General features: G+C 38.4%; 47 protein-coding genes and 3 pseudogenes (2 of these 50 cut by a window edge). 30 read left to right on the forward strand and 20 right to left on the reverse strand.

The features are described 5' to 3' along the window. The 3 genes in view from FHR28_RS17615 to FHR28_RS17625 are tightly spaced (at most 26 nt apart) and all read right to left on the reverse strand, a layout consistent with a single transcriptional unit that may run on beyond the window. On the reverse strand, positions 1–648 hold the 5' portion of the coding sequence (locus FHR28_RS17615) for a hypothetical protein (RefSeq protein WP_056514768.1). Its footprint begins 12 nt before the window's first position; only the first 648 of its 660 coding nucleotides appear in the window; its start codon is at positions 646–648; the stop codon falls past the left edge of the window. A gap of 15 nt (positions 649–663) precedes the next feature. Further along, on the reverse strand, positions 664–1,104 hold the full coding sequence (locus FHR28_RS17620; RefSeq protein ID WP_004722950.1) for a ClpXP protease specificity-enhancing factor: 441 nt from the start codon (positions 1,102–1,104) through the stop codon (positions 664–666). A gap of 26 nt (positions 1,105–1,130) precedes the next feature. After that, the gene (locus FHR28_RS17625) at positions 1,131–1,784 is read right to left on the reverse strand and encodes a glutathione S-transferase N-terminal domain-containing protein (protein WP_166783185.1); all 654 of its coding nucleotides are present in this window, start codon (positions 1,782–1,784) and stop codon (positions 1,131–1,133) included. A 170-nt stretch (positions 1,785–1,954) separates the two neighbouring features. Here FHR28_RS17625 and FHR28_RS17630 point away from each other — a divergent pair. Next, a pseudogene (locus tag FHR28_RS17630) lies at positions 1,955–2,263 on the forward strand (hypothetical protein); the annotation flags it as partial. A 176-nt stretch (positions 2,264–2,439) separates the two neighbouring features. On the opposite strand, the gene rpsI reads toward FHR28_RS17630, so the two are convergent. Together rpsI and rplM are read right to left on the reverse strand one after the other, a co-directional pair. Beyond that, complete coding sequence (gene rpsI, locus FHR28_RS17635; RefSeq protein ID WP_004647927.1) at positions 2,440–2,826, reverse strand: 30S ribosomal protein S9; 387 nt, start codon at positions 2,824–2,826, stop codon at positions 2,440–2,442. Between the two features lie 12 nt (positions 2,827–2,838). Further along, positions 2,839–3,267 carry a 50S ribosomal protein L13 gene (rplM, locus tag FHR28_RS17640; RefSeq protein WP_004722943.1) on the reverse strand — a complete coding sequence of 143 codons (429 nt, stop codon included), beginning with the start codon at positions 3,265–3,267 and terminating at the stop codon, positions 2,839–2,841. 251 nt (positions 3,268–3,518) lie between these two features. On the opposite strand from rplM, the gene FHR28_RS17645 reads away from it, so the two are divergent. The 5 genes from FHR28_RS17645 (at position 3,519) to FHR28_RS17665 (ending at position 8,079) form a co-directional block, all read left to right on the forward strand. After that, on the forward strand, positions 3,519–3,950 hold the full coding sequence (locus FHR28_RS17645) for a hypothetical protein (protein WP_228722100.1): 432 nt from the start codon (positions 3,519–3,521) through the stop codon (positions 3,948–3,950). A gap of 568 nt (positions 3,951–4,518) precedes the next feature. Then, on the forward strand, positions 4,519–5,490 hold the full coding sequence (gene pdxA / locus FHR28_RS17650) for a 4-hydroxythreonine-4-phosphate dehydrogenase PdxA (protein WP_166783186.1): 972 nt from the start codon (positions 4,519–4,521) through the stop codon (positions 5,488–5,490). A 48-nt stretch (positions 5,491–5,538) separates the two neighbouring features. Further along, positions 5,539–6,390, forward strand: coding sequence for a pilus assembly protein PilJ (locus FHR28_RS17655; protein ID WP_166783187.1), 852 nt, complete (start codon positions 5,539–5,541; stop codon positions 6,388–6,390). A 27-nt stretch (positions 6,391–6,417) separates the two neighbouring features. Further along, positions 6,418–7,230: a 16S rRNA (adenine(1518)-N(6)/adenine(1519)-N(6))-dimethyltransferase RsmA gene (gene rsmA / locus FHR28_RS17660; RefSeq protein WP_166783188.1), complete on the forward strand. Its 813-nt coding sequence runs from the start codon at positions 6,418–6,420 to the stop codon at positions 7,228–7,230. Beyond that, a complete protein-coding gene (locus tag FHR28_RS17665; RefSeq protein ID WP_166783189.1) occupies positions 7,231–8,079 on the forward strand; it encodes a symmetrical bis(5'-nucleosyl)-tetraphosphatase in 849 nt (282 codons plus the stop codon). 130 nt (positions 8,080–8,209) lie between these two features. Here FHR28_RS17665 and FHR28_RS17670 read toward each other — a convergent pair whose 3' ends face one another. From FHR28_RS17670 to hflX, 5 genes are all read right to left on the reverse strand, one after another. Then, positions 8,210–8,656: a DUF2147 domain-containing protein gene (locus tag FHR28_RS17670; RefSeq protein WP_154130747.1), complete on the reverse strand. Its 447-nt coding sequence runs from the start codon at positions 8,654–8,656 to the stop codon at positions 8,210–8,212. A 52-nt stretch (positions 8,657–8,708) separates the two neighbouring features. Next, on the reverse strand, positions 8,709–9,152 hold the full coding sequence (locus tag FHR28_RS17675) for a DUF2147 domain-containing protein (protein WP_004722935.1): 444 nt from the start codon (positions 9,150–9,152) through the stop codon (positions 8,709–8,711). A 94-nt stretch (positions 9,153–9,246) separates the two neighbouring features. Next, positions 9,247–9,915, reverse strand: coding sequence for an LrgB family protein (locus FHR28_RS17680; RefSeq protein WP_004722933.1), 669 nt, complete (start codon positions 9,913–9,915; stop codon positions 9,247–9,249). 9 nt (positions 9,916–9,924) lie between these two features. After that, positions 9,925–10,296: a hypothetical protein gene (locus FHR28_RS17685; protein WP_034610058.1), complete on the reverse strand. Its 372-nt coding sequence runs from the start codon at positions 10,294–10,296 to the stop codon at positions 9,925–9,927. Positions 10,297–10,339: 43 nt separating this feature from the next. Then, the gene (hflX, locus tag FHR28_RS17690; RefSeq protein ID WP_004722930.1) at positions 10,340–11,671 is read right to left on the reverse strand and encodes a ribosome rescue GTPase HflX; all 1,332 of its coding nucleotides are present in this window, start codon (positions 11,669–11,671) and stop codon (positions 10,340–10,342) included. A gap of 348 nt (positions 11,672–12,019) precedes the next feature. Between hflX and FHR28_RS17695 the strand changes: the two genes are divergently transcribed. After that, complete coding sequence (locus tag FHR28_RS17695) at positions 12,020–12,832, forward strand: lysophospholipid acyltransferase family protein (RefSeq protein ID WP_056514743.1); 813 nt, start codon at positions 12,020–12,022, stop codon at positions 12,830–12,832. 624 nt (positions 12,833–13,456) lie between these two features. Here the strand turns inward: FHR28_RS17695 and FHR28_RS17700 are convergent. Further along, the gene (locus tag FHR28_RS17700) at positions 13,457–15,085 is read right to left on the reverse strand and encodes a phospholipase D family protein (RefSeq protein WP_004722927.1); all 1,629 of its coding nucleotides are present in this window, start codon (positions 15,083–15,085) and stop codon (positions 13,457–13,459) included. A 162-nt stretch (positions 15,086–15,247) separates the two neighbouring features. Between FHR28_RS17700 and FHR28_RS17705 the strand changes: the two genes are divergently transcribed. Then, a complete protein-coding gene (locus tag FHR28_RS17705) occupies positions 15,248–16,258 on the forward strand; it encodes a metallophosphoesterase (protein WP_166783190.1) in 1,011 nt (336 codons plus the stop codon). A gap of 16 nt (positions 16,259–16,274) precedes the next feature. Here the strand turns inward: FHR28_RS17705 and FHR28_RS17710 are convergent, their stop codons facing one another. Continuing rightward, positions 16,275–16,856: a DUF4366 domain-containing protein gene (locus FHR28_RS17710; RefSeq protein ID WP_166783191.1), complete on the reverse strand. Its 582-nt coding sequence runs from the start codon at positions 16,854–16,856 to the stop codon at positions 16,275–16,277. Between the two features lie 141 nt (positions 16,857–16,997). Then, positions 16,998–17,756: a ribosomal protein L7/L12 gene (locus FHR28_RS17715; protein WP_228722101.1), complete on the reverse strand. Its 759-nt coding sequence runs from the start codon at positions 17,754–17,756 to the stop codon at positions 16,998–17,000. Between the two features lie 201 nt (positions 17,757–17,957). On the opposite strand from FHR28_RS17715, the gene FHR28_RS17720 reads away from it, so the two are divergent. From FHR28_RS17720 to FHR28_RS17735, 4 genes are all read left to right on the forward strand, one after another. Next, on the forward strand, positions 17,958–18,326 hold the full coding sequence (locus tag FHR28_RS17720) for a ribonuclease E inhibitor RraB (RefSeq protein ID WP_154130744.1): 369 nt from the start codon (positions 17,958–17,960) through the stop codon (positions 18,324–18,326). A 148-nt stretch (positions 18,327–18,474) separates the two neighbouring features. Beyond that, positions 18,475–18,921: an SRPBCC family protein gene (locus FHR28_RS17725; protein WP_166783192.1), complete on the forward strand. Its 447-nt coding sequence runs from the start codon at positions 18,475–18,477 to the stop codon at positions 18,919–18,921. A gap of 248 nt (positions 18,922–19,169) precedes the next feature. Then, on the forward strand, positions 19,170–19,523 hold the full coding sequence (locus FHR28_RS17730) for a DUF488 domain-containing protein (protein ID WP_004722913.1): 354 nt from the start codon (positions 19,170–19,172) through the stop codon (positions 19,521–19,523). Positions 19,524–19,635: 112 nt separating this feature from the next. Further along, positions 19,636–19,980 carry a zinc ribbon domain-containing protein YjdM gene (locus tag FHR28_RS17735; protein ID WP_034610071.1) on the forward strand — a complete coding sequence of 115 codons (345 nt, stop codon included), beginning with the start codon at positions 19,636–19,638 and terminating at the stop codon, positions 19,978–19,980. A 59-nt stretch (positions 19,981–20,039) separates the two neighbouring features. Here FHR28_RS17735 and FHR28_RS17740 read toward each other — a convergent pair whose 3' ends face one another. Further along, the gene (locus tag FHR28_RS17740) at positions 20,040–20,591 is read right to left on the reverse strand and encodes a LuxR C-terminal-related transcriptional regulator (RefSeq protein ID WP_004722910.1); all 552 of its coding nucleotides are present in this window, start codon (positions 20,589–20,591) and stop codon (positions 20,040–20,042) included. Positions 20,592–21,065: 474 nt separating this feature from the next. Between FHR28_RS17740 and FHR28_RS17745 the strand changes: the two genes are divergently transcribed. The 8 genes from FHR28_RS17745 to FHR28_RS17780 all read left to right on the forward strand — a co-directional run bounded on the left by FHR28_RS17745 (position 21,066) and on the right by FHR28_RS17780 (position 34,336). After that, positions 21,066–22,406, forward strand: a complete 1,341-nt coding sequence (locus FHR28_RS17745) for an MFS transporter (protein WP_166783193.1) — start codon at positions 21,066–21,068, stop codon at positions 22,404–22,406. Between the two features lie 189 nt (positions 22,407–22,595). Beyond that, positions 22,596–24,098, forward strand: a complete 1,503-nt coding sequence (locus FHR28_RS17750) for a CoA-acylating methylmalonate-semialdehyde dehydrogenase (RefSeq protein ID WP_166783194.1) — start codon at positions 22,596–22,598, stop codon at positions 24,096–24,098. Positions 24,099–24,791: 693 nt separating this feature from the next. Continuing rightward, entirely contained in the window at positions 24,792–26,582 is a 1,791-nt protein-coding gene (locus FHR28_RS17755) for an ABC transporter substrate-binding protein (protein ID WP_166783580.1), read from the forward strand. A 19-nt stretch (positions 26,583–26,601) separates the two neighbouring features. Further along, on the forward strand, positions 26,602–28,410 hold the full coding sequence (locus FHR28_RS17760; protein ID WP_374759597.1) for an ABC transporter substrate-binding protein: 1,809 nt from the start codon (positions 26,602–26,604) through the stop codon (positions 28,408–28,410). Positions 28,411–28,477: 67 nt separating this feature from the next. Further along, complete coding sequence (locus FHR28_RS17765; protein ID WP_166783195.1) at positions 28,478–30,487, forward strand: M3 family metallopeptidase; 2,010 nt, start codon at positions 28,478–28,480, stop codon at positions 30,485–30,487. 14 nt (positions 30,488–30,501) lie between these two features. After that, positions 30,502–31,440 carry an ABC transporter permease gene (locus FHR28_RS17770; RefSeq protein WP_166783196.1) on the forward strand — a complete coding sequence of 313 codons (939 nt, stop codon included), beginning with the start codon at positions 30,502–30,504 and terminating at the stop codon, positions 31,438–31,440. An 8-nt stretch (positions 31,441–31,448) separates the two neighbouring features. Next, complete coding sequence (locus tag FHR28_RS17775; RefSeq protein ID WP_166783197.1) at positions 31,449–32,588, forward strand: ABC transporter permease; 1,140 nt, start codon at positions 31,449–31,451, stop codon at positions 32,586–32,588. An 11-nt stretch (positions 32,589–32,599) separates the two neighbouring features. Further along, on the forward strand, positions 32,600–34,336 hold the full coding sequence (locus tag FHR28_RS17780; protein ID WP_166783198.1) for an ABC transporter ATP-binding protein: 1,737 nt from the start codon (positions 32,600–32,602) through the stop codon (positions 34,334–34,336). Positions 34,337–35,494: 1,158 nt separating this feature from the next. Here the strand turns inward: FHR28_RS17780 and rluB are convergent. The 3 genes and pseudogenes from rluB to FHR28_RS17795 all read right to left on the reverse strand — a co-directional run. Continuing rightward, positions 35,495–36,382 (reverse strand): annotated as a pseudogene (rluB, locus tag FHR28_RS17785) (23S rRNA pseudouridine(2605) synthase RluB); the annotation flags it as partial. 41 nt (positions 36,383–36,423) lie between these two features. Then, entirely contained in the window at positions 36,424–37,014 is a 591-nt protein-coding gene (scpB, locus tag FHR28_RS17790; RefSeq protein ID WP_004722881.1) for an SMC-Scp complex subunit ScpB, read from the reverse strand. Further along, positions 37,011–37,802, reverse strand: coding sequence for a segregation and condensation protein A (locus FHR28_RS17795; protein WP_004819259.1), 792 nt, complete (start codon positions 37,800–37,802; stop codon positions 37,011–37,013). The genes scpB and FHR28_RS17795 overlap by 4 nt, the downstream gene beginning before the upstream one ends. A 1,076-nt stretch (positions 37,803–38,878) precedes the next feature. On the opposite strand from FHR28_RS17795, the gene FHR28_RS17800 reads away from it, so the two are divergent. The 8 genes and pseudogenes from FHR28_RS17800 to FHR28_RS17835 all read left to right on the forward strand — a co-directional run bounded on the left by FHR28_RS17800 (position 38,879) and on the right by FHR28_RS17835 (position 51,318). After that, on the forward strand, positions 38,879–39,856 hold the full coding sequence (locus FHR28_RS17800) for a DUF1852 domain-containing protein (RefSeq protein ID WP_166783199.1): 978 nt from the start codon (positions 38,879–38,881) through the stop codon (positions 39,854–39,856). A 28-nt stretch (positions 39,857–39,884) separates the two neighbouring features. Then, positions 39,885–40,913: a methionine synthase gene (locus tag FHR28_RS17805; RefSeq protein ID WP_004819267.1), complete on the forward strand. Its 1,029-nt coding sequence runs from the start codon at positions 39,885–39,887 to the stop codon at positions 40,911–40,913. A gap of 195 nt (positions 40,914–41,108) precedes the next feature. Next, positions 41,109–41,600, forward strand: coding sequence for a flavin reductase (locus FHR28_RS17810; protein ID WP_004722874.1), 492 nt, complete (start codon positions 41,109–41,111; stop codon positions 41,598–41,600). A 637-nt stretch (positions 41,601–42,237) separates the two neighbouring features. Continuing rightward, positions 42,238–42,793 (forward strand): annotated as a pseudogene (locus FHR28_RS17815) (TetR/AcrR family transcriptional regulator). 162 nt (positions 42,794–42,955) lie between these two features. Continuing rightward, the gene (gene hsdR, locus FHR28_RS17820; RefSeq protein WP_166783200.1) at positions 42,956–45,334 is read left to right on the forward strand and encodes an EcoAI/FtnUII family type I restriction enzme subunit R; all 2,379 of its coding nucleotides are present in this window, start codon (positions 42,956–42,958) and stop codon (positions 45,332–45,334) included. A gap of 54 nt (positions 45,335–45,388) precedes the next feature. Next, positions 45,389–46,864 (forward strand): type I restriction-modification system subunit M, encoded by a 1,476-nt coding sequence (locus FHR28_RS17825; protein WP_166783201.1) that lies wholly within the window; start codon positions 45,389–45,391, stop codon positions 46,862–46,864. Between the two features lie 15 nt (positions 46,865–46,879). Next, the gene (locus FHR28_RS17830; RefSeq protein ID WP_166783202.1) at positions 46,880–49,342 is read left to right on the forward strand and encodes a restriction endonuclease subunit S; all 2,463 of its coding nucleotides are present in this window, start codon (positions 46,880–46,882) and stop codon (positions 49,340–49,342) included. Between the two features lie 95 nt (positions 49,343–49,437). Further along, positions 49,438–51,318, forward strand: a complete 1,881-nt coding sequence (locus tag FHR28_RS17835; RefSeq protein ID WP_166783203.1) for a DUF262 domain-containing protein — start codon at positions 49,438–49,440, stop codon at positions 51,316–51,318. Between the two features lie 92 nt (positions 51,319–51,410). Here FHR28_RS17835 and FHR28_RS17840 read toward each other — a convergent pair whose 3' ends face one another. The 3 genes from FHR28_RS17840 to FHR28_RS17850 all read right to left on the reverse strand — a co-directional run bounded on the left by FHR28_RS17840 (position 51,411) and on the right by FHR28_RS17850 (position 55,937). After that, entirely contained in the window at positions 51,411–52,694 is a 1,284-nt protein-coding gene (locus tag FHR28_RS17840) for a ribonucleotide-diphosphate reductase subunit beta (RefSeq protein ID WP_004722861.1), read from the reverse strand. 141 nt (positions 52,695–52,835) lie between these two features. Continuing rightward, positions 52,836–52,967, reverse strand: coding sequence for a preprotein translocase subunit YajC (locus tag FHR28_RS17845; RefSeq protein WP_004722859.1), 132 nt, complete (start codon positions 52,965–52,967; stop codon positions 52,836–52,838). A gap of 99 nt (positions 52,968–53,066) precedes the next feature. Then, positions 53,067–55,937 (reverse strand): ribonucleoside-diphosphate reductase subunit alpha, encoded by a 2,871-nt coding sequence (locus FHR28_RS17850; protein WP_081407422.1) that lies wholly within the window; start codon positions 55,935–55,937, stop codon positions 53,067–53,069. A gap of 555 nt (positions 55,938–56,492) precedes the next feature. Here FHR28_RS17850 and bfmR point away from each other — a divergent pair. Then, positions 56,493–57,206: a response regulator transcription factor BfmR gene (gene bfmR / locus FHR28_RS17855; RefSeq protein ID WP_004722855.1), complete on the forward strand. Its 714-nt coding sequence runs from the start codon at positions 56,493–56,495 to the stop codon at positions 57,204–57,206. A gap of 64 nt (positions 57,207–57,270) precedes the next feature. After that, positions 57,271–57,671, forward strand: the 5' portion of a protein-coding gene (gene bfmS / locus FHR28_RS17860; protein WP_004722852.1) for a sensor histidine kinase BfmS. Its footprint extends 1,228 nt past the window's final position; 401 of the gene's 1,629 nt are visible here — the first part of the coding sequence; it begins with the start codon at positions 57,271–57,273; its stop codon lies off the right edge, out of view.

Raw genomic sequence — 57,671 nt, forward strand, 5'->3', positions numbered from 1 at the left:
CTTCGTCGCTGCTTCAAAAAGAATATACAAAACCACAAGTGCCACCACAGGTTCTGCAATTTTAGCCCAAGTAGGATTTGCCGTTTCGGTTACTACGACTTCTTGGTGATCTGTATGAAGATCTGCTTTTTGAACATTGACCATTTGATTAAACTCCTTCATCGTTTCATCTAATGATATCTCTTCTTCAGGCACAGGTTGAGAGCCAATCAGTTCGGTTAGTTCGTTTGTTGACCAAACCCAATCTTTCGCCTGACCTGAGAGGTGCTCAATTTGCCCGATCACCAATTCTCGAAGACCTCGCTTACCTAAACTTCCTGCTGTTTCAAGCTGCTTTAATTCAGCAAGCTGTAGTTCAAGAATTTCCGTTGTTGCTGGTTCAAGTATAGATTTATCTAAACTGGATTTATTCTGAGTAGAGGTGGTGAGGTGTCGAGAAATTTCTTGGCTGTACAACTGATCTTGCGAAAGAATTTCTTGATACAACGCATCATCATCTTTACGCCATAGCGTAATGAGTTTACCCAACGTTAAAGCATTGAGTTCTTCAATATGTGCTATACGTTGAGCAGGCTCTAATTGAGATAATAGCTGAGGCTTTTGAATCTTTATCTGCTCAGCAAAGTATTGTACGAGATCAAAAGCCATTCAGTTCTCCTTGTTCTATTCTAAAATTCTTAAACTTGGTTTTTTCTTTGGTGCCTCAGTTTTAGTTTCTACTTCTTCACTAGTATTTGATTCTAAAACATCTTCATCTATTTGCACATTGGCATATTCATCAGGATCAAAGAATAATCCTTGTCCATTTTCGCGTGCATACAAGCCTAATACTGCATTTATAGGCACATAGATATCTTTAGATGCACCACTAAAACGAGCAGAGAAGGTAATTGCTTCATTGGTCATATTTAACATATGCACAGAATGTGGTGCGATGTTCAATACAATTTGCCCATCTTGTACAAATTGTTGTGGTACATCGGTATAGGGTTTGGTTGCGTCAACAAGTAAGTATGGCGTTAAATTGTTGTCGCAAATCCATTCATATATTGCGCGTGCAAGGTATGGTCGAGTTGGGGTTAAGTTCAATTCTTGTTCAGACATTAAAAAATACTCTATTGATTTGCGATCTAGAATTTTGCCAAAAATTCACTATATCTGTTTTTCTCTTTAAAAGTCATCGACTTTAAAAAAGCAGGGCGGCTAAAAATCCGTTGGCAATATAATAAAATTGGACGAGATTGCTGTTTCGGTAATTCAATTCCCATATGTTTTAACCGTATGAAAATTGGCGCTAACATGCAATCTAAAATTGTAAAGTTTTCAGACATAAAATAAGGATAATGTTGAAAAAGTGGGGTAAGGGATACCAAAGTATCTTTTAATTGTTCTTGTGCATTCTTTTTTGCAGCTTCATTAAGTGTGTCTGGGTGGCGTAGCATAATGTCTGCAAGTTTAAGCCAATCTTGTTCAAAGCGCCAAATATACTGTCTTTGCTCTGCGCGTGGTGCTGGGGCATCCGCATAGAGTTTATTTTGTCGATAACGGTCATCTAAGTATTCAGAAATAATACTGGTATTAAACAGCTTTAAATCATTTTCAATCAGCATAGGTAGTTGATTATATGGATTTAAACTGGCTAAATCTTCATCATCTTCTTCGACAATGATTAAGGTGTGTTTAATTTGTTTTTCTGCAAGAAGAAATCTAATCCAATGTGAACGAAAGTCATCCTCGTGGCTATACAACGTAATCCCTTGTTGAGGTGCATTTTCGACAGGCATATTCCAAAAACTAAGTGAAGTGAATAGAGTAGAATACTAAAAATAGACAATAAAATCATCTTAACTTTAATAAGCTTATGGTGGGTATTGCTATCAAGTAGATAGAAAACAAGGATAAACCTATGAATTTAATAAATAAGCACAGTAAATTAGCTTTGGCATTGCTGTTGATGATGAGTATTTCAAATACATATGCAAAGAAGCAATCTGTAGATGCTCAAGTACAAGAGGCTGCTGCTGAAGCAATTGAAGCCGCTGGAGCGGAAGTGGCTGGAGCAGGGGCCTTATGTAGTGCAGATGAGGCCTGTGATGTTGCGTCTGCTGCTTCTGAAGATGAAATGTATGGTGGGATCAAACAAGAATATGTCGTAAAAGGTTGTAAGGTGACGATCTATAATGATGGACCTGTGAAAATGGTCAATGTAAAGACTGATAAGCCATGTAATGCACCGCTTCCGAAAGATCATAAGTTTTCTAAGGAAACTCGAACTTATCAGGAAAATGGCTGTACGATTACAGAATCAAAAGCTGCCGATGGGATTACTGACGCTGTCATGGACTGTTCTAAACGAGATAAAACAAAGTAACTTCAAATAGTTAATCCATAAAAAACCTCGGCAAATGCCGAGGTTTTTTGTCCGATTCGGTAAACGAATTAACGTTTAGAGAATTGAGGACGTTTACGAGCTTTACGTAAACCAAGTTTCTTACGTTCAACTTCACGAGCATCACGAGTAACGAAACCAGCTTGACGAAGAGCAGGTTTTAAAGTCTCGTCAGAAGCGATCAATGCACGAGTAATACCGTGACGGATAGCGCCTGCTTGACCACCGATACCACCACCAGCAACAGTGATGTAAAGGTCAAATTTTTCAGTAACTTCTAAAAGCTCAAGTGGTTGACGAACAACCATACGAGCAGTTTCACGACCGAAATACTGTTCAAGAGTGCGGTTGTTGATTACGAGTTTACCAGTACCAGCTGATAGGAAAACACGTGCAGTTGCGGTCTTACGGCGACCTGTACCATAGTTAGTAGCCATGTGCTGTATCCCTTAGATGTCCAAAACTTGTGGCTGTTGAGCAGTATGAGGATGCTCAGTACCAGCGTACACTTTCATTTTCTTGATCATCGCGTAACCAAGAGGACCTTTTGGCAACATGCCTTTTACAGCACGTTCGAAGATTTCTTCTGGTTTATGAGCAACTAATTTTTCGAAATTAGTTTCACGAATACCACCAGGGAAACCAGTGTGGCGATAGTATTTCTTATCAAGTGATTTTTTACCAGTCACTTGTACTTGTTCAGCATTGATCACAACGATGTAGTCACCAGTGTCAACGTGAGGCGTATAAGAAGTTTTGTGTTTACCGCGTAAACGACGAGCGATTTCAGTCGCAAGGCGACCTAAAGTTTTGCCAGAAGCATCAACAACATACCAGTCGTGTTGAACTTCAGCTGGCTTAGCGCTGAGAGTTTTCATTAAACCACTACCTATTATAGTTGGTTTGGACTATGGAATCTGTCCAAACAAAAAGGAGTGCGAATTCTATCTGAAAAGAGTTAGAGTCGCAATTGAAATATTGAATTTCAAGCGCATCATTATATGGATAAACGTACCCAAAAGCAAAGCTTAGTTTGGATAAAATGTTGTAAGGTTTTCTGATTTATATTGGAATTGTGACGGGATTCATGAATAATTAAGGTGATATACAGAAAATAAGTCAGGCAAAAATGAAAATAATAAATTCAATAAAATTCGTTCTACTGCTATTGGGTATAGGTAACTTAAACCTGAGTTTTGCTCAAGCGGATTTGCAGGATCAGCAAGCCCAGTTCAATCAAATGAATCCAAAGAACATACTAAAAAATGAAAAAACATGGGAAAATGAAAAAATAAAACGATTAGGAAAAACCAAGGAAGAAAAAGCAGCAAGAAAACAACAGCGAGGAGAATTAGATACGATCTTGGATGCGAAATGGATGACTGTCGATTTTAGTGAAGAAATTCAATCCGCATATCCTTGCCAAGCGATTGGATTACTCATTCAAACGCAACACATCCCTATTGGTGAAGAAGTCGATGCGGTTGTGCAATGGAAGGATGATGACGATAAAAGCCGAAGTGGCGAATATACAGTTTATGGAAAAGTTGAACCTGATTAACGGGTTAGAATAATCTTTGATCAACATATTGCCCCAGCCAAGTGTGGGAAAGACGTTGAATCGATGTTTGATTTCACTAAAGTTGATCAAGAGCAAGCTCAACCAGAAACTCGGCCAGCGTCTAAAAGTAAGCTCTAAGCATTCTGTTTACGATGTGATATTCAATCCGTTAATTTTTATAGAATGAATTGCTAAAAGAATAGTCGTCGAATAGATAACTTTTTGACTTAGATTACAATGATGGAAGGAAATATGTAGGGCGGTATAGTTTTGCAAAGGATATTTCTTTTAGACTTTAAGCTTAAGCTGTAATAGAGCTAATTTTATTGCTGATTTACAGCATAAGTGATGTATTTTTATATATATTTTTTTCATTATAAATTTCAGCTCTCTAAAACTGAAATAGAAAAAATGTTTACAATTGAGTCGTATAGTTCTCTCGAGAAATTGTTTTGGTTAATTTTTTACATGTTTCCGTTATATTCGATATAAAAATGAACTTGAATTGGAAATGATAATTTAGAACCGATGTATACTGTCTCTGCAAGGTCTGTTAAAAGAGTTCTAGATGCTTCCTTTATATATAACCAGTGGTGAGCCTGCTGGCATTGGCCCAGATATTTGTTTAGATTTGGCAGATCGTATTGATGATCGCCCAGTTGTTGTATTGGCTGATATCAATATGTTGAGGGATCGTGCCAAAATTTTAAACAAAAGCGTTCAGCTTATTGAGTATCAAGGGCAGACGGAGTGTTTGGCTCAAGGTCAGCTCTATGTGGAACATGTTCCTTTAGCCGTGGATGTTGCTTTAGGGACGTTAAACTCGCAAAACTCTGCATATGTGATCGAACAATTACGCCGTACTGCATACTATGCCATGCAAGGCCTCAGTGTTGGTGTTGCTACAGCGCCAGTACAAAAGTCAATTATCAATGACGCAGGGATCCACTTCAGCGGTCATACGGAATATTACCAAGAGTTTGCAGGCGTGGAACGTGTGGTCATGATGCTTGCAACAAAAACCTTAAGAGTCGCTTTAGTGACCACGCATTTACCATTGCGGGATGTTGCAGATGCCATTACCAAACAGCGTCTCCATCAGGTAATTGATATTCTTATTCATGATTTAAAAACAAAATTTAAAATTAATCATCCGCGTATTTTAGTGTGTGGTTTAAACCCGCATGCTGGAGAGGGTGGCTACTTAGGTCATGAAGAAATTGATACGATCAATCCAGTGCTTGAAAGTTATCGAGTCCAAGGCATAGACATGAGTTTAAGTATGCCTGCTGATACCTTATTTACTGTGGATCATTTAAAAGATACTGATGCTGTTTTGGCGATGTATCACGATCAAGGTTTACCTGTGTTAAAATCGCAGGGATTTGGTGAAGCCATCAATATTACTTTAGGGTTACCTTTTATTCGTACCTCAGTTGATCATGGTACTGCGCTCTCCCTTGCAGGTACAGGCCTTGCAAAAAGTTCAAGTTTGCATGTCGCTGTCGATTTAGCGCTTGATCTCGCTCGCTCGAATTAACTTTATTGAATAATAATTTTTAAATTTTACATCGATGGAAAGTTAGTAATGTCAATCATTAAGCATAAGAACAACCATATAAAACCACAATCCATGAAGCGTTGCATAAAAAATAGCATAGCGGCTGTATTGATCGCCGCTATGCTATCTGCTTGCTCGAACCTTGCAATGGATCACAGTGTTTGTGATTTAAGGGTTTTGTCACTGCAAATTCCAAGACAGTCACAAGATGTTGTGCAATATGCTGGTTCACTCACTGTAGATAATTTAAAGAACAGCCAAGAAAAATTTAATCAAGCATTGGCAATAGTGCATAAAAAATATGCGAATCATAGTGGCATGGATAAAATGCTTAAAGACGGAGAAGCAATCAATGCTAATATTGATCTTCTGGTAAAGCATCGAGATAAACTAATGGCTTTACAAGACTTCAGTATTTTTGTTCAAGAAATTATACCTGGTATTCAAGCTGAATATAATTTAGTGGTAGATCGAATGGTCCGCTTAAATTATCCTTCAACTCAAGCTATCATTGCAAAAAATCAAGTTTTTTTGGGTGAGCGTGTATTACGTTCAATGCAAAAAATATCCAGAGGTGATGAAGATTCAGCAATCAATATGGAAGATTTTCTGGCTGATCTTGAGGTATTGAATATCTACCTTGAAGCACAACTTAAAGGAAATACTGAACTGGGTATAGATCGTGTTAAAGATGCAGAGATGCGTGAGGGCTTAGAGTCAATTCAAGAAGATGTTAAGAAAATCTCAGAGTCTGAGGTTATGAATCTTCTTAGAAAACCAGAGAATCTCGCTTTAGCATATAAAGCAGCGAGTGAAAATGTGACTAAATCTGATGAAATCTTTAATGGCCTAAGCAAGTTAGAGTCGAATACGCAATAGTGGTCATCAATCAATGTGGAGAATTTTATGTATCAAATTAATGCCCTAAACCCTAAAGATGAAGGGCATCATACGCGTAAGCGTTTTGGACAAAACTTCTTACATGACCAACGTGTGATTGCCAAAATTGTTCGTTCTGTTGCCCCACGATCAGGGGAAAATATTGTTGAAATTGGACCGGGTTTAGCCGCTTTAACTTCACCTTTAAATGGTGAATGTGACGCTTTGACTGTGCTAGAACTGGATCGTGACTTGGCAGCAGGCTTGCCGGGTCGAGTACCACATCCTGAACGGCTAACCATCATTGAAACTGATGCGTTAAAATATGATTTTACTGAATTATTTCAGGAAGGCCGTCCTTTACGTGTGGTTGGAAACCTACCTTATAATATTTCAACGCCTTTGCTTTTCCATCTTTTGGAATTTGGTGACAAAGTCAAAGACATGCATTTTATGTTGCAAAAAGAAGTGGTTGATCGTATTACCGCGTCTCCAAATACCAAAGAATATGGGCGTTTGTCGGTGATGATTCAATACTTTTGTAAACCTACTTTCTTGTTTGAAGTACCACCGGGATCATTCAATCCACCACCAAAAGTAACATCTGCGGTATTTCGTTTAGAGCCTTATGCGATTAAACCAATTGTTGCTAAAAGTGAAAAAGCCTTGGCTCGTTTGGTATCGCATGTGTTTACACAACGCCGAAAAACGCTACGTAATAGCTTAAAAGGCATGTTGGTAGAAGACGGTTTTGAAAATGCTGGTGTAGATCCAATGGCACGTCCAGAAACCTTAACATTGGCTCAGTTTGTTGCATTATCTGACCAAATGGTGGCTTAAATGGCACTGGAAAAAGTCAGATATAATTATGTGATTGGCGATGTACAAGGGTGTTTTGAAGCACTGAAAGCACTACTCAAAGAAATCCAGTTCGATGCTGATCAAGATTTTATTTGGTTTGCGGGCGATTTAATCGCCCGTGGTGAAAACTCAGTGGGTGCATTACGCTTTATCAAAAAATTATGCGAACAAGGCAATGCTGCGACAGTCCTTGGCAATCATGATTTAAATTTGCTGGCGGTTGCACGTGGGATCAAAAAGCTCAAAGAAAAAGACCATATTGATGATGTCATTCATGCTTTAGAAAGTGATGAATTGGTTGATTGGTTGCGTAAACAGCCTTTGTGTTTATTTCCCAATGAAAAGACGATTTTGACCCATGCGGGTATCCCGAATATTTGGGATGCGGAAAAGACCGTAGCGTTGGCCAAAGAAGTGCAAGCAGTCTTAGCGCATGATGACTTTGCTGTGCTTGATTCATTTCTAAAAGAGATGTATGGCACTGAACCAGATTTATGGGGTGATGATTTACAAGGTCATGCTCGCTTACGCTGTATTACCAATTATCTAACCCGTATGCGGCTGACAGATGCACAAGGTCGTTTAGAGTTTAGCTTTAAAGATGCTTTAGATGAGCCGATGCCAGTCGGTTTTCAGCCATGGTTTAAATTTGAATCACAGACAGCAAAAACTCATCAAATCGTTTTTGGACATTGGGCAGCGTTGCAAGGTGAGCGTATCAATGCGCAAATCCAAAATGTCGATGGTGGCTGTGTCTGGGGGCATCAACTGCTGGCTTATCGACTAGAGGATCAAAAACTTTTTAGTGTCGATAATCCTGTTTTTTGATATGAATAAAGCCACAAGATGTGGCTTTTATTTTGGATAATTTCACGAGATTCAAGCATAGTGTTAATGTGCCATTTTCAATGATTTTAATCTTTTAAATGGTGGGTTTGTCTATCAACTGAAAAGCAAATTATTCTTGTCGAATCCATGTTTGACTTCGACCAATCAGCGAAATACCAAGATAGCCACGTAAGGTCAGGCGGTTTCCACTTGCATTTAAGCGGGCTTTACCGTGATAAATTTTTCCTCCACGAGGATCCAGAACTTCACCACCAATATAGTTGTTTGGGTTATTTGGATCAGCTTTTAACTTTTGTAAAATGGTTAAGCCAATAATCGGTTTATTGGTAAAGGGGGCGGGGCAATTGCGGCATTGTGTTAAAGCCGTTTCACCGGGTGCAGGAAAATCTTTAATGATTTTCCCGATATAAGTATCATCTTTTAGTTTCTCGATTTGAATATGTGCGCGAACATAACCTGTTTTATCATCAACAGTGCGCCATGTGCCAGTGATGTCAGCTGCATGTGTCCAGCTGATCATTCCCAGTAGCATACAACTGAAAATTCCTTTTTTCATAAGCATACCTATTTTCTTTTAAGTTTAAATGTTGTGATTCGTGAATAAGACCTTATTCACGAATCCAAGTTTGACTACGACCAAGTGCAGATACCCCTACATAACCTCTTAACATTAAGCGATTACCGTTTGAGTTGAGTTTGGCTTTCATGGAGTAAATTTTACCTGTAAGTGGGTCAATAATTTTTCCACCGACATAATCTTCTTCACTGGTTTGTTTGAGATTTTTAAGAACATCCATACCTAAAATCGGTTTATTGGTATAAGGCGCTGGACAGTCTATACAGGTTTCTTTTGGAGTATAACCAGGACGTGGGGTAATTTTGATGATTTTACCAGTATATGTGCCATTGGCTTCTTTGCGTATTTCAAGCACAGCTTTAGATGAGCCAGTTTTATCATCGATATTTTTCCAAATACCGGTGATATCTTTTGCCATACTGCTACAGCTTAAAACAGAAAATAATGTCCCTAAGATGAACTTATTAAACCTCATTTATTGATTCCTTATCAAAATGGGGGAAAGAATAGTTCATCTTAAGCTGAATAATTACTCTAGGCAATCATGTGAAAAGTAAACTAAATCACATTTATTTTATAAAAAGTATAAAGGTTGGCAGCCAGATGGCTGTAAACACCGCATTTACTGCCATTCCAAAGGCTGCATAACGACCTGCAACCGCGCCACGTTGCCAAGCTTGGGCCGTTCCGATGGCATGTGCAGCCAGTCCTAAAGCCAAGCCAGACGCGCGTTCATCATTAATATTGCGTAAAATAATCGATGAAAATGCGGCCCCAATCACGCCCGATAAAATGACGATCAAAATCACCAATGTGACTGGTGAGTGCAATAAAGTTGCAATATTGATTGCAATTGGGGTAGTCACAGCACGTGTAGCAAAGGCCATAATGGTCGGTTCCGACATATGCAGTAAATAAGCCAAGCTCATGGGTAATGCGACAGCACTGATACTGGCAAACACCAAGATCCCCACAACAGATTTCAGTGGTAAATCATCATAACGCATTGCCGCTAATGGAATAGCCAAGGCCACAGTGACATAACCGAGTAGGTGGCTAAATAGACCATTCATATCGGTATTGTATTTTTCATAAGGAATTTTAAAGATCATTAAAATTCCAATTACAAAAAACATGCCAATGACCAGAAGCGGAATTTGAGGAAAGCGTTTATTAATTGGTTTCGCTGCCAAATAGGCAATTAGCGTGATTAAAAACCCAGTGAGTACACTTAACATATCAGCCTCCTATAGCCACTTCTTCGCCATTTTTGCATAAATCCAGAGTGGAATCAGTGTGCTGACAAACATCACAACCAGAAATAATGGGATCTCTTTTCCCATACTGACCAGCATGATTAATGAACCCGCGCATATCGGTAAGAAAGCAAAGCCACTTTCTCTCATTAATTTATTATTGGTATCGACCAGACGGGCAGGGATTTTTTTGAATCTACGCCATAAAACCAACACAAACAGTAAGCTGAGTAGACCTGTTAAATTGCCCAATTCAGGATGATTAAATTGTGACATCACCAACACAGAAGCTTCACGAAAGAAGATGATAAGTCCTATTGTGAAGATCCATGCTTGCCAATCGATACCTTTTAACTGATCCATGTGTGTTTATTTATAAAAATTGATCTTTCACGTTTTAACCGATTTAGCGCTTTATTTCAAACTCTTCTAACGGCCTTTTAAATTGTTCTGCCTTATTTCCAAGGATTTCAACGAGCGGTAAATGTGCCTGATTGATGAGCTGTTCCAGTTTTTGTGGTGCCATGGCAACCACCAATTGTAAGTTGCCTTCATCATCATAATGCTCAGATTCGATGACGTTAAGATCGTAAAGTTGATTTTTTAACTTGCCATAAGCGGGTTTTAATTGCAGTTCAAAACGTTGAATTTGCCCCATCAAACATTCATGGACCGCTTTACGTAACAAGTCTAAACCTTGTTGTGTATGGGCTGAAACATAAACACGTTCAGGTTGGTGCGGTTTGGCATAAACGATTTTGGCTTCTTCGCCGCTTTGATCGATCTTGTTATAAACTCTTAATATCGGAACATCTGCGCCAATTTCATTTAACACCGTTTCTACAGCATCAATCTGTTCCATGACATCTGGACTACTCGAATCGATGATATGTAATAGTAAAGAGGCTTCTAAAGTTTCTTCCAAAGTTGCCTTAAAGGATTCGACTAAAGAATGAGCGAGATTGCGCACAAAACCAACAGTGTCTGCAAGAACAAGCGTGCCAATACCATCCCAATCTAAACGGCGTAAGGTTGGGTCGAGTGTGGCAAATAATTGATCCGCTGCATAAACATCACTATTTGCTAAAATATTAAAAAGTGTTGATTTGCCTGCGTTGGTATAACCGACCAAAGACACGGTTGGGATATTGGCTTTTTGGCGAGCAGCACGACCTTGAATTCGTGTTTTTCGGACTTTTTCCAGACGATCTTTGAGCTGTTCCATACGGATGCGTAATAGACGTCGATCTGTTTCAAGTAAGGTTTCACCGGGTCCACGTAGACCAATACCGCCTTTCTGACTGTCTAGATTACTACGACTGCGGACTAAACGTGATGAAAGGTGATCTAACTGAGCCAATTCAACTTGCAGCTTACCTTCATGGGTACGGGCACGTTGCGCAAAAATATCAAGAATCAAACCCGTACGGTCAATCACACGACATTTTAAAATACGTTCTAAATTACGTTCCTGAGCGGGTGACAGTGCTTGGTCGAAAATAACCAACTCCACTTCATCTGCCTCAACTTGTTCAGCAATTTCTTCTGCTTTACCTGAACCAATAAAGAACTTAGGATCGGGTTTAATCCGTTGTACGCTTAAATGCTCTAATATATCCGCGCCCGCAGATTTAGCCAGTAATCGAAATTCTTCTGCATCAAGATCTTCTAAGATTTGAACATTCACACTGACTAAAATGGTTTTTTCACCACCTTGATTTTGATCAAAGTATTCCACAGATTGTAAAACTCAGACATTAGATTAGAAAAATCATTCTAAAGGATATTCCGTGTGAAATCCTAAGCCGTATGCAAAGTATTGCAATAAAATTATAAATATATGAATTTATGGTGAAATCTTAATTTGGGTTTTCCTGTTGTTTTAACGGGGGAGTTAAAATTTAGTAAAAATGTATAGCTGCTTGATGGAGCGCAAATTTTGCTACAATTTAGGGTTGAGCTGATTTGGCTATTCATTTCGCACAGTAAATCAATGTTGTTGTCTTTATGATGAATGCAAGTTGATTTAGATATGTATACAATAGTGTCAGTTTAATATGACATACATTTTGTTTAGTGAATATCTATGACTCAACAACAAGCAATCAAAAAGTCAAAATCATCGAAATTAAGTGCTTTATCTAAAGTCTTTTTGTACAGTAAAAAACTGGTATCAGGAACATCTGCTGTTGCAGAAGGCTTTTATCTGGTTTACCGCCATCAACTCTATAAAGATCCGAATAATCCTAAAAATACCCGTTATGTGCAGTATTTTTGTCGCCGTTTAAGTGAAGTATTTAATGTCGACGTGCGTGTACATGGCGATATTCCGCGTGAACCAGCATTGTGGGTGAGTAATCATATTTCATGGTTGGATATTGCTGTTTTAGGTTCAGGGGCACGGGTATTCTTTTTAGCGAAAGCTGAAATTGAAAAATGGCCAGTTTTTGGCAATTTGGCTAAAGGTGGTGGAACCTTATTTATTAAACGTGGTTCAGGGGATTCGGTGCGTATTCGAGAGCAAATCGCTGAGTTCTTAAGTAAAGATATTCCAGTGTTGTTTTTCCCTGAAGCAACGACCACAGATGGTTCAAAAGTCAAAAAAGTACATGGTCGGATCTTAGGCGCAGCAATCGAAGCCAAGAAACCTGTACAAGTATGTGTGATTTGCTATGTAAATCAACATGGGCAATTAGATACCGTAGTGCCTTTTATTGGTGAAACCACATTTGTCGAACATGTCCAAGCTGTGCTGGAAATGCCAAAGGTTGTGGCGCATCTCAAAACTTTTCCTGCGATTGCAACAGAAGGGCATACGGTTGAAAGTCTGACGCAACAAGTGCAAGTGATGATGCAAAAAGGTTTGGAAGATCTACAGAAAGAAGTCCTAACAGATTAACGATCTATTCAAAATGATGTCTCTGACTGTTTTGAATAGGCCAAGGGAAGCTGTCTGCGAGAGTGTGTAGGTTTATAAAACGTCTTTATTCTTTATCAGAATAGATGATCATGATCTTTAATCAGCAGGCAGAATATTTGTCACTGGAGCATAGTCATAACGAGGATTGTTCGAAAAAGAAAAAGTTAGGACGCCTGATTCCAGATTCAAAAATACAGTGAAGGCATTATTTTTTCTCAACGATATTGCCTCACTCATGCTCAACGTTTTTTAGATATTATACCGATCAATATTATTAACTTGACATAAATAAAATGGTTTTTGCTTTTTCCATCAGCCGATTTTACCTGACATCGCTATCGCGTTTGGCGGCATGGATGCCGCCGTTGGTCAAGGGCGATAAGGATATCCCCTTTGACCAACATGAGCAAAAACAAAGCACGGCTTTGTTTGCAGCGCAAGTTTTGGCATTGCCCGAGAAAAGTAGAGCATCGCCTACGCAAATCGATCTAAACTTTTCTCAAAATATAAGGCAGTGAAAACACCATGTATTATGCAAATTTTCATGAATGGTCTTACTTTGCTTATTCAGTGCTTATACCATATATGTGAAACTATTCAGGATTACATAAAGCCCTCAATCGGCAACCAAGAAATCACCTTAATTCCTGCTTTTTGCCACCACTTCATTTTTGGCTCTTTTCTTAAAGTGACAATGCCTTGAGGCGTTTCTTTGAGCCAATTGATTTTATTCTGTGAATCTAAAACCAGCTTATAAGCATATTTTTTTAAATTATCGTCCATAGTTTTATGTACGGCAATCGCCAACGGTGGGCTATTGATAATGACCCCAATCTCAGTATTTAAGTTGGCTGAACGTGGGTCGAAATTAAATGAGCCAATAAACACTTGTTTATTATCTACAGCCATCAGTTTGGCATGCAAGCTAGAACGGCTTAAGCCTTTTAAGCTAACTTTGGCTTTCTTTGAGATTTCTTCTGAATTGGCGTAGAGATTCTCTTCAGAAACGGCAGGCAGAAACTCATAAAGCTCGACACCATTTTTTAATAAATTATCTCGATATTTTGCATAAAATGCATGCACCAACGCGACATCATTGGCTTTAAATGAATTGGTCAGGACACGTACTTTAACGCCCTCATCTGCCAACTCAACCAGTTTCTTTGCCCCTTTTTTTTGCGGAACAAAATAAGCAGAAATCAGATCGACATTTTGAGTCGGGATATCTAAGCGCTTCACCATTTGGAAGTTAAGATGCTGTTCTTTTTTTGCTTTGGCCTGAATTTTATCAGGAGCATCTTTGACCACCTCTGCTTTGACCCAATCCAGTTGAATATTCTGATTGAGCCACTGATCAAAAGCATGGGTGCGATTACTTAAATTCAAATAATTTTGAACCGTAATTTCTTGGTAATGATGGGTTAATTGTTCTTTTAGGCTGTCATAACGTAAGGTGTAGGTACTGTGATTGACAATATTTCTCACTGGATAAGCGTAGCTATGATTCCAGTATTCGTCAAAGGAGTGGGTAATATCATCTACCGCTTGCCCCACCAGCATGACATCTACATCTGAAAATTGGTAATTGTCACTGACGTTATAATATTGATTACTCATATTACGTCCGCCAATTAATGAAATTTGATTGTCAGCAGTAAAGGTCTTGTTATGCATGCGACGATTGATACGTTTTAAATCCAGCACCATGTCTATGGGGCGAATACTTCTAAAACGGTAAGGGTTAAATAGTTTTACTTCAATGTTTGGGTGTTGATCTAAGGCGAGATAAACCCCTTCCATTTGTTTGGCATTATTATCATCAATCAGTAAACGAACTTTAACACCGCGATCTGCGGCTTCAATAATTTTGTATAAAGCCAATGAGCCAATTTTGTCATTGTCCCAAATGTAATATTGCAAATCTAAAGTTTTTTGTGCTTTTTCAATTAAATTGATGCGTGCTGCGATTGCTTCCAGCGGATCATAAAGAACGTGATAACCGGTTAACTCAGGGTTTTGCGCTTTTAATGGAGAAATAATTTGCGCCAAAGGGGTGTCTTTGGTGTCTATATCGTAGGCATATTCGGGTTTAATATTTTCTTGTCGAGGTAGGGTTGAGCAGGCAGAAAGGCTGAGTAATAGGCAAGAACCGATCATCACCCAATATTTTGAAGCATGGTGATTGTGAGCTTTTTGCTGTAATTGGGTATTACGATTGATCGTTCTTTGCATAATATTTTCTAAGATTTCTCAGAGCTAGAGTATAATTGCCTGAGGATATATTGACAATTCGTCGATGTTTGCCGAAATGCAATCCATTTATGAAATGCCAATGTAGCCTTTTCAAAAGATAAATAAAGAGATGACAAGTACACGCGACTTGCGAGATTGAATATGTTTCCAACCCTAACTGTTACATCAATTTTTTATCTCTGCTTCATTGTGCTTGCGATATGGGGAATAAGCCAAGCATGGTTAAGTCAATCTAGAACTGAAACGATCCATCCTTTTAAGTCTTTCGTCCATTTACTGGCATTCTACCTGTCTTATTTATTAATTCCGTTGTTATTTTTTAGCATTTATGCAGGTTATATCGGAAAATTCTCATTACATGAAAGTATTTTTATTTTCTTGCTTAGTGCATTGCTGATTTATGCACGCTTTATTGAACCACATCGAGTTCATGTTCAGCATATACAATATTCGTTGGGGCAGGAGAAAACCTTCACTCAACCGATTAAAGTTGCGTTGCTTGCTGATTTACACATTGGTCTGTTTTCTGGACATGAGCGTCAGCTTAAAACAATTGTCAAAAAAATTAATTTGGCTCAACCCGATTTTGTCGTGGTTGCAGGGGATTGGACCTATGAACCTGAAAATAAATTGGTTGAAGAACTGGCGATTTTAAAACAGATCGAAGCTCCGGTTTATTCAGTAAATGGTAATCATGATGAGCAGTATCCAGGACCACCGATTCAAGCCTTATTGGCCAGTGCCTTAGAGGCCAATAACGTGATGGATATTGAAGGTAAAATTGTTGAATTTGATGATTTTCGCTTAATCGGTGTCGGGGATTTATGGGCTGGCAAGGTGGATATGCGTTATATGCCCGATTTACCTCAAGACAAGCCGTGGTTAATTTTGTCACATAACCCTGATACGGTAGATATGGTGCCACAGTTGCCTACACGTCCGTTGATGCTGTCAGGGCATACTCATGGTGGGCAAGTTGAATTGCCGTGGTTGACCAGTTATGTGATGAAAAAAGTTTCTATCCTCGGTCATAAACGAGGCTTGTATCAGCATGAAAATGCCGATGTATTTGTCAGTGTCGGTACCGGTATGGTGGGTGTACCTTTTCGGTTTAGAGTACCACCAACCATTGATATTATTGAGCTGAGTTAATTTTCATACTGATCAATCATGTTTTAAAATAGTAAAAGGCTGCAATCCCAATCAAAACAAGAAACCCAATCAATAACAGCATGCTGCTGGACTTATTCTGATGATTCAAGTCTTCCACCCCTGAGGTTTGAACCGAAGCGTGAGTAGGGCTTGTTGAATCATAAGATGAAGACTTTGCTTGTGATGAGGTATTTTGCGTCTCTCCTTGCATAAAATTTTCGGCAAATTTGGATAAAGCATCTGGTTGAGTCAAATCGATTTGGAATTGTTTTTTAATCTCTTGCCAGTCGGGATGTTGATCATTGATTTCAATGGTCTTACCATCCTGATTGGTCATTTTCACCGTACTAGATGAAAAGTTGAATTCAAAAGATTTGCTTTCATTTTTTATATTTGGCATTTCGCCCGATAAAATTTGAGGGTTTGCTTTAAAAGCCTGAAGCGCATCTGGTGATTCATGCAGGATGCGGACTAAATTTTTTGCTGCGGTTGGATCTAGCTGAAGGTGTGCAATAAGGAATTGTTCAGCCTGTTCTGTTTGATGGTGTTCAAGCAGATCAAGCAATGTTTGTAATTGTGTTTGATTCAATTGGTACATACGCATCTCGAATAATTTAAATGATGAGAACAATAGCGTTTAGTTGAATGGCTTTCTTTTGACTGTTTTAAACTTTATTAATCATCCTGCATTGCACATTCAATTTTATTGCCGTGTTAAATTTTATCGCGGTGTTGCATCTTATTGCTTGATAAAAAATTGATAGGCAGTCACAGCAACAATCGCAATAACAACAAGCATAACAATAGGTAAGCCTTTTTTCTTGGTTTGATCTTCAATACCGACAGGTTGGGTTGTTGCGCTGGATGGGCGGGGAATTGACTGAACATTGCGTGTCGAATTGACAGCACTATCACGTGCTTTGGCTTTCATCGCAGCAATATAGGCAGCAGCCGAATCATATGTTTCACCTTGAGTAAAATGACGCATAATTTCATCCCAGTCAGGATGATGCTCATCAATCAACACTTTTTGATGATCTTGATATAACACATAGATTTCACCAGTTTCAAAATTTGACTGAATTGCCTTATAGCGAGGATGCTGACTGTCATAAAAATCATCATCGAACTGAAACTGATTGATTGCTAAATTGGGATTTTCAGTGAGCTGTTCTACAAAGTCTTTGGCATCTTTTAGCCCAAGGTTTGAATTTTCCATGACCAGTTTAATCGCTTCAATTTTACGATTTTGTTGGATTAGGGAAAGGATGTCTTGTTGAGGAATTTGCAAGTTTATATCACGGGAACTATCACTTTGAGCTGTATCTGCAAATGCGAAGTTGTATGCGTTTTCTGTCAGATTTTCTACATAATCCTTGGCTTCTTTTAAACCTAAATCTGAGTGGTCTTTGACCCATTTAACTGCTTCAACTTTACGACCTTGTTGAATCAGTAACAGAATTTCTTGTCGTTGTTGTGGGTTAAAGTTTGGCATCATGCACCTTTCATTATTGGTTTAATCATCAATGAATATTGATCAACAACAGACCCTAATCATAGAATTAATTCAATTTTTATTACAAATTGATGCCAAATAAAAGTAGTAATTTGTGTGCGAATAGGCAATATTTTAAAACTGTCATAAAACTTTGCTATTGTAAAAGTCATAATATTTATAACCTTAAAAGAGGGCTTGGCCATGACTCGTGATTTTGAAAAATTCCCAGAAGATGATAACGGTAATCTACTTTGGCAAATGCACGAAGATGGTGATGATTTAGAAGAGGTACATGAAATCGAGTTTTCTGTGTATTTTAAAACACAAGAACTTGCTGAAAAATGTGCAATCTATCTTTTACACGAAGAACAAAAAATTTCACTGTATTTGGATGAAGAAGTGCAACCCAATGAATGGGTGATTACGGTATATGTTCATCTGATTCCAGACTACGAAGATGTTGTTGATTTAGAGCAATGGTTTAGTAAAATTGCTGAGCAGTTTGAAGGTGAATATGATGGTTGGGGATGTACAACCTATATATTTGATGATGAAGAGGATGAAGAATAATGGTCTTTAGATGACGCATATTGTTTTAAAAGCATATCCTTGTTGATATGCTTTTTTTTAAGTTTCAGACTACTCAAACCATACAAATGAAAGCTTTGTACAGCGCTAAACTTGATTTTCAACAACAATAATAGTCAAGGATATGAGTATGAGTAATACGGTAAAGTTGCATCGCGTTTTTAGTGCACCACCAGAGCGAGTCTATAAAGCTTTCTTAGACCCAGATGCAATTGTAAAGTGGATGCCTCCGCATGGTTTTACAGCAAAACTTCATCAAATGGATGCTGCGGTTGGTGGTTCTTATCGAATGTCATTTACCAATTTCTCTACAGGTACAATCCATTCATTTGGTGGAACTTATGCGGAGCTGATTCCCAACCAACGCATACGATATTTTGATCGATTTGATAATCCTGAGCTCGCTGGCGAAATTGAAGTAATCATTGAAATAAAAGGTGTGCTTGTTGGAACGGAAGTCAATATTACCCAGTCAGGTATCCCGAAAGTGATTCCTGTTGAGGCTTGTTATTTGGGATGGCAAGAGTCTTTGCAATTACTTGGTCTCTTGGTCAATCCAACAATTCCAGATCAATAAACTCGCGTGAGTGACCTATAAACTATCGCTATAGATCTCTTTGATATTTATATCATTCATCTATCATCCATTAAAATGGGTAATACAATTCAATCATTGATTGCCTGAGTAAGCACCAAGCCTCGCCTTTGTTTTCAGGCTAAGCTGTGATGGGGGACACGATGTTTTTGTTCCCCCGTTGTTACTTTACACAACCATATTTCTCATCATTTGGAATAATTTTAGAATAACTTCAGTTTGGAATAACAATGACGATTTATAGCAAACGAATTTATGATGCGGTTTCAGAAACAGATGGTCAACGAATTCTGGTTGATCGTTTGTGGCCACGTGGTATTAAAAAAGATGATGCTAAGATTGACTTATGGCCGAAAGAAATTACCCCGTCAAATGAACTCAGAAAATGGTATCACGAGGATAGCGAAAACCGTTGGGATGAGTTTCAACAACGTTATCGCGTTGAATTATCACAGGTTACAGTACAATTAGAAGAGCTGCGGAAACTTATAGCACAAGGTCCTATAACCTTATTAACGGCGGCCAAAAATCAAGGGCGAAATCATGTCAGTGTTTTGTTGGATGTTCTAAATCATAAAGCCTAGTTTTATTGATCGCGGTTGATTTTAAATTATTCCTTATATTTATTATGGTTTTTAAGTTGATGAAAAATCTTAAAATGCTATGATTGTGATTTGAACCGAAGTTGAGCTTATTATGTCTTTGCCACATTGTCCAAAATGTAATTCAGAATATACCTATCAAGATAGCGATTTATTGATTTGCCCAGAATGTAGTTATGAATGGAAAGATGGCGAGCAAGTAACAGCAGATGACAGCGTGACGATTAAAGATGCTGTTGGCAATATCTTGGCAGATGGCGATTCAGTGACAGTGATTAAAGACTTAAAAATTAAAGGTTCTTCTGCAGTGGTTAAGGTAGGAACCAAAGTCAAAAGTATTCGTTTACTGGTAGACAGTAATGATGGGCATGATATTGATTGTAAAATTGATGGTATTGGTCCCATGAAGTTAAAGTCAGAATTTGTGAAAAAAGCTTAATTTTTTTGAGGTTCATCAATGATCACAGCAATTCAACTGTGATCATTTTTTTGTCTATATCATTTTTCTCGAATAATAATTTTTGAGGTTAGTTCTGCTTTGGAGCGAACGCCCAACTTTTTCATTAAATTTGCTTTATGTACTTCTATGGTCCGATGCGACAGCTCTAATTTTCGTGCAATTTCTTTACAGGTAAATCCATTGACAATCAATTGGGTAATTTCTGATTCACGTTTAGTCAATTTTTGCTTAGAAGACAGCACCTGATCTTTACGTTCAAAATGCCAGACCATCAATTTAAAGGGATCTTCAGGTGTTAAGGTTTGCCCATGGGTATGTGTCCAAAAGATTTCGCCATTTTTGTGCTGCATAAAGCGCTGATCAGAGTAGTAATGGCTTTTTTTTAACAATAAGCTTTGTAATGCATCATTCCCAACCTTTTCATAATCCTCAAGGCTAGGAAAAATTTTGACTATGGATTGCTCAATTAATTCCCCACGCTCATAGCCAAACAGATTGGCAAATGCAGCATTCATTTCCATCATGTGTCGATAACTTAATACAACAATCGGTGCAGGGCTAAAATCAAATGCGATTTTATTATAGTTCATAATAAGCATCCTTACTTAGTATAATAATGAATATAACGCGATAGCGAGAAATAACAAGTATTCGATCGTTGATTTTTTATAATATGATGAAAATTAAATAGATTATTTTTTTAATGTGATGCATATAAATTTAGAGTTTCGAATAGTTTGTAATGGATCACATTTTTTATATTTAACTTTAGTCTATATTGGTAGAGTTTTGTATAAGTAATTGTATTTGATTTATTTATTGAATTTTAAAAACTACTTAAGTAATTAAGGGTGTTGACTGAAAAAAGCAATTGATTCACATTGATGATAAGAAGCACTCAGGTTATTTAGAATTTTTTATTAGGATAAATCAATATTAATCTTGGCTTCTTATTTTAAGTTATTTGTGTAAAAAGAATTAGATCACCTTAATAAATATAATCAGGATGGATTATCTCTAAGGTGATGAATGGATGACAATACTAAGAATTGGGCGAGGTAGCGATGGAGCATATACAAGGATCAAGTCCTCAACAACCGAAAAAGTCTTCACACCGTCTGGCGGGTATCTCCAGCATGGTCGGAACGACAATCGAGTGGTACGACTTTTTTATTTACGGTGCAGCCGCAGCATTAATTTTCAATAAACTGTTTTTCCCCAATCTTGATCCATTAACAGGTGTATTGGCCGCGTTTGCCACATACGCTGTTGGCTTTATTGGACGTCCGTTGGGAGGCATTATCTTTGGTCATTTTGGGGACAAAATTGGTCGAAAAACCATGCTGCTAACCACGCTGATTATGATGGGGATTCCTACCGTTTTAATTGGCCTATTGCCAACCTACGAAAGTATTGGATATTGGGCGACATTTTTTCTGGTGATTTTGCGTTTTGTTCAAGGTATGGCAATGGGCGGCGAGTGGGGTGGTGCCGTGTTGATGGCTGTGGAGCATGCACCTGAAGGCGGTAAAGGCTTTTGGGGAAGTTTGCCTCAAGCAAGTGCTGGTGGTGGTTTAATGTTGGCCTCGATCGCATTGGGTTTGGTTTCACTTTTACCCGAAGCAAGTCTATTTAGTTGGGGCTGGCGTCTGCCTTTCCTTGCCAGCATTTTATTATTAGGTGTAGGTTGGTATATCCGTGTCAAAGTGCCTGAGTCACCAGATTTTGAAAAAGTAAAACAACAAGCACAAGAAGTTAAAGTTCCAGCAATGCAGGTCTTTAAAAATCATCCGCGCGAATTACTCACGATTATCTTTGCCCGTGCTGCTGAAAATGCATGGTTCTATATTGCCTCTACTTTTGCCTTAGCCTACACCACAACCAAGTTGGGTATTCCTCGCCAAGACATTTTGTTTGCAACGATTTGTGGTGCAGGCTTAATCATGGTGATGACGCCATTGTGTGGACATCTATCCGACAAAGTTGGGCAGCGTAATATGTTTATGTTTGGTCTAGTGGTCCTTGCATTGTATTGCTATCCGTTCTTTAGCATGTTGGATACCAAGGACCCAGTCTTGGTATGGACCGCAATTGTTTTAGCAATCGGTGTGGTGTTCCCGATCATGTATGCGCCACAGTCTCAGTTATTTGCTCGACAGTTTCCTGCCGAAATTCGCTACAGTGGCATCTCGATTTCAGTTCAATTCGCAGGTGTATTAGGCGGTGGACTTGCACCATTGATCGCCACCAAATTACTAAGTATTGGTAATGGTAGCCCGCATTTGATTATTACCTACATCATGAGTATGGCGATTTTCGCAATCTTCTGTAGCTTCTTTATGAAGCGTGATGATCTTAGACCCGCGAGACAACGTAAATCAGTGAAAAGCAAATTGTCTGTTTAATGCAAAGTAGTGATTCAAAGCACTGCAATCAATCATTCAATTTACCACGCTTAATTTTCAGGAATGAATATGAATATTTCCTTTATCGGTCTTGGGAATATGGGGCTTCCTCGCCAAAGCGGTCATGGAAAGACCGACTTCAGTAGCATTTTAAATTTAGTTTCAGTCGCAACGTGAAGGAAAATCAGGATGAATACTTTGATCGGACATTATATTTCAGGCCGTCATATCACAGAAACTCAACATTCAGGCCCAGTATTTAATCCCTCTACAGGTGAAGAAATTGCGCGTTGTGCTTATGGCGATGCAACCGTGATTGATACTGCGGTAAAAGCTGCGACATCAGCAAATGCAAAAAAATGGGCAAAAGCTTCGCATGCTACACGCTTGCAAGTTCTGTTTAAATTACGTGAATTAATGATTGCCAAAACAGCTGAATTGGCAGAAATCATTGGTCGTGAACATGGCAAAACCATTGCCGATGCAATCGGTGAAATTGGCCGTGCGATTGAAGGAATTGAATTTGCCTGTAATGCACCGCAGATTACAAAGGGTGAATATGCACGTAATGTTGCAGGCGACATCGATGTGTTTTCTGTACGGGTTCCTGTGGGTGTGGTAGGTTGTATTACCCCGTTTAATTTTCCCATCATGATTCCTGCTGTCATGATGGCCATGGCTGTTTCTGTGGGGAATTCAATAGTTTGGAAACCGTCTGAAAAAGTGCCTTCGGCTGCATTATTTTTTGCAGAGTTATGGAAAGAAGCGGGTCTCCCAGACGATGTATTTAATGTTGTACAAGGGGATAAAACAGCAGTCGATGCATTACTTGAACATCCTGAAATCGCAGCTGTGAGCTTTGTGGGTTCTACACAGATTGGTGAATATGTTTACCAAAAAGGCACCTCACATAACAAACGTGTTGCAGCATTTACTGGTGGGAAAAATCACATGGTGGTGATGCCTGATGCCGATCTTGAAGCGGCTGCAAATGCCTTTGTTTCAGCAGGGTTTGGTTCAGCCAGTCAGCGCTGTATGGCGGTATCACTGCTGATTCCCGTAGGTGCTGAAACGGCAGATCACTTACGCCAACGTATCGTAGAAAAAATCAAAGCATTGAAAGTTGGCGCATACAATGATCCGACTGCAGATTTTGGTGCGGTGATTAGTGCGCAATCGCAACAATCTGTTTTAAAGGCAATTGATCAATGTATCGCAGATGGTGCTGAGTTGGTGGTGGATGGTCGTGATTTTAAACATCCAGAGTATGCCAATGGCTATTATATTGGTCCCACTTTATTTGATTATCTATCTATGGATATGGATTTTTATCAACAAGAAGTTTTTGGCCCAGCGCGAGGAATTTTACGCGTCAATAGTTTAGATGAGGCAATTGCTGTGACCAATAGCCATGAATATGGCAATGGTTCGGTGATTTTTACCCGTGATGGAAAGTCAGCACATCGCTTCTTTATGGAAGTTGAGTCGGGCATGATTGGTGTTAATGTGCCTGTACCACTCCCAGTGAGTTATTTTAACTTTGGTGGTTTGCGACGTTCAAAATTTGGTGAGTCGCATTTATATGGTCCAGATGCCGCTCGTTTCTATACCAAGTTAAAATCTGTTTCACAAAAATGGCCTGATCCTGAAGAACAAGATCAAGCCATTTCTTTGGCATTTAAAATCACTTAATTGATTCCATGTCGATGATCAGCCAGCAGATGCTGGCTTTTTTAAGTGTGAGTGAAAGTGAGATAATCACTTTATCTATAGAGTCAGTCATTTTATCAAAAGAATTTTGACCCGAAATTCTTTTGTATTCAGGGTATGGTAGCTTTCCAAAACTATACCGAATCAGCCATCAAAGCGTAAATATTTAAATCTCGGTTTATATTTTTAGACATCCTTTTCTACTTCGTAATATTGTTACATTGTTTTTAGCAATTTAAGTATGCCAACTATCTCATTATATGTTTTAACAATATACAAAAAAATGCTCAAGATTTACGTTACTTATGTTAAATGTATTGATTGGTTTATGACTAAATACGAGTAAGTTAAGTTTGGGAGATAATTTCATTTATGGACGCTAAATATAAATTTTTAATTATAAAAAAATCAAAGTTATTTGATTTTTCTGCCTATTTTTATGGCGAAGAATGGATTTGAGTACATTAAGTAAACGTAATTTTATTACGGTAAAAATAAACAAAATTTAAAAGGGGTAAGTGTAGTGGCATGATATTCGCTTTGTATTTAATACTGTTATATCGTTCAATTTTTCACTATTGTTAATTTAACGTTCTGGTTCGGCACCAAAGCAGCAATCGACAGGATGATGGTGCTGCCAGTATTCTGTTTAAATAATTTGATGAATAAAAATACATAGGTGTGAATTTGGAATCCAAGCTTTTACAATTTGCGTTGTTGGTCGGTGCAATGGGTTGTGGGGAAATGGCGATTGCGAAAACGCCTGCACAACCGAATAAAATCCTGAATTTGGCTTTTGAAGCACCAGATGATGGTTTTGATATGGTGAAAACCTATAATTTCTACAGTGGAAATATTGCAGAGGCGATATTTGAACCCTTACTCAAATATGATTATCTGGCTCGTCCCGTGGTATTGGTACCCAATACGGCACAAGCATTGCCAAAAATAGAACAAGAGGGCAAGGTCTATACTTTTAAAATTCAGCCTGGCATTTATTTTACCGATGATCCTGCGTTCAAAGGCAAACGACGTGAATTGACTGCCCAAGATTATATTTATTCGATTCAACGTGTGAGTGATCCGAAAAACCATTCGCCTACCTATTCTTTTATTGATGGCAAAATCCAAGGCTTAGAGCAAGTGGTTGCCAATGCGAAAAAGACAGGCAAGTTTAATTACGATGCGCCCATTGCAGGGCTTAAAGCTTTAGACAAATACACCCTACAATTCACCTTAACCCGTGCAGATTATAATTTTCCTTATATTTTGGCCTATGTCACTTTTAGCGGAACAGCGCGTGAAGTTGTTGAGTTTTATGGTGATCGTATCGGGCAGCATCCTGTAGGTACAGGCGCTTATCAACTGAGTAAATACGTACCACGCAGTAAAATTGAGCTGGTGGCAAATCCTGACTATCGTGGCTTTATTTGGAATTATAAATCGACAGGAACGGCATGGGATAACCAACTTGTCAAAGAAATGTCAGGTAAAAAAATGCCCCAAGTCGGTAAGGTTGTCGTGAGTATTATTGAGGAAGAACAGTCACGCTGGTTGGCATTTAAGTCAGGTCAATTGGATTTTGACAAATTAACTTCAAATGCGGTTCCACAGGCTTTAAACGGCACACAATTAAAACCAGAACTTAAACAGCAGGGCATTCAGCATTTTCCCAATAAAGACCCTGAAATCACCTATACCATGTTCAATATGAAAGATCCGATTGTGGGTGGTTATAGTCTAGACAAAATAGCACTACGCCGTGCCATTACATTGGCATATAACCAACAGGAAGCGATTAAGCAACTTTATAAAGGTCAAGCGGTTAGAGCTGAAATGTTGGTACCAGATGGGGTGCAAGGGCACAATGCTCAATATAGAAGTAGTATTGCCTATAACCCGTTATTGGCCAATAAATTACTGGATCGATTTGGTTATAAGAAAGGCAAAGATGGTTATCGAACTTTACCCAACGGGCAGCCGTTTACGCTGAAATATAATACTGAAAATAGCTCAAGCTCAGTCATTCATTCTGAGTTATGGAAGAAAAACTTAGATGCTATTGGGGTGCGAGTTGAGTTTAAGGTCAGTAATTTTGCCGATAATTTAAAAGAGGCCATACAGTGTAAACATATGATTTGGGGTGGGGCATGGATTGCTGATTTTCCTGAAGGAGAAAATTTTGCCCAATTGCTTTATGGTCCGAACTCAGGCAAAGGAAATTTAAGTTGCTATCAATCTAAAGCTTATGATGCACTGTATCAGCAAGCGTTAACTTTACCGCCACAACAACGAACGCCATTTTATGAAAAAATCAGTCGGCAGATAGAGGCAGATAACCCTTGGATTATTCATAGTACCCGTATTCGCAATTGGCTGTTGCAACCACAAGTTCAAGGCTATAAAGCACATCCAATGATCAATACCGTTTGGCAATACCTTGATGTTCAGCCAGTTAAAAAATAACCAGATGAAGTTGAATAAAATGATGAAGGATGATTTAAAGCAAAAGTTAAAGCAGATTGGGGTTAGTGCATTCTTGGGCGGTATGCTCCTGACAGGCACGATGAATGTATTTGCCAAAAGCCCAGCGGATCCAAATAAAGTTTTACGTTATGTTTTCCCCGTTGCAGAAACGGGTTTTGATCCAGCAGGCACACAAGATCTTTATTCTGCGCATGTGCATAATTCAATATTTGAAGGCTTATATACCTACGATTATTTAGCAACACCCGCCAAATTAGTACCCCGTACCGCGGTGAGCCTGCCTGAAGTCAGTGCTGATGGTTTAACCTATACTTTTAAAATTCAAAAAGGAATTTATTTTGCCAAAGATCCTGTATTTAAAGGCAAAGCCCGTGAATTAACCGCGCAAGACTATGTTTATTCTTATAAACGGTTGTTAGACCCAAGTTTGCATTCGCCCAATAGTTGGTTGTTTGATGACAAAATTCTAGGCATGGACAAAGTGCTTGAGCAAGCTAAAAAAACAGGCAAGTTTAATTATGATCTACCTGTTGCAGGGCTTCAGGCCACAGATCGTTATACCTTGGTGATTAAACTAAAACAAGTGGATCAAAACTTCCCAATGTTGTTGGCACATCAACCAGCTGGTGCAGTGGCACGAGAAGTGATTGAACACTATCGAGATCGGTCTGGCTTTGCCATGGCCCATCCTGTGGGAACAGGTCCCTATGTCTTGGCAAAATGGACACCTGGCTCACGGATTATCCTGAAAGCCAATCCAGATTATCGTGGTTATGTTTGGGATTTCAAAGCATCTACGCCAGAAGATCAAAAAATTGTAGAGGCGATGAAAGGCAAAAAAATGCCGCAAATCGGTGTGGTCGATATTCAAGTGATGGAAGAATCACAATCACGCTGGTTATCATTTAGTAAAGATGAAACTGATTTATTTGTGTTGGATGGTGATCTCAGTGTTCAAGCCATCCAAGATGGTCAGCTTAAACCCGAACTTGCTAAAAAAGGTATTCAACTTTCCCGTATTGCCGATCCTTCAATTGATTATTATTACTGGAATATGCAAAACCCTGTTGTTGGTGGTTTGAGTAAAGAAAAAATTGCTTTACGCCGTGCCATGGCAATGGCCTTTTCACCCGATAATCAAATTAAGATTTTGATGAAGGGTGATGCACAGCGCTTACAATTCCCTATCCCTTATGGGGTGATTGGGCATGATCCAAATTATAAAACCAGTATTCCTTATTCCGTCAAAGCGGCCAATTTACTGTTAGATCGTTATCACTATAAGGTTGCTGCCGATGGCTGGCGTACCTTGCCGAATGGCAAACCCTTGCTGATCGAATTAACTGTTTATGGAAATAGTACACGTAGTCAGCAAAGTGCTGAATTTTGGAAAAAGACCTTAGATAATATCAAGGTCAAAATGACCACCAAATCCTTGCCTTTTGCGGAAGGTTTAAAAGCTGAAAAACAATGCAAAACCATGTTTAAGGGATCAGCTTGGATTGCTGACTATCCCGATGCCGATAACTTTATGCAGCTGTTTTATGGAAAGAATATCCATGCAACCAATAGTGCATGCATGAAAATACCTGAATATGATCGCTTATATGAACAAACCCAAAAATTGAAACCGGGTCCTGAGCGTGATGCTTTATATCATAAGATGGCGCGGATATTAGAAGTGTATATGCCGGTACAAATGGCATCGACGCGTTATCGCAATGCTTTGGCGCAACCACGTGTCATCGGCTTTAAAAAGCATCCGATTATTCCATCGGAATGGATGTATTTTGATATGAAAAAATAACCTCTATCAAAAGCTTAAAAATAAACAGATTGAAATTTGAAAATGAATAAATGAAAGATTGGAGAAAATGAAAATGAAGCGATTTAAATTAACCACACTCTGTATGTTGTCAATGGGTATGGGGCAATGGGCCTTTGCAGAAACTGAACGCAGTACTTTACCCAAGTTTCAGGCCAAAGATATCCCGGCCCAATGTGATGCAAAAATTGCAGATGTTAAAACCAAGTTGGCTGAATTTGCCAAAGTTAAACTCAAAAATAATGCGCCTGCTGGAGCAGTATTGGCAAAGTGGGATCAAATTTTTGCAGAGTTTGAAGATTTTTATGGGCCAATTAATTTAGCCAGTAATGTTGACCCAAGCGCAGATTTACGTAAAGCCGCAGAAGATTGCGAAGTTAAAATCAGTCAGTTCCAAACTGAAGTGTACCAAGACGGGAAACTTTATCAACAAATTAAAAAAACCAAAGCCAGTGATGAGATTGACCGTAAATATCGCCAAGATATTTTAGATGGTTTTGAAGATACAGGGGTACAACTTCCCGCAGAAAAACAAGCACGTTTAAAAGTGATTTTAGATGAATTGACCAAGATTCAACAAGAATATGCCCGCAACATTCGAGATAATCCTGTAAAATTAGAATTTACCCCAGCCGAGCTAAAAGGCTTACCAGAAAGTTATATTGCCAATCTAAAGAAAAATGAAAAAGGCAATTATCTATTGGGCTTTGACTACCCAGAATACCGTCCTTTTATGGAATTGGCAGACAGTGATGATGCACGTAAACGTTATCAAATTGCTTATACCCGCCGTGGTACTGAAAAGAATTTAGTGTTGCTTAAACAGGCGATTGATCTACGGCATGAACTTGCACAATTATTTGGTAAAGCCAGTTATGCCGATTGGGCATTGAAAAACCGTATGGCCAAGAATCCTGAAACGGTCAATAAATTCCTCAATGAGGTACATAGTACGGTTGCGCCATTAGAGAAAAAAGAAGTGCAAACACTGCGTGAATTTAAAGCCAAGACCTTAAATATCCCAGTGGAAAAAGCGGAAATTAACCGTTGGAGTGAGGGCTATTGGAGCGAAAAATTGCGTCAAGAAAAGTACAAAATTGACCAAGAAAAAATGCGCGAATATTTTCCGACCCAAGCATCACAAGATTGGTTATTTGCAATTTCATCAAATCTATATGGGATTGAATTTAAGCCTGCCAAGGTTGATGTCTGGCAAGATGAAGTTGAATATTATGATGTAACAGATCAGAAAACAGGTCAGCTTTTAGGTGGTTTATATATCGATAAATTTCCACGTGAAGGAAAGTATGGTCATGCAGCAGTGTGGGGCGTTAAGGGTGGCAGTACCCTGACCCAGCGTAAACCGATTTCAGCCTTAGTCACCAACTTTAACCGTAAAGGTTTAAACAGTGATGAACTGGAAACCTTTGTGCATGAGTTTGGACATGCCTTACATGGAATTTTGTCAAACACCCGTTACGCCTCGCAATCTGGTACTTCAGTCGAGCGAGATTTTGTTGAAGCACCGTCACAGATGTATGAAGAATGGGCACGTCGTAAAGAAACGCTGTCGACTTTAGCCGATTATTGCAAACCAGCCTGTCCACGTGTCGATGATGAATTGATTGGTAAATTAAAAGCCGTGAAAAACTACGGTCGTGGCTTGTTCTATTCTCGTCAAACCTTATACGCACAATATGATATGGCATTGCATACCGCAGATGCTTTAAAAACCCAGCCTTTAGATGTATGGAAAAAACTCGAAAACCAAACCGCCTTAGGGTATGTACCAACCACAGAATTCCCAGGACAATTTGGTCATATTATGGGCGGATACCAAGTTGGCTATTATGGCTATATGTGGTCAGAAGTGATGGCCTTAGACATGCTTTCTGCTTTTGGCGATAACTTAAATAATCCAGAGGTTGGAGCACGTTATCGTAAAGCGATTTTGTCACAAGGTGGACAAAAGAAAGCAGAGCAGCTGGTGGTTGATTTCTTGGGCAGAGAACCGGATAACAAGGCATTCTTTCAAGAAATTACCGGTCAACGTGATTAAAAGGAATTAGAACTATGCTGGCATATATCACGCGCCGTATATGGCAAATGATTCCGACCATGTTGGGAGTCGTGTTGCTGATTTTCTTTCTATTTAACTGGGTTGGCGGAGATCCTGCTTATATCCTTGCTGGAAAAATGGCAAACCCTGAACAGATTGAAAATATTCGTCAGCAACTTGGGGTAGATCAACCATATTACGTTCAATTGTGGATTTTTATTAAGCAAATCCTGACTTTTGATTATGGCAATAGCTGGAGTACGGGGGAATCGGTTTCAAACATTATCCTGACCCGTTTAGGTCCATCGCTGACCATCATTATTCCACTGACAATTTTACAAACCGTGATTTCAATCATTCTGGCTTTGGCTGTTGCTTCAGTACGTGGTTCATTGACGGATCGTATGGTGATGTTGTTATGTACCATTGGGATGTCGATCAGTATTTTGGTTTATATCATCGTATTTCAGTACGGTCTTGCCTATAAGCTGGGATGGTTTCCTGTACAAGGTTGGAGCGATAGTCTCAGTGAAAACCTATTGCAATATTCACTGCTGCCAATCTTAATCATGTTGGTGGTGAGTATTGCACCGACTTTACGTCTATACCGTAGCTTTGTCTTGGATGAAGTCAATCAGGACTATGTCCGTACTGCACGGGCAAAAGGGGTGGGTGAGGGACGTATTTTAGGCGTTCATGTGCTGCGTAATGCATCTATTCCGATTATTACCGATGTGATGTCGAGCCTGCCAGCGTTATTGATTGGGGCATTTTTAATTGAGCGATTTTTTGGTATTCCGGGGATTGGGCGAGAAGTCATTATTGCAGTAGAACGAAGCGACTTTCCAGTGATTAAAGCAATCACGGTCTATGTTGCCGCTGCGACCATGATTTTTAACCTGATCGCTGATTTGATTTATAAAGTGGTTGATCCACGCGTACAGTTGAAGTAGGTGGGATGATGCTCGGAATTTTATCGAAAAAAGTAGACGCCCAAGAACAACAGACTTCTCCCGGTTTATGGCGATTGGCAATGCGACGTTTAAAAGCAGATCGTATCGCTATGCTGTCGTTATTGGTGTTGCTGTGTTATTTCATTATATTGGTACTCTCCATGACGGGTGTGATTGCATCAAATTGGAATAAAGAAGTAGCCGTGAGTTATGCGCCACCTACATTTATCGGGGCAGATCAAAACTCGCAAGATTCTGCAAAAAAAGCCGCAACTGTAGAGGCCTTACCTGAAAATCCTGTTGATCCTTTAAAAGATGTGATCAAAGAGTTAAATACTGAAATTGCAACAGAACAAGCTTCAGGTGGCGCGATTGACTACTACGGTATTCAAGATCCGCTTGCAGAAGATATGAAAGCCATTGATCAGCAATTGGGTGGGCATTTACTTGATCAGCAAAGTGAACTCAAACAAACCTTGCCTTTCGGTGCAGATAAATGGGGACAGGATGTTGTACTCAAAACCATTAAAGGCGCAGAAACCTCAATTATTGTGGGCTTAATCTCGGCATTGCTGGCCGTGGTAATCGGTACATTCTTAGGGGCAATCGCTGGTTACTTTGGTGGTTGGGTGGATGATGTTCTAAACTGGTTTTATAACATTTTTACCTCGATACCTTATCTATTGTTGGTGTTGGCGATTGCCGCTGTACTCCAGCAAAAGGGCATTCTTTCCATTGTTTTAATTTTGGGATTAACGGGTTGGACTGGGGTATTCCGTTTAATTCGTGCTGAATATATGAAACATAATTCACGCGAGTATGTGCTGGCAGCCAAAGCGATTGGTGTCAGTAATACCCGACGGATGTTTGTGCATATTTTCCCCAATGTAAGTCATATTGCGTTGGTTCAGATGTCGATCTTGGTGGTTGCATTTATTAAGTCTGAAGTGATTTTAAGCTTCTTGGGCTTTGGTGTACCTGTGGGTGTGGTGTCATGGGGCAGTATGTTGAATGAAGCGCAAAGTGAGCTGATTTTAGGTAAATGGTGGCAATTGGTGGCAGCCTCAGTAGCGATGGCCGTGCTTGTGACTGCATTTTCAATGTTTACAGATGCATTGCGTGATGCATTAGACCCTAAACTAAAATAAGGAGCCTAAAGATGTCAGAACAACAAGCGACACCTCCTGTGCTACTCAGTGTTGAAAATCTGAGTGTGAGTTTTAAGGGTGAAAATAAGCAATTTATTGAAACCGTAAAAGGTATTTCATTTCAGATTCCTGCCAATACTACTGTGGCCTTGGTTGGGGAATCTGGCAGTGGCAAATCCGTAACTTCATTGGCAACTATGGGTTTATTACCCAAAGGTCAATCTCGTATTGCTGAAAACAGTAAAATTATTTTTGAAGGCAAAGATTTACTCAGTTTAAGCAGTAAACAAATGCGTGCAATGTGTGGTAAAGACATTGCCATGATTTTTCAGGAACCAATGTCGTCACTTAATCCTGTGTTTACAGTGGGTGATCAAATTGCTGAAATTATGCGTATTCATTTAAATATGGGGCGTAAACAAGCACGACAACGCACTTTAGAATTACTCACTGAAGTGGGGATTCCGTCCCCTGAAAGCAAGATTGATGCTTACCCCAGTCAACTGTCTGGCGGTCAACAGCAACGGGTCATGATTGCCATGGCAATTGCCTGTGAACCCAAATTACTGATTGCCGATGAACCGACCACTGCATTAGATGTCACCATCCAAAAACAAATATTAGATTTGTTGGAGACTTTACGTAAGCGCCGTCAAATGTCGATGTTGTTTATTACTCATGACTTGGCATTGGTGAGTGAAATTGCCGATGAAGTGATTGTGATGCGTCATGGTGAAATTCGTGAACAAGGTTTAGCAAAAGCTGTTTTAGAACAGCCACAAGATGCCTATACCAAAGCATTATTATTATGCCGTCCGCAACTTTCGTATCGTCCATATCGCTTACCGGTCATTAGTGATTTTATGCAAGCCCAAGATGCACCTGTGACTGATGTGGTGAGTTTGCCTGAGGTGGATTTTGCGGAGCGCAAACGAGGCCTTGTTGGCGGTGAAGAAATTATTTTAGAGGTGCGTGATTTAAAAAAATCATTTTTTAGTCGTAAAGGGCTATTTGGCAAAGATGAATTTCAGGCAGTCAAAGGGGCATCTTTTCAACTGGCGAAAGGGAAGACTTTAGGGCTCGTCGGGGAATCTGGCTCAGGTAAAACCACTATTGGTTTATTGTTGATGCGTTTGCAACAAGCTTCTGGCGGCCAAGCTTTATTTCAAGGTAAAGATATTTTGGCAATGTCTGAAAAAGAGTTTGCCCAGTATCAACGTAAGATTCAGATTATCTTTCAGAATCCCTATGCCTCACTTAATCCGCGTTTTACCGTAGGGCAGATTTTGATGGAGCCGATGCAAGTTCATAAAATTGGTGCAAATGATAATGAACGTAAAAAGATGGCTTTAGAATTACTGGAAAGAGTAAGCTTACCTGCGCAAGCCTTTGATCGTTATCCGCATGAGTTTTCTGGGGGGCAACGTCAACGTATTGCAATCGCACGCTGTTTAACTTTAAAACCTGAAATTTTAATCTGCGATGAATCAGTCTCGGCACTCGATGTATCGGTTCAAGCACAAGTCTTGAACTTGCTTCAAGATCTGCAAGATGAATTTGGCTTAAGTTATATTTTTATCTCACATGATTTGTCTGTGGTGAAATATATTTCGGATCAAATTATGGTGATGAACCACGGTGATATCGTTGAAATCGCCAATTCGGATGAGTTGTATCAGTCACCACAACATGACTATACCAAACGCTTACTGAGTTCAATTCCACAAGGAACCAGGCAGGTGATTTAGATTTTTGCTATGTGAGAGCTGCTGGATTCAGTTGCTGTCAGTCCGTTAAGGATTTCAAATCTTCCTCTTTGCGAAGTTGATACTTCTCACCTTTGAAAAAGGAGGGGGGTATTACTAAAGTTAATTAATTTAGTCTCAGGTTGCTCTCCCTCTTTTTCTAACAGGGAGAGCTACTGTTGTAGTAGCGCAAGGAGTATTTTATTGATATATAAAACGATTAAGCTGATGCGTTTTGTTTAGGATAAATATACTTGCGATAGATAGGCATAAGAATAGGCAATAATAAAAAATGAAATAGGCTGGTTGCACAACTGATTAGAATAAAAGTGATTATATCAGGTGGTGAGTAAATCAGTATTATTACGCCATAGACTGGAATAACAATCGGTAAGATTGAACAGACTGTATAGCTAAGAAATGGTCTGCGAATGGCTGTTTCTGAGCAAAGTAAATAGGCATAGCTCCACATCCATAGGCCATAAATTGAGCATAAAATGACAACCTGAAAAAGTGGATAACCATAATCCTGTGGTTTCTTTCTAAGAAAATTGATCAGATACTCTGAATAAAACAGCCCTTGATATGCTATCGATATAGACGCAAAAAACCAGATAAGAAATAAGGGAATGAGGATCAGGTATTTTTTATTCATCCTGTTATTACCATATTAAGATCATATTGCTTAAAGGATTTTGCACTGTTTTGTTTACAGCACAAGCTGAGGCATAGCCTACAGTAATATATTTAAACCTTAATGCATGATGTAGCGCATAGTTTAAACGAAAAAAAGCCACTATTTAAAAATAGTGGCTTTTGCTCTTTAAGTCTATTCAGAACTTAGAACTTTTTAAAACCTTTTGTCACAACAAACGGTTTTTTCTTTTCAGGTTGTTCACTACGTTCTTGGCGATCTGAACGATCTAGACGCTCGTTTGGATTATAACGGCCTTCTGAACGATTACGGTTTTGTTGATTGCCATAACGGTTTTCAGAACGGTTGCTATTAAAACTATTACCACGGTTGTCAGCACGCTCATTGTTGTAGCTGTTGCCACCAGAACGTGCTTTATTAAAGCGGTTTTCTGAGCGTTCATTGCGATTGTCAGTACGGTTTTCAGTGCGATTTTGACCATATTGGTTTGCACTTGGCTGAGCATCACGACGATCATTTTGATGGTTGTGAGCTTCTTCACCTTCGCTATCACGACGTTGTTGACGCAGGAATCCACCGCGACGCGCAGCCATAGGTTTGTCTTGCATACGTTCAGTACGACGTTTTGCCATACCAAATAAACCTGTGCCTTGACGTGGTTTCAGTTCAACAGCTTTGGTTAAATTATCGATATCAGTTTTATCAAGTTCCATCCAACGACCTGTACGAAGTTCACGAGGCAAAATCACAGTACCGTAACGAGTACGGAGCAAGCGACTTACTTTTAGACCTTGTGATTCAAAAATACGGCGAACCTCACGGTTACGACCTTCTTTTACAACGACTTGGTACCAGCGATTGATCCCTTCACCACCAATTTCAGAGAAAGATTCAAATTTTGCTGGACCATCATCTAAAACAACGCCATTTGTCATGTTGTTTTTGAGTTGAGGCGTTACTTCACCCATGACTCGAACTGCATATTCACGTTCGATTTCATTTGAGGGATGCATTAAACGATTGGCAAGTTCACCATCATTTGTAAAAAGTAATAAACCTGTTGAGTTGATATCTAGACGACCCACCATCACCCAACGGTCATTGGAAATCGGGGGTAAGTGATCAAACACAGTCGGGCGAGATTCTGGATCATTACGAGAACAGATTTCACCTTCAGGTTTGTAGTAAATCAATACACGACGACGAATTTCGTCTTCAATTTGGAACTGAACTTTACGACCATCGATGCGAAGCTCATCACCTGGTTCAATACGTTCGCCCACTTGAGCAACCTGCCCATTGACACTTACACGACCAGCGGCAATGACCTCTTCCATATAACGGCGAGAGCCCAAACCCACTCGTGCGAGTACCTTTTGCAATTTTTCACTCATGACAGCATAACCTTAGAAATAATCATCAACAGTGCACCTATTTAAGACTTGGCAGCTTGCGCATCCAAAATCATAAAAGCTTCCTTGGCATCCTGTAGGGGAGGCAATTGATCTAAAGACACTAGACCAAAAGCATTTAAAAATTGTGGCGTTGTCACTAACAACGCGGGTCTACCTGGGAGTTCTCGGTAACCAGATTCTTTAATCCAGTTCCAATCAAACAAAGTCCTGAGTATTTGACTATTATTTGTAACCCCTCGTATTTGCTCAATATCAGCACGGGTTACTGGCTGATGATAAGCGATCACTGCAACTGTTTCTAACAGTGACGGCGATAATCGAGTTGGTCGATCTGGCCAAACTTGCGCAATCACGTTGCGGTATTTTGCCCGCACTTGAAAACGATAACCTTGTGCTGTTTCGACAAGTTCGATTGAACGACCATGTTGTAACACAGACAATTGCTGTAAATACTGTTGCAACTGTTGTTTAGAATACTGATTTTGAAATGCTTCTTTTAAGCGAGCAAGCGATACAGGGGCATCACTTGCAAAGATAATCGCTTCAAGTTGCATCAGAACTTCGTGATGTAATTCATCAACATTAAAGGCATTATTTTGATCAATGGTCATGCCGTTGCTCCTTGAATTGCAAGCGGGGCCTCAACACCAGAAGAAATAATTTGGACTTTTTGCTGACGGGTCAGCTCCAAGATTGCCATAAATGTAACCACCATGCCCATTCGACCTTGGTTTGGCTTGAGTAATTCTTGGAAACTGAGAACTTCTCCAGATTCAATCATATATTCGATATAAGCAATGCGTTCTTCAAGTAATACAGGTTCTTGTTCAATCTTATGGGTTATGGGTTCAGGGCGGTTAAAAATGCAATACAATGCATCTTTTAGCATCTCAACGTCATAACCTTCATACACTTTTGGAATATGACCAATCGCAACATGGGTCGCAAAAGTATCTCGGTCTAAAACAGGCATCTGCCCTAAACGTTCAGCTGCTTTTTTAATCCGTAAATAGGTTTCTAAGCGATCGATTAATTCCTGTTTTGGATCTTTTTCAATATGAATAGTTTTTGGTTTTGGCAATAACAAGCGAGATTTTAAATCTGCCAATAATGCTGCCATCACCATATAGTCAGCGGTTAATTCGATATTTAACGATTTCATACCGTCCATATAAGACAAGTATTGTGTTGCAATCGGGGCAATATCTAACTGTAAAAGATCGAAACCATTTTTTTGAATCAGATAAATTAAAAAGTCGAGTGGTCCTTCGAAATGTTCAAGCAGAATTTCGAATGCAGCAGGAGGAATATATAAATCCTCTGGAATTTCTTCTTGCCATTCATCCAATACACGGATGTTGGAAATGGATTCCATAGGATGCTGAGTTGCTTGAGTCATTACAGTTTATTAGCCACGCGAATTTTCAAAGGCATGTTTTATTCGTGTTACCACTCAATAGGTACAATAGGAGAGGGTGGTGACGAATTACAAAAAGATATTTGGCTTATTTTAATGGAAAAGTTAAGAGGAATACATTGTTTAATTATAAAAACCATAAAAAAACCTGAAAATAAATAGGGAATATTTCGTTTTGTGATGATTAAACTTAACTAAGCTACTCATTTTTATTGTAAATTTTTATATATTTTTAAGAAAAAATTTATCCAAATTTTAATCGCATAATGTGAAGTGGATCAACTTTATATGTTGGGTGAGTTTGAATTGTTAGATTTTTTTACTTTCAATCTATTCTTTGCAAAATGATACTGACTCTATTATTGCATGCTTAAAATTATAATTTTGCCCAAAATATTACAATGTTATTTAGTTGATTTTGGATATAACTGGATGGTGTATAAACATCTCAGCGAAATCGTTTAAGACTATAAATATGAAAAAAATTAGTGATGAATGAGTAAATAATTTTGTTTTCAAATATATGCGGATTTTAAGTTATTAAAATCTTTGAATAGGTGACTTTTACCCAACAGCCTCACAATAGAAAAGTTAAATGATCAATCAAAATAATACTTTCGATCTTCATTTCTTCTTAATTCACTAAGCCAAGAAAAAAGTCAAATAGCAACCAACACAATACGGCGCAACACATTAGCAATCACATCAGTTTGTTTATATACGCTTTTAACAGCATTTTTGGTTACTCATCTATTGAGTTTTGATTAAACACCAAGCCTCACAATCCATTTATTCATGTTACTCATCCCTAAACATGAATTTGGTTCACTTTTTTGTGAAATTATATCATTTTTATTCATGTGCGGATTGCGGTATAAATTACACCAAGCGCTTCACGATAGACAAGATTATCGTTGATTCTGAATTGAGTGACCAGATACAAGTCAGAAAATACGGGAAATACTATTGGCTGGATAGATCCAAAAAGAAATTGGATGGTTCAGAAAGAGCATGAAAAAAATTCAGGTTTATTTCAGAAATTAGGGTATCAGATCATCATGAGTAAAGATTTTACATTTACGATTAAGAGCATTAGTTTCGACGAAAACTATCATCCCTCTAATAATACGCGTATCACAACCAACTTTGCCAATTTAGCAAGAGGTGAGAGTCGCCATGACAATCTGCGCAATACCCTAACGATGATTGATAATCGTTTTAATGCCTTAGCGCATTGGGATAATCCTGAAGCAGATCGTTATTCTGTTGAACTAGAAATTATTTCAGTTGATATTGATATCGAAGGCAACGGAGAGACGTTTCCTACGATTGAAATATTGAAAACCAATATTGTTGATCACAAAAGTAATCAACGTATCGAAGGTATTGTGGGCAACAATTTTTCTTCTTATGTGCGTGATTATGATTTTAGTGTATTGCTGTTAGAACATAATAAAAATAAAGATCAATTTAGCCTGCCAGAAAATTATGGTGAACTTCATGGGAAAATTTTCAACGCATTTGTAAATTCAAATGCGTATAAAGAAAACTTCAAAAAGTCACCTGTGATTTGTCTTAGTGTTTCAAGTAGCAAGGTGTATCACCGTACTGCAAATGTGCATCCAGTATTGGGTGTTGAATATCTACAAGATGAATACTCATTAACAGATGAATACTTCGGAAAAATGGGTTTGCAGGTTCGCTATTTTATGCCGCCTAATAGTGTTGCGCCTTTGGCATTTTACTTCCGTGGTGATTTGTTGAGTGATTACACTAACCTTGAGTTGATCGGGACTATCAGCACTATGGAAACCTTCCAGAAGATTTACCGACCTGAGATTTACAATGCAAATTCTGTGGCAGGTAAATCTTATCAACCAAGTTTAAAGCATCAGGATTATTCACTTACTCGTATTGTGTATGACCGAGAAGAGCGTGGCCAGTTGGCGATTAAGCAAGGAAAATTTACTGAAGAACAGTTCATCAAGCCATACAAACATATCCTTGAGCAGTGGTCTGCAAATTACGTTGCTTAATTTACCTAGATAGACAAGATTATTGATTATGAAAATATTATTACCGACTTCAACTGCTGGCAGCCTACCAAAACCTTCTTGGCTTGCTGAGCCTGAAAAACTTTGGTCACCTTGGAAATTACAAGATGAGCAATTAATTGAAGGTAAACAAGATGCTTTACGCTTGTCACTGCAAGAGCAACAACACGCTGGGATCGATATTGTCAGTGATGGTGAACAAACCCGCCAACACTTTGTCACCACGTTTATTGAACATCTCAATGGTGTTGATTTTGAGAAGCGTGAGACTGTACGCATCCGTAATCGCTATGATGCAAGCGTACCAACTGTTGTCGGTGCGGTGTCTCGTCAAAAGCCTGTTTTTGTTGATGATGCCAAGTTTTTACGTCAACAAACCAATCAGCCGATTAAATGGGCGTTGCCTGGTCCAATGACCATGATTGATACGCTGTATGATGCGCATTATAAAAGTCGTGAAAAACTTGCTTGGGAATTTGCCAAAATCCTTAATGAAGAAGCCAAAGAGTTAGAAGCTGCGGGTGTGGATATTATCCAATTTGATGAACCTGCATTTAATGTGTTTTTTGATGAAGTCAACGACTGGGGTGTTGCGACTTTAGAAAGAGCGCTTGAAGGGCTTAAATGTGAAACTGCTGTGCATATTTGCTATGGCTACGGCATCAAAGCCAATACAGATTGGAAAAAGACTTTAGGTTCAGAATGGCGTCAATATGAAGAAGCATTCCCTAAACTTCAACAATCTAAAATTGATATCGTTTCTTTAGAATGCCAAAACTCTCGTGTGCCAATGGATTTGATCGAATTGATCCGTGGTAAGAAAGTAATGGTTGGTGCTATTGATGTGGCAACCAATACCATTGAGACAGCAGAAGAAGTTGCCAACACATTACGAAAAGCACTTCAGTTTGTAGATGCAGATAAGCTTTATCCATCGACCAACTGTGGTATGGCTCCTTTATCTCGTGAAGTTGCAAGAGGCAAACTCAATGCTTTAAGTGCTGGCGCAGAAATCGTTCGTAAAGAACTTAGCCGCTAGTATTCAACGATATTGTGGTGTAAAAAGGGTGACCTGTTTGGGTGAATGGATATCCAAGACCCAACGGGAAACCCTGATCACAATTTAGAGAACATCAGTTCTACTGAGAAACTCATCCAGATGCAGTGCCTACATGACGGAATAGCAGGGTAATGCTAAATCTAAAAAAGTACGGTTCAATTTAGGAACAATGAAATGATTGAAGCAACAGACTTTAGAAATGCAATGTCTTTGTTGACCAGTGCAGTCAGTGTCATTACCACGACAGGTTTGTCTGGTCGTTACGGATTTACTGCGTCTGCCGTATGTAGTGTGACGGATTCACCTCCGACTTTATTGGTCTGTATGAATAAAGCGGCGAGTTCGCATGTGCATTTTGTTGAAAATAAAATTTTAACTGTAAATGTTTTAAGCGCACATCATCAGCATATTTCTAAAGCGTTTTCTTCTAAATTAAGCCCAGAAGAACGATTTAAACATGGCGTTTGGACGGAATTAGAAACTGGTGCACCGGTTTTAGATGATGCTTTGGTGAATTTTGATTGTGAGATTGAGCAAATTCAAGAAGTTGGAACACATACGATTTTTATTTGTCGTATCGTGGCTATTCAACAAAGTGAACATGATCAAAGCTTGGTTTATTTTAATCGTTCTTATCATCATGTTGGGCAGACTGAAGTTGCTTAAAGCCAGTTTGCTTTTGGCTTTGCATCTTATGCCAGAACTAAAAATAATAAGGCGTGTTGATCGGTTGAATTGATCAAATACGCTGGTTTAATACAATCATAATCAATTATTTAATTGATTGAAAAATAATAATAATTTTAATATTTTACACAAAATCCGACATTGACACCCGAAAAATCTCCGATTATTCTTTGCTGGCTGGCCTACATTGCCAGTCGGTTTTGACAGACCGTTACCTAAGTGCATTGAAAAAACTTGTTTTTTTAATGTAGACTCGTTCGTCCCTCTTTTTGTTGCGGTAGGACGGGAGGGGGACGCCTTCGGGCGTGCTGATTCTTAGGTTCAGTCTGTCAACCCTCTTTCGTTCTGCCACCATAATTTTTATACATTGGCAGAATTTTGAATTGTTCAGGAGTTGGCTATGTATTTTATTCGTACACCTTCAGATTAGTGTTTAGCACGGTTTAACAGCCTTTGGGCTTTTAGGCATTGGCTGGTTATACCTCAAAAAATATCAACAATAAAACTTGAGATACACTTTGGTTACCTTTTGAAGCCTTTGATGCTTCTTTGCTTATAACAAGATCGAGTGTGGTTTTTATCTCATTAAAACAAAAAATATTTATAGGGAAGATATATGTCAAATTTAGATATTTCATTTCGAGCTTTAAGGGTACTCGATACCTCTCGAAGACTCTTTAACTTATACGGATTTCATCATGTTGGGGTAAACCGTATTATTGAGTCTGCCAGAATTCCCAAAGCCACATTTTATAAATACTTCTATTCTAAAGAGCGTTTGATTGAAATGAGTTTAACCTTTCAAAAAGATGCACTGAAAGAAGAAGTATTTACGATGATTTATAAAAAAGAAAGATTTTACTGTTTTTGAAAAGCTTAAGCATATTTTCTTTTTACATGCCAATCTGGAAGGGTTTTATCATCTACCGTTTAAGGCTATTTTTGAAATTGAAAAGCGCTATCCCAATGCTTATCAAATCGTGGTTGAGTATCGACACTGGCTGATTGATGAAATTTATAAATTGCTTTTAACCAGCAATGTGAATGCCTCAAAACAAGATGCACATATGTTCTTGTTTGTGATTGATGGGGCAATGGTTCAGCTTCAGGGTGAAAACAGTGTGGATGATCGGGAGAGATTGGTGGGGTGTTTTTTGGATGGGTTGGGGTAGTGTTGATTGGGGCTTATCGATCTATCTCAGTTTATGATTGATAGGAATATTTTCTTAACTTATCAATGATTTTTTTATAGTAATTATTAAACTATTGATTAACTATCAAAACTGTTCAAAATTCATTATCCTAGTTCTAAAGATAAAATATATGGCTTTGGAATGGATAAGAAGAAATTATCTGAACGAGATATATGTAGTAAATTTATCAATCCCGCTTTAGAACAAGCGGGATGGACTGCACATCAAATCCGTGAAGAAGTAACTTTCACCAATGGTCAAATCATGGTGCGTGGAAAATTACACACTCGTGGTGAGCGTAAACGTGCCGATTATGTTCTTTATTATAAAAAAAATATCCCTCTAGCAATCATTGAAGCCAAAGATAATAATCATAGTATAGGAGCAGGTATGCAACAGGCTTTAGCCTATGCGGATTGTTTACAAGTTCCTTTTATCTTTTCGAGTAATGGTGATGGTTTTTTATTCCATGATCAAACTGGATTATTTGGGGAAGTTGAGCAAGAACTAGGATTAGATGAGTTTCCGTCTCCAGAGTATCTATGGAAACTATATGAGCAACATAAAGGCTTAACAACTCCAGAATCAAAACAGATTGTCGAATATCCTTACTATGATGATGGGTCTGGGCGTAGCCCACGTTATTATCAAGTAAATGCTATTAATAAAACCATAGAAGCTATTGCACGTAGACAAAATCGTATTTTGCTTGTCATGGCAACAGGTACAGGAAAAACCTATACAGCATTTCAAATCATCTGGCGGTTATGGAAAGCAGGGGCAAAAAAACGGATATTATTTTTAGCTGATCGAAATATTTTAGTAGATCAAACAAAGAATAAAGATTTCAAACCATTTGGTCAGCATATGACTAAAATATCGAACCGTATGATTGATAAAAGTTATGAAATCTATTTATCACTTTATCAGGCAGTAACTGGTTCTGAAGAAGAAAAGAATATATACAAACAGTTTAGTCCAGAATTCTTTGACTTAATTGTGATTGATGAATGTCATCGGGGAAGTGCAAAAGAAGATTCAGCTTGGCGTGAAATTTTAGAATATTTTAGTTCAGCGACTCATGTTGGTTTAACCGCTACTCCAAAAGAAACCAAGGATGCTTCCAATATTACCTACTTTGGTGATTCAGTTTATACCTATACATTAAAACAAGGGATTCAAGATGGTTTTCTTGCACCTTATAAAGTTGTGCGTATAGATATAGATAAAGACCTACAAGGATGGCGTCCTGAAAAAGGTAAAAAAGACGATCGTGGGAATGAGATCACAGATCGTATTTATAACCTTAAGGATATGGATAAAGGACTTGTTCTAAAAAAACGAACTGAACTTGTTGCAAGAAAAATCACTGAGTTTCTTATTAATACAGACCCTTATGCTAAGACAATTGTATTCTGTGATGATATTGATCATGCAGAACGTATGCGTCAGGCATTGGTTAATTTGAATCCTGAGCGAGTTAAAGAAAACCGTAAATTTGTCATGCGTATTACTGGCGATGATAAAGATGGTAAGGCTGAACTAGATAACTTTATTAATCCCGAAGAGCGTTATCCTGTCATAGCAACAACCTCTAAATTGATGACTACAGGGGTGGATTCAGAAACTTGTAAATTGATTGTGCTTGATCAGCATATTAAATCTATGACTGAGTTTAAACAGATGATTGGACGTGGTACTCGTATCAATGAAGAGTTTGGAAAAACTTGGTTTACGATTATGGATTTCAAGAAAGCGACAGAGCTTTTTAGTGATCCAGCTTTTGATGGTGAGCCTGTTGTCATTTATGAACCTAAACCTGATGAACCTGTAGTACCACCCGATGAGCCAGATATTGAAGATGAAAGTGATGATACAGATTATCCCGATGATGATTCAATAACAGGTGGTACTTCTGGTGGTAACGATACTGGTGGAGGTGATGGTGAACCACCGAGAAAATTCTATGTAAATGATGTTGCTGTTAATGTGATTGGAGAGCGGGTTCAGTTTTATGATAATGAGGGAAAACTGGTGACCGAATCTCTGAAAGATTATACACGTCAGCATATTTTAAAAGACTATGAATCTTTAGATGCATTTTTAAGAAAATGGAAAGGCGCTGATAAGAAGTCACTCATAATTGATGAGTTCAAAAAGCAAGGTGTAATTTTTGAAGCATTAGAGGATGAGGTGGGTAAAGATTTTGATCCTTTTGATATGATTTGCCACATTGCTTTTGATCAGCCAGCTTTGACTAAAAAAGAACGTGTGAATAATGTGCGCAAACGTAACTATTTCACCAAATATAATGATCAGGCTCGTCAAGTATTGGATGCATTACTTGATAAATATGCAGATCAGGGTATTGAGCCAATTGAAGATGTAAAGATTTTAAAAATTCCCCCGTTTAATCAAATGGGCTCAATCATTGAAATTATTCAGTCATTTGGTTCGGTTGAAGCATATACAAATGCTTTAAAAGAGTTAGGAGATCACTTATATGATGATGCATCTTAACTGCTTGATTGATACAATTGCCGCCAAATTTTTAAAATCTAATGTAGTTGTCATATGAGCATCTCAGGAACAATTAAATCCATTCAAGATACCATGCGTGAAGATGTGGGCGTTGATGGTGATGTGCAACGTCTTGGGCAGTTAGTTTGGATGTTGTTCCTTAAGGTTGTTGATGATCGAGAAACTGAACTTGCAGCTTTAGCTTCGTTGGAAGGTCAAACTTTTAAATCTCCGATTCCTGAAAAATTTCGTTGGCGTAATTGGGCTGCTAATGATGAGGGTATGACAGGCGATGAACTGAAAGATTTTATTGATAATCAATTGTTTCCTGCATTACAAAATTTAGCTGTTGAAAATGATGATCCACGCGCTCGTGTAGTACAAAATGTATTTGCTGATGCATATAACTATATGAAATCTGGCGGTTTGATTCGTAAAGTCATTAACCAGATTCAAAAGGGCTTTGATTTTAATAAATCTAAAGAACGTCATGCCTTCGGTGATATTTACGAACAGTTATTACGTGATTTGCAAGCAGCCAAGAACTCGGGTGAATTTTATACTCCACGTGCAGTCACAACTTTCATGGCGCAGATGATCGACCCTCAATTAGGTGAATCTGTGCTTGATCCTGCTTGCGGTACAGGTGGATTCCTGACTTCTGCAATTGAACATAAACGTGAAAATTATGTTCAAACTGCTGAAGATGAGAAGATATTACAAAATAGTATTTACGGAATTGAAAAGAAGCCTTTGCCGCATTTGCTATGTACAACCAATATGATTCTGCATGGTATTGATGTACCTGTACAAATCCGTAGAGACAACACTTTATCGTATCCTTTGATTTCATGGGGAACAGATAAACGTGTAGATGTAGTTCTGACTAATCCTCCATTTGGTGGTACTGAAGAACAAGGCATTGAGAAGAATTTTCCTTCAAAATTCCAGACTCGTGAAACTGCTGATTTATTTATGGTGTTGATCATTCAGCTTTTAAAAGCGCATGGTCGTGCAGCAGTGGTATTACCTGATGGCTTTATGTTTGGTGAGGGCATCAAAACAGCCATTAAAGAAAAATTAATGGAAGATTGTAATCTACATACCATTGTACGTTTACCTAAGTCTGTATTCGCACCTTATACATCGATTAGTACCAATATTTTATTCTTTACCAAAGGTAAGAAAACAGAAGAGATATGGTTCTATGAACATCAATTACCACAAGGTGTAAAAGCCTATAATAAAACTAAACCGCTTCAGCTTAAGGAGTTCGACTCTTTAAAAGCATGGTGGGGCAGCGAGCGTGATGGTTTTGCTAGTCGTGTAGCTAATGAACAGGCATGGAAAGTATCACTTCAAGATATTATTGATCGTGGTTATAACCTTGATATTAAAAATCCGCATCAAGTTGAAGAGGATGTAAAAGACCCTGAACAGCTTTTAGCTAAATATGAGAGCCTTGAGGCTGAGGTTGCTAAAATTCGTCAGCAATTAAAAATTATTTTAGATGAAGCTTTGGGTCAATAGTTCGGGATGAGTAACATGACAGACGTTAAAAAACTCATTACTGAGCATTTAGATATTTGGTTAACAGCGGAAACTGAGAAGAAGTCGGGGCGTGGGCGTAGTTCAGGTTCAAGTAACTCAATTTATGGGGTTCAAAAGCTTCGTGAACTTATATTAGATTTAGCAATTCGAGGAAAACTTATTCCACAGCATGATAGCGATCAAGATGCCCATAACTTAGTAAAGTATTCAATTAAACTTAATCATGAAGCTATTACTAAAGGAGTTCTAAAAAAATCTAAAAAGCTTCCTATAGCTGATTATGATTTTAAGTTCAGTGATATCCCTAGACAATGGGCTTTAACATCAATTCCTTACATTTTAAAAAATCATGAGTACGCAATCAAACGGGGTCCATTTGGTAGTGCCATTCAAAAGTCATTTTTTGTGGATGATGGCTATAAAATTTATGAACAACAACATGCTATCAATGATAATTTCTACCTTGGGAATTACTATATTTCTGAAGAAAAGTTTAAAGAGTTAAAAGCCTTTGAAGTTCAGGCAGAGGATATCATTATTAGTTGTTCAGGAACTGTTGGAAAAGTTGCAATAGCTCCTCATGATCTTGAAAAAGGCATTATAAATCAGGCATTACTAAAAATTTCTTTGAATCAAGAAATAATGTTAAATGAGTATTTTAAAATTTTATTTCCTTCATATTTTATGAAAATTGATAAGTTTTCTAATTTAAAGGGAACTGCTCAGAAAAATATGCCATCAGTAGAGGAAATTAAATCTACTCCATTTTTGCTGCCTCCATTAGAAGAACAAAAACGCATCGTTGCTAAAGTGGATGAACTAATGCAACTATGTGATCAGCTCGAAGAGCAGCAAAGTTTAAGCTCAGAAGCACATGATCAATTAGTTGATACGTTATTAAACGTTTTGACTAATTCATCCAATGCTGATGAGTTCCAAGAGAATTGGCAACGTATTTCTGAAAACTTTGATCTATTATTTACTACTGAATACAGTATGGGGCTGTTAAAACAAAAAATTTTGCAATTAGCTGTGATGGGTAAGTTAGTAAAGCAAGATCTAAAGGATGAACCCGCAAGTGAGCTCTTAAAACATATTGTTGAAAAAAAAGCTAGGTTAGTTAAAGATGGGGTTATTAAGAAACCTAAGTTTTTACCTGAAAAGAATTTGTATGAAAATACATTTACTAGCCTTCCAGATAATTGGATTTTAACAAATCTCGCTAGTCTGGCAGAGATAAATCCTAGAAATAATATGATTGATGATTCAATATTTGTTAGTTTTGTTCCTATGACTTTAATCCATCGAGAATATTTAAACAAACATGAAGCAGAAACAAAAACATGGGCAGAGGTAAAGAAAGGTTTTACGCATTTTGCAAATAACGATATAGGTGTAGCAAAAATAACCCCTTGTTTTGAAAATAGTAAAGCGTGTGTATTTCAAAATCTTACTAATGATGTAGGTGCTGGTACAACAGAATTACACATAGTTCGACCAATTGTAGGGCTGGATTCCGAATATGTTTTGATTTATTTAAAATCACCAGTTTTTCTAAAAACTGGTGAGGCTCACATGACTGGTACAGCGGGACAAAAAAGATTACCAAAAGAATTTGTGGAATACTTTAATTTCCCATTGCCTCCATTAAATGAGCAAAAGCGAATTGTAGAGAAAGTAAATCAACTCTTTTCTATGATTGATACGCTACAAACCCTTCAAGGTAAATTACAAAGAACCAAACTTCATTTATCAGATAGTTTGGTTGCTAATGCCTTGAGTGATTCGGATGAGAAAAGTGAGTCTAAAGCCTCGGACAGTATTATTCAATTTGAAAAGAAAATTGAGGCTGCAAAGCAGTCGAATCAAAAAAGTGCTGACCAAATTGATTTGTTTGTAGATGAAAGTGTTGAAGATGATGTGAAACTTTTGTCTTTAGCTGCTGAAATCACGTTTCAGTTGCATACAGAACCAACTTTTGGTCATTTAAAACTTCAAAAGTTGATCTACTTATGCCAACAGCTAAAACGTATGAATTTAGTTGCTGACTTTAAACAGCATGCTGCTGGTCCGTACGATCCAGTTATGGCTCGTTATTTAGATAAAGAGTTTAAAGATCGTGATTGGTTTAGTTACGATCCTAAGCGAGACTTAAAGTACAAACCTCTCAGTAGATGTAATGATCATAGATCAGCATTTAATAAGTATTTTGCTAAAGATGTATCTGAGATTTATGACTTAATAGGACTTTTTAGAACAAGTAAGTCTGATCATATAGAAATTGTAGCAACACTTTTTGCTTGTTGGTTGCGTTTGTTAGAGAAAAAGTTATTTGTTACCGAAGAGCAGCTTCTGAAGGATTTTTATGCTTGGTCGGAAGAGAAAAAAGAATTTAGTCAAAATGAAGTATTGAATGGGTTGAAATGGATGAAACAGAATTCAGTAGTTCCACTTTAACTTAGTTAAAACTTTATAATTAATCTAAAGCACATTTATAAAAATGTGCTATTTTTTATTATCAAATAAATCATTAACTTAAAACAGGGGTGTATGTGTCTAATCTTTCAAATAAAATTGAAGCATCTCATCAATCACTGTATCAAGTATTGAATGAAAAAAAATATTCAGTAGATTATTTTCAACGTGAATATTCTTGGCAAAAAACACATATTCAGCAATTAGTAATAGATTTAACATCTGCCTTTTTAAATGAATATACGCCAAAGGATGCACGTAAGGATGTTCAGAACTACAACAGTTATTATTTAGGACCATTTGTCGTTTCAGCAACAGAGGACGGAAGCTTAAGTATTATTGATGGTCAACAACGCTTGACATCACTGACGCTGTTTCTAATTTTTTTAAATCATTATCAAAAAGAATTAGGTGAAAATCTAAACATTGCACCAATGATTTTCTCTGAAAAATTTGGTGAAAAGACTTTCAATATTCAGGTGGAGGAACGTCTGGCTTGTTTTAATGCTTTGTTTGAAACAGGTAAATTTACAGATAGCAATGCTGATGAGTCATCTTTAAATATGGCTGCGAGATATGAAGATATTACCGAGGTCTTTCCTAATGAGATTACGACTTGTTTTGCTAACTTTATTGATTGGCTGAAAGAAAAGGTAATATTAGTTCAGATCACAGCTTATTCTGATGAGAATGCTTATACGATTTTTGAAACAATGAATGATCGTGGCTTAAATTTAACACCGTCAGAAATGTTAAAAGGATTTTTACTATCTAAATTTAGTGATAAAAATAAAAGAAAAAAAGCAGACGAATATTGGAAGTCGGAAGTTCAAAGGCTTAAATCTTTTGATAAAAACGAAGATCAAAAATTCTTTCAGTCTTGGTTCCGAGCGCAATATGCAGATTCAATTCGTCAAGGTTCTGCTGGATCAAAAAATGAAGACTTTGAAAAAATTGGAACACGTTTTCACAGTTGGTTAAGGGATAATCCTGAAAAAGTTGATCTTGATAATTCAAATAACGCATCCTATGAGTCATTTGTGGATGTAAGATTCAAGTTCTTTCTGAATGCGTATTTAATTATTTTAAATGCTCAAAGAAATTTAACTAATGGATTGGAGCATGTTTTTTATATCCATAGATGGGGGATCGCACCAACTTTAAGTATTCCATTGATGCTAGCACCATTAAAATTAACGGATAATGATGCTATCGTAAAACAAAAAATAGATTTAGTTGCCCGCTATATTGAAACTTTTTCCGTTAGACGTTCATTGAATTTTAAATTATTTTCGGCTACATCCATTCGTTACACAATGTATAGCCTTGTCAAAGAAATTAGACAGCAAGATTTTGACGAGTTAAGAAGCATACTTTCCGAAAAATTAGCCAAGATGGAGCAAAAAATTGATGGAGTTCTTGGTTTTAGATTACATGGGCAAAACTATAGATTTGTTAAATTTCTATTGGCTAGAATTACTGTTTTTATTGAACAGATTTCAGGTATGCAAACCAATTTTGTTCAATATTATGAGCCATCAAAAGGTAAACCATTTGAGGTTGAACATATTTGGGCAAATAAATATGAGCGCCATCAGGGAGCTTTTGCTGATAAGCGTTCATTTGAAGATTATAGAAATCGTGTAGGTGGTTTGATACTGCTTCCAAATGGAACAAATCAATCATTTAGAGATATGTTTGTTTATGAAAAAATTCCTCATTATTTAAAAGAAAACCTTCTGGCACAGTCTTTAAATGAAGACACATATAAAAACAATCCAAATTTCACGAATGCTAAAAATAGTTATAAGTTGAGTTTTCAACCTTATAATATTGAAGCTCTAAAAAATTCTGAGAATAAAGAATTATTCTCTAAAGAATATATTGATCAAAGACAAAAGTTGTATTTAGAGATTTCTGAGCAAATTTGGGGAGACTTCTGGAAAGTGAATTCTTAACTTAATGATGTATTGCTCTTTAATTTCTGAAAAAAATCCGACTTAACGTCGGATTTTTTTCAGTAGCATTACTTGTCGCGTGGCAGTTTACCTTACCAGCTCAACGCACCACCAGTTTGATAATCAGTTACACGCGTTTCAAAGAAGTTCTTCTCTTTACGCAAGTCCATCATTTCAGACATCCACTGGAATGGGTTATTTACACCAGCAAACTGCTCAGGTAAACCTAACTGCGCTAAACGGCGGTTACAGATGAATTTCAAATATTCTTCCATCATCGCTGCGTTCATACCCAATACACCACGTGGCATTGTGTCACGCGCATATTCGATTTCAAGCATAGTACCTTCAAGAATCATCTGAATGATTTCTTCTTGGAATTCAGCAGTCCACAAGTTTGGATTTTCGATCTTGATTTGGTTAATCATGTCGATACCAAAGTTCAAGTGCATAGACTCATCACGTAAGATGTACTGGAATTGCTCAGCAACACCATTCATCTTGTTACGACGACCCATTGACAAGATCTGGCTGAAACCACAGTAGAAGAAGATCCCTTCAAGTACGCAATAGAATGCGATCAAGTTACGCAGTAAGATTTGATCGTTTTCAGGTGTACCTGTTTGGAAGGTTGGATCACATAAAGACTGAGTATATTTCAAGCCCCAAGCCGCTTTACGAGCAACTGACGGAACTTCACGGTACATATTGAAGACTTCGCCTTCATCCATACCTAAAGATTCGATACAGTATTGGTAAGCATGTGTGTGAATCGCTTCTTCAAATGCTTGACGCAAGATGTATTGACGGCATTCAGGGTTGGTGATGTGACGGTAAATCGCCAATACCAAGTTGTTTGCAACCAAAGAATCCGCAGTAGAGAAGAAACCTAATGAACGCATCACGATGGTACGCTCATCTTCGGTTAAGCCATTTTCAGACTTCCAAAGTGCGATATCGTGGTTCATGTTGACTTCTTGTGGCATCCAGTGGTTTGCACACCCGTCTAGATACTTTTGCCAAGCCCACTCGTATTTGAACGGTACAAGTTGGTTTAAGTCAGCGCGACAGTTGATCATGGCTTTATCATCAACTTGTACACGTTGTGCACCCATTTCAAGCTCTTCTAAGCCAGGTGCAACATCTAACTTTTCTAAGGCGTGAGATGCTCTTGCCAACGAATCGGTTGGATTTGTTGATCTTGCTGTATAGGTTCCAGCGGATTGTGTAGTTGCCACATTCTGCGATGACTGCTTTGTATCAGATACCACTTGCGAATCAGTCGTTTTTTTCTGTTCGACGGGCGCAGGCTGGTGAGCTTGTGCAGCTTGTTTCTGTTCATCATCTTCAAAATCGTCCCAACTTAGGATAGACATCGTTGTTCTCTCTTCGTTGTTAATATCTATGTTCGACATCTCACAATGGAAGATGTCACTACTATACGCTTATTCTGTGCAAGCAAAATTAAGTTTTGCCGATAGTTGTTTTGTTCTTGTTCGAAAGAACAGATACCCACACTACTTATTTTGCTTACGCTTTTGCTGCTTACGGATCGCAAAGAATGCATAGACCGCAGGCACGTAAAAAACTAAAAAGGCTAAGATCAGCACGATTACGCCTAACTCATAGTTATGACTTAAATGGAACATTTCTTCGCCTTTTATAATTTCAGATTTTTTGAATCCCCCTAAGTCCCCCTTTAAAAAAAAAGGGGGACTTTATTCCCCTTGAGGATTGGGGAGGATTACTTACTGACAAGCTTCACAATCTGGATTGTCGATTGAACATGCTTGTGGTACTGGTGCTGCCTGAGCGAAACCATCTTCTTCAGCAGGCGCTTCAGGTTTAGTTTCTTGAGCAACCGCAGCCACTGGTGCAGCAACAGTTGTTGCTTTTACTGCGTTTAAAGCACCCGTGTTAATGGTTGATTTTTCCGCAGAGGTTGCACCTAATGCACGGAGGTAATAAGTGGTTTTAAGACCACGTAACCAAGCCATCTTATAAGTGATGTCTAGTTTCTTACCATTTGCACCAGCGATATAAAGGTTCAATGACTGTGCTTGGTCGATCCATTTTTGACGACGTGATGCAGCATCTACGATCCAACGTGTATCGACTTCAAATGCTGTCGCAAAAATTGCTTTTAACTCTTCAGGGATACGTGCAATTTTTTGTACTGAACCCTCGAAGTGTTTCAAGTCGTTAACCATCACAGAGTCCCAAAGACCACGATCTTTTAACGCACGTACCAAGTACGGGTTGATCACTGTAAATTCACCAGAAAGGTTAGATTTTACATAAAGGTTTTGGAACGTCGGTTCGATAGACTGTGAAACGCCACAAATGTTTGAAATGGTTGCTGTAGGTGCAATCGCCATCACATTTGAGTTACGCATACCGTCTTTTTGAACTTTAGTACGTAATGTATCCCAGTCCAAACGTTGAGTACGGTCAACTTCAAACATACGCTCTGGACGTGATTTTGCAACGATATCTAAAGAGTCGATTGGCAAGATACCTTGATCCCACAATGAACCTTTAAATGTTGAATACACACCACGTTCAACAGCAAGGTCGCTTGATGTTTGAATCGCGTAGTAGCTGATCACTTCCATTGATTCATCAGCAAAATCTACTGCTGCATCAGAACCATAACCCATACCCAATTCATATAAAGCATCTTGGAAGCCCATGATACCCATACCGACAGGGCGGTGTTTCATATTTGAATTACGTGCTTGTTCAACTGCGTAGTAGTTGATGTCAATCACGTTGTCGAGCATACGAACAGCAGTTTTAACTGTACGCGCTAATTTTTCACGGTCTAATGCACCACCTTGAACATGTTGTACAAGGTTGATTGAACCTAAGTTACATACTGCGATTTCATCTTTATTGGTATTTAAAGTGATTTCAGTACATAAGTTAGATGAATGCACTACACCTACGTGTTGTTGTGGTGAACGTAAGTTACATACGTCTTTGAATGTGATCCAAGGATGACCTGTTTCAAACAACATCGATAACATTTTGCGCCATAAGTCTTTCGCACGGATTTTCTTATGTAGCATGTTGTTTTCTTTTGCAATGCCTTCGTAGTAAGCATAGCGTTCAGCAAATTCACCGCCAGTTAAATCATGCAGATCAGGTGTTTCAGATGGTGTGAATAGTGTCCATTCAGCATCTTCAATCACACGTTGCATAAACAAATCTGGAACCCAGTTAGCCGTGTTCATGTCATGGGTACGACGACGGTCATCACCAGTGTTTTTACGAAGCTCTAGGAATTCTTCAATGTCCAAGTGCCAAGTTTCTAGGTATGCACATACTGCACCTTTACGTTTACCACCTTGGTTTACTGCAACCGCAGTATCGTTGGCAACTTTAAGGAAAGGTACAACACCTTGTGATTTACCGTTGGTACCTTTGATATATGAGTTCAAGGCACGTACTGGTGTCCAGTCATTGCCTAAACCACCTGCCCATTTAGAAAGAAGGGCATTGTCACGCATCGCACCATAGATGTCATATAGATCATCTTGAATGGTGGTTAAGTAACAGCTCGACAATTGTGGACGTAAAGTACCTGAGTTAAACAGTGTCGGTGTAGACGCCATATAATCGAAGCTAGACAATAAGTCATAGAATTCGATTGCACGGTCTTCACGCTGTTCTTCATTTAATGCAAGTCCCATTGAAACACGCATAAAGAACAATTGCGGAAGTTCGAAACGTACATCATTTGAATGAATGAAGTAACGGTCAAATAAAGTCTGTAAACCTAAATAGGTAAATTGGTTTGAGCGTTCTGGTTTGATCGCTGCTGCCAATTTCGCAAGGTCAAAGTTTAAAAGCTCAGGAGAGAGAAGCTCAAGCTCGATACCTTTGTTTAAATAAGTTTCGAGTGCATCGCCTTCGATGGTATCTGTGGCTAAACCTAAGAATTTTAAACCTGTCGCAACCAAGTCATCACGTAATAAACGTGCAGTTACATATGTATAGTTTGGTTCTTGTTCGATACGGGTACGTGTCGCCATCATCATCGTGGTTGAGATGTCTGACTGTTTTACACCGTTATATAAGTTTTTAACTGTTTCATCGACAATGGCTTGAACATTGATGCCTTCTAAGCCTTCACTTGCTTTTTCAATCGTGGCTTGAAGTTTGCCCAAATCTAGAGGCTGAAGCTGACCGTTCGCATCTGTGATTTGTAAGGTTGGGTGATGATGAGCACCGGTTTGTTTACGTGCATCAGAACGTTGTTCACGATAGATCACATATGCACGTGCAACTTTTTGTTCGCCTGTACGCATAAGCGCCAATTCAACTTGGTCTTGAATTTCTTCAATGTGAATTGTTCCGCCAGAAGGTAAACGACGATTAAAAGTATTCATCACCATCTCTGTGAGCTGAGTGATGCGATCATGAATACGGCTTGAATCTGCACTTTGTTGACCTTCTACAGCCAAAAAAGCTTTACCAATTGCTACAGAGATTTTATCTGCATCAAAAGCGGCAACATCACCAGTGCGTTTAATCACTTGTAGTTGACCAGGGGTTGTAATGGCGTTCATTGTCAGCGTAGCTCCATTGTCATCATTGTTATGTTTATGGACCATTTGAATCGGACAAACTGCAAAATTTGTTGTCACGATGTTTGAGGACTAAACACAATACTTAGTGGTTTAATTTAATTTAGAACACAAGATACGGTAATTTTAAGGGTAGATCAATATTGACATTTCAAGAATATTTTATCCCTGAAAAGTAAATTTTTATTTGCATCTTTTTACCTCAAAGCGTCATTTTTGTTATATGCCTTATGAGACAAGCACATAGCATAGCAAAGACTCCGCAGAGTGCTTATAGATAAGTGTGTGGATAACTCAAAAAACGATAAACTGATGAGACAGAATATGAACAATGAAATATTTTGTATAAAAATTAGTCCAGCTATTGATTGTCTTGAAGAAATTTAAAAATGATGTGTATTGATTTTATAAAACTGCCTACAATTCAATAGTTAATAAAAATATAACAAATTGATACGCTCATGTATCAGTTTGGTGAATGAGGTCTTGTTTACATTGTAAACGTGTGTATATTGCAAAACATAGTGTGTTGAATCTGCGAGATTTGTAGCAGACTCCAAAATCAAATATAGGGGCAAATAGATGAGCCAAGAAGAAAAGTTACCAAAGATTCTGATTGTTGAAGATGACGAGCGCCTAGCTCGCTTAACTCAGGAATACTTAATTCGCAATGGATTGGAAGTTGGGGTAGAGCCAGATGGTAACCGTGCGATTCGCCGCATCATTGCTGAACAACCAGACTTGGTCGTGTTGGATGTGATGTTGCCGGGTGCAGATGGTTTAACCGTTTGTCGTGAAGTTCGTCCACATTATCATCAACCGATTTTGATGTTGACTGCACGTACTGAAGATATGGACCAAGTTCTTGGTTTAGAAATGGGTGCAGACGACTATGTTGCTAAACCTGTTCAACCGCGTGTCTTGCTTGCGCGTATTCGTGCATTATTACGTCGTACAGACAAAGCGCCTGAAGATGAAGTTGCACAACGTATTGAATTTGACGATCTTGTGATCGACAATGGCGGTCGTTCAGTGACACTTAATGGTGAGTTGGTTGACTTCACCAGTGCTGAATATGATCTACTCTGGTTATTGGCATCGAATGCAGGCCGTATCTTATCGCGTGAAGACATCTTTGAACGTCTCCGTGGTATTGAATATGATGGTCAAGACCGTTCGATTGACGTACGTATTTCACGTATTCGTCCAAAAATTGGTGATGATCCTGAAAATCCGAAACGTATTAAAACTGTACGTAGTAAAGGTTATTTGTTTGTTAAAGAGACTGGTCTATAAACGATGGGTCAGTCATCTAGAATGCTTGTCCATCACAGGACAGGCATAAAGAAGGTTAGTTTGCGTGTCTAAACACAGTATATTTTTGCGCATCTATGCAGGATTAGTCATTCTTGTTGTGTTGGTTGCCTTGTTTGGATATTTACTTGTCCAAATAATTAATTATCAACGTGCGCAGGAATATCGTGAGTCTCTCACAGATGGAATTTCATTTGTGATCAGTGAAGGTGTGGCACGTCAGCAAACTGAACAGCAGCGCCTAGATTGGATTTCAGATGCGTCTGATCTATTAGAACTTCCCATTTATTATCTCGAAGCGCGCAAAGTTGACTTATCTCGTACTGAAGAAAAACGTATAGAAAGTCAAAAAGCGGTGGTGCGTTATGATGCAGAACAAGGGATTGCCTATCTGGTTATAGGGATCAGAAATGACCCTAAACACTATTTATATATCAAAGTCGATCA

Origin of the sequence: Acinetobacter sp. BIGb0196 (assembly GCF_011759595.1) — a bacterium.
GTDB lineage: Bacteria > Pseudomonadota > Gammaproteobacteria > Pseudomonadales > Moraxellaceae > Acinetobacter > Acinetobacter guillouiae.

What these genes read in the sequence shown, in the direction of transcription:
- FHR28_RS17620 (WP_004722950.1), bottom strand. Translation starts at nt 1,104, where the DNA reads ATGTCTGAACAAGAATTGAACTTAACCCCAACTCGACCATACCTTGCA.
- FHR28_RS17625 (WP_166783185.1), bottom strand. Translation starts at nt 1,784, where the DNA reads ATGCCTGTCGAAAATGCACCTCAACAAGGGATTACGTTGTATAGCCAC.
- rpsI (WP_004647927.1), bottom strand. Translation starts at nt 2,826, where the DNA reads ATGGCTACTAACTATGGTACAGGTCGCCGTAAGACCGCAACTGCACGT.
- rplM (WP_004722943.1), bottom strand. Translation starts at nt 3,267, where the DNA reads ATGAAAACTCTCAGCGCTAAGCCAGCTGAAGTTCAACACGACTGGTAT.
- FHR28_RS17645 (WP_228722100.1), top strand. Translation starts at nt 3,519, where the DNA reads ATGAAAATAATAAATTCAATAAAATTCGTTCTACTGCTATTGGGTATA.
- pdxA (WP_166783186.1), top strand. Translation starts at nt 4,519, where the DNA reads ATGCTTCCTTTATATATAACCAGTGGTGAGCCTGCTGGCATTGGCCCA.
- FHR28_RS17655 (WP_166783187.1), top strand. Translation starts at nt 5,539, where the DNA reads ATGTCAATCATTAAGCATAAGAACAACCATATAAAACCACAATCCATG.
- rsmA (WP_166783188.1), top strand. Translation starts at nt 6,418, where the DNA reads ATGTATCAAATTAATGCCCTAAACCCTAAAGATGAAGGGCATCATACG.
- FHR28_RS17665 (WP_166783189.1), top strand. Translation starts at nt 7,231, where the DNA reads ATGGCACTGGAAAAAGTCAGATATAATTATGTGATTGGCGATGTACAA.
- FHR28_RS17670 (WP_154130747.1), bottom strand. Translation starts at nt 8,656, where the DNA reads ATGAAAAAAGGAATTTTCAGTTGTATGCTACTGGGAATGATCAGCTGG.
- FHR28_RS17675 (WP_004722935.1), bottom strand. Translation starts at nt 9,152, where the DNA reads ATGAGGTTTAATAAGTTCATCTTAGGGACATTATTTTCTGTTTTAAGC.
- FHR28_RS17680 (WP_004722933.1), bottom strand. Translation starts at nt 9,915, where the DNA reads ATGTTAAGTGTACTCACTGGGTTTTTAATCACGCTAATTGCCTATTTG.
- FHR28_RS17685 (WP_034610058.1), bottom strand. Translation starts at nt 10,296, where the DNA reads ATGGATCAGTTAAAAGGTATCGATTGGCAAGCATGGATCTTCACAATA.
- FHR28_RS17695 (WP_056514743.1), top strand. Translation starts at nt 12,020, where the DNA reads ATGACTCAACAACAAGCAATCAAAAAGTCAAAATCATCGAAATTAAGT.
- FHR28_RS17700 (WP_004722927.1), bottom strand. Translation starts at nt 15,085, where the DNA reads ATGCAAAGAACGATCAATCGTAATACCCAATTACAGCAAAAAGCTCAC.
- FHR28_RS17705 (WP_166783190.1), top strand. Translation starts at nt 15,248, where the DNA reads ATGTTTCCAACCCTAACTGTTACATCAATTTTTTATCTCTGCTTCATT.
- FHR28_RS17710 (WP_166783191.1), bottom strand. Translation starts at nt 16,856, where the DNA reads ATGTACCAATTGAATCAAACACAATTACAAACATTGCTTGATCTGCTT.
- FHR28_RS17715 (WP_228722101.1), bottom strand. Translation starts at nt 17,756, where the DNA reads ATGATGCCAAACTTTAACCCACAACAACGACAAGAAATTCTGTTACTG.
- FHR28_RS17720 (WP_154130744.1), top strand. Translation starts at nt 17,958, where the DNA reads ATGACTCGTGATTTTGAAAAATTCCCAGAAGATGATAACGGTAATCTA.
- FHR28_RS17725 (WP_166783192.1), top strand. Translation starts at nt 18,475, where the DNA reads ATGAGTAATACGGTAAAGTTGCATCGCGTTTTTAGTGCACCACCAGAG.
- FHR28_RS17730 (WP_004722913.1), top strand. Translation starts at nt 19,170, where the DNA reads ATGACGATTTATAGCAAACGAATTTATGATGCGGTTTCAGAAACAGAT.
- FHR28_RS17735 (WP_034610071.1), top strand. Translation starts at nt 19,636, where the DNA reads ATGTCTTTGCCACATTGTCCAAAATGTAATTCAGAATATACCTATCAA.
- FHR28_RS17740 (WP_004722910.1), bottom strand. Translation starts at nt 20,591, where the DNA reads ATGAACTATAATAAAATCGCATTTGATTTTAGCCCTGCACCGATTGTT.
- FHR28_RS17745 (WP_166783193.1), top strand. Translation starts at nt 21,066, where the DNA reads ATGGAGCATATACAAGGATCAAGTCCTCAACAACCGAAAAAGTCTTCA.
- FHR28_RS17750 (WP_166783194.1), top strand. Translation starts at nt 22,596, where the DNA reads ATGAATACTTTGATCGGACATTATATTTCAGGCCGTCATATCACAGAA.
- FHR28_RS17760 (WP_374759597.1), top strand. Translation starts at nt 26,602, where the DNA reads ATGATGAAGGATGATTTAAAGCAAAAGTTAAAGCAGATTGGGGTTAGT.
- FHR28_RS17765 (WP_166783195.1), top strand. Translation starts at nt 28,478, where the DNA reads ATGAAAATGAAGCGATTTAAATTAACCACACTCTGTATGTTGTCAATG.
- FHR28_RS17770 (WP_166783196.1), top strand. Translation starts at nt 30,502, where the DNA reads ATGCTGGCATATATCACGCGCCGTATATGGCAAATGATTCCGACCATG.
- FHR28_RS17775 (WP_166783197.1), top strand. Translation starts at nt 31,449, where the DNA reads ATGCTCGGAATTTTATCGAAAAAAGTAGACGCCCAAGAACAACAGACT.
- FHR28_RS17780 (WP_166783198.1), top strand. Translation starts at nt 32,600, where the DNA reads ATGTCAGAACAACAAGCGACACCTCCTGTGCTACTCAGTGTTGAAAAT.
- scpB (WP_004722881.1), bottom strand. Translation starts at nt 37,014, where the DNA reads ATGACCATTGATCAAAATAATGCCTTTAATGTTGATGAATTACATCAC.
- FHR28_RS17795 (WP_004819259.1), bottom strand. Translation starts at nt 37,802, where the DNA reads ATGACTCAAGCAACTCAGCATCCTATGGAATCCATTTCCAACATCCGT.
- FHR28_RS17800 (WP_166783199.1), top strand. Translation starts at nt 38,879, where the DNA reads ATGAGTAAAGATTTTACATTTACGATTAAGAGCATTAGTTTCGACGAA.
- FHR28_RS17805 (WP_004819267.1), top strand. Translation starts at nt 39,885, where the DNA reads ATGAAAATATTATTACCGACTTCAACTGCTGGCAGCCTACCAAAACCT.
- FHR28_RS17810 (WP_004722874.1), top strand. Translation starts at nt 41,109, where the DNA reads ATGATTGAAGCAACAGACTTTAGAAATGCAATGTCTTTGTTGACCAGT.
- hsdR (WP_166783200.1), top strand. Translation starts at nt 42,956, where the DNA reads ATGGATAAGAAGAAATTATCTGAACGAGATATATGTAGTAAATTTATC.
- FHR28_RS17825 (WP_166783201.1), top strand. Translation starts at nt 45,389, where the DNA reads ATGAGCATCTCAGGAACAATTAAATCCATTCAAGATACCATGCGTGAA.
- FHR28_RS17830 (WP_166783202.1), top strand. Translation starts at nt 46,880, where the DNA reads ATGACAGACGTTAAAAAACTCATTACTGAGCATTTAGATATTTGGTTA.
- FHR28_RS17840 (WP_004722861.1), bottom strand. Translation starts at nt 52,694, where the DNA reads ATGTCTATCCTAAGTTGGGACGATTTTGAAGATGATGAACAGAAACAA.
- FHR28_RS17845 (WP_004722859.1), bottom strand. Translation starts at nt 52,967, where the DNA reads ATGTTCCATTTAAGTCATAACTATGAGTTAGGCGTAATCGTGCTGATC.
- FHR28_RS17850 (WP_081407422.1), bottom strand. Translation starts at nt 55,937, where the DNA reads ATGGTCCATAAACATAACAATGATGACAATGGAGCTACGCTGACAATG.
- bfmR (WP_004722855.1), top strand. Translation starts at nt 56,493, where the DNA reads ATGAGCCAAGAAGAAAAGTTACCAAAGATTCTGATTGTTGAAGATGAC.